This window comes from Bifidobacterium sp. SO1 (assembly GCF_018555335.1).
Taxonomy (GTDB): Bacteria; Actinomycetota; Actinomycetes; order Actinomycetales; family Bifidobacteriaceae; genus Bifidobacterium; species Bifidobacterium simiiventris.
In genome coordinates, this window is record NZ_JAFEJR010000013.1 from 1 (window position 1) to 57671 (window position 57671).

A 57671-nucleotide genomic window follows, 5' to 3' on the forward strand; every position below is an offset into this window, starting at 1 on the left:
CAACCAGCCCCATCCCCACGATCACCCCCATCACCACTCCCGGCCATCATCCCGTCCAGCCGTCCCCATCCGTTCCCAGCCACCTCCCATCCGCCCCGCCTCCTCCCGGGCATACGGCCGTCTCACCCACCCAAACCGGCAGTAAGCCCGGGAACATCGCCGCACAACACCAACCCTCCCGGGCATACAGTCGTTTCCACACGCAAAACCGGCAGTATGCCCGGGAACACGCCACCCGAGCACGCAACCTCCCGGGCATACGGCCAGTACAGAGACCCAAAACGGCAGTAGGCCCGGGGACGCGACCACCGGAGTACGTGACATTCCGGGCATACGGCCGGCACGGACGAGCAAAACGGGCATAAGCCCGGGAACACGTCACCGGAGTGCGCGACATCCCGGGCATACGGCCGATTCAGCACCGAGAAACAGGCGTATGCCCGGGAGCATCATCACATGGCAGCCGGCTTCCCGGGCATACGGCCGGTACGGGCAGACAAAACGACCGCAAGCCCGGGAGCATCATCACATGGCAGCCGACACCAGCCGACATCCCGGGCATACGGCCGTTTCACCCGCCCAAACCGGCCGTAAGCCCGGGGGATAACCCGCTACGATACGGCGACACCTCACACATGGCGCACTTGCGGCACACCGGCGGCCAACAGCTTCGCCGTCAGCGGCACCCGCTGTCGCACCTCCTCAAAATCAGTGCGGAGCATCATCGAAACACCACATTGCCGCAGTGCCGTCTCCCGCTCACGCTCAGCCCGCACCACGTCACGGATATCACGGCTTCCAGTCATGGCCGGATCAACGTACTTGCGCATGCCATCGTACTCGAGCACCACAATCCGCCCATCAGACAGCCGCCACAGAAAATCGACCCGGTACTGCGAACCCGTCCGAGCATCCGTAAATACGCGCTGCAGTTCGGGCACAGCGAATCCCTCTTCGATAATCGTCGCCCGGCAGAACGATTCGCCACCGTTTTCACTCAACGGGTCAGCGTAACGCGCCAATCTCAACACCGGCCCGCAATCCACATACAGGGAATCGCACACATCCTCGATCTCGTCTCCGGTGACTAATCCCATGCGCAACGCGGAATCGACCATAGGAAGAACCTGCTCAAACGGATACCGCAGTCCGCAATCCACAAGCGTCCTCGCCGGCGAAGTGACGCACACGGTCGTATCGGATTCGTCTATCGGATAGGCGGGAATAGACGCCATGTAAATGCGCCGAATCAACGGATACGTCCGTTTCGCAACGATCGCGCTGGACGAGGCGATGAATACGCGATCCCCGCAGTGCAGCGACCAAGCATAGTCAAGTTGCAGCATCGCCGCCGCGCTGAGCCCTGCGAACACACGGTTCGGATACTGCAACGACAACGCACGAATAATGTGTCTGGAACGTTCTTTGGGATCCAGCGTGTCCCAGTACTGCGCGCAGGAGTACAAATTGCGGTGCGGACGGACGATAAGACCCGCACGGACGCGGACCGCTACCGCCTTTCGTTCCGCGTTAGTTCGTGGAAAGAAACAGCGCCGACGCTGCCGAGACCGTGCGGACAGCGCATCGATTGCAGGATGAGTTCTCATGCTCCGATGATCGACGATGAACAGAATCTGCACAAGCCGGAACGGGTTATGTGGTCGAAAGGTACGGCCGCCATTGTGGATAACTCGCGCTGGCAGCTGTTTCACACGTTTCTTGTGGACGGGTTCCCGGGCATACGGCCGTTTCCACGCTCAAAACCGGCAGTAAGCCCGGGAGTGGGCCCGGGGATGCGACTAGGGGACGGAGGGCTCTCTCAACCCGCCTCCCGGGCATACGGCCGGAATGGAGACCGGAAACGGCCGTAAGCCCGGGAACATGGCCACCACCACGCGCAACTTCCCGGGCATACGGCCGGTACGGGCGGGCAAAACGGCCGTAAGCCCGGGAACATGGCCACCACCACGCGCAACTTCCCGGGCATACGGCCGGTACGGGCGGGCAAAACGGCCGTAAGCCCGGGAAAACACCGGGTGACAGACAAAGGCAACGACACGAAGAACACGACACGAAGAACACGCGCCAAGAACAAAAGCACGAACAAAAGCAAGTGCCAAGAGCAAAGGCGAGAGCACACACGCAAAAACAAAGAACCCCGGCGGGGTTGGCGCCGGGGAGAGAAAGGAGAGAGAAGAAGAAAGGTTTTCAATTGTCGGGAACTGCTGCTGTTCCTGTTCAGCTCTTGCTGACAGTTATTATGAAACCACCGGTTCCTTGGTGCAAGAATGTGGTTGTCTGAAAATAACCTGAGAATTATTGAATCGAGCCACCGCGCGCCGGCACGCGCCGGTCTGCCGCTACACTGGAGTACAGATCATCTGTCGTCAATACTGTATATAAGGAGCGACCATGCTGCTGTCCGATCGCGATATCCTCGCCGCCAAGGAAGACGGTCATATCTCGCTTGATCCGTGGACGCCCGAAATGGTGCAGCCGGCGTCGATCGACGTGCGGCTCGACCGGTACTTCCGCCTGTTCAACAACCACGCGTACACGTACGTCGATCCGGCGGAGAATCAGGGCGCGCTGACCGAACAGTTCGAGGTCGCGCCCGACGAGCCGTGGATCCTGCACCCGGGCGAGTTCGCGCTCGGCTCGACGTGGGAGTACGTCAAGCTCGACGCGACGATCGCGGCACGTCTTGAGGGCAAAAGCTCGCTTGGTCGACTCGGCATCCTCACCCATTCGACGGCCGGCTTCATCGACCCGGGATTCGAGGGGCACATCACGCTCGAGCTGAGCAACGTCTCGACGCTGCCGGTCAAGCTGTGGCCGGGCATGAAGATCGGTCAGATGTGCTTCTTCCAGCTCAGCTCGCCGGCCGAGCACCCGTACGGGTCCAAGGGCACCGGCTCGCATTACCAGGGCCAGCGCGGCCCGACTCCGAGCCGCTCGTACATCAACTTCTACAAGGCCGAGATCAACGACTGATCGCCAGTCTCGACTCCATCGCCCAAGCATCACGCAACCGCACCCGATCTCACTAGTACTTTGTCGGGTTTGATGTGATGGGTTTGACGCTCCCCCAGTCGGCTTCGCCGACAGCGTCCTGCAATTGCGGACGGCCTGCGACCGCGCTCTGCTGGCTCGCTGTCGCTCGCATCTCGCCTACAAACGCCTCCGGCGTTTGCTATACGGCTCGGCCTAGCCGAGGGGGCCAAGGTTCTGCCAAAGGCCATATGAGAAAGAGGCTCCCCGTGGGGAGCCTCTTGACGGTTAGCCGGTATGGCGCGGTCACGCGGTCACTCCGCGACGCTTGTCGACGGCGCGCATGACGGCCTTGTAGATCTCGGAGGCCACCAGCACGATCGCCGCCAGGCCGATGCACTCGAACCAGGCCACCAGATCGAGCGGCGTGGTGCCGAACGCGTCGTTGAGGAACGGCACGTAGATCACCACGACCTGCAGCAGGATCGAGATGCCGATCGCGCCCCACAGCCACTTGTTGCTGAACAGGCCCACGAACGCGGATTGGCGCGCCGAACGCGAGGCGATCGCGTTGAACAGCTGCGCGAACACGAGGATCGTGAAGCCCATCGTGCGGGCCTCGGTCATCTGCGCGTCGTGGCCGAGCGCGTCCACGGAACGGTCGGTGAACAGGCCGCCCGCGAGGTGCATGTCCATGCCGATCAGCGTCACCGCGGCCATGATGATGCCGATGAACGCGATATCGATCCACATATCGCGATCGATCACACGATCGGTCAGGCGACGCGGCTTGCGGGCCATCACGTCGTCGGTCTGCGGGTCGACGCCCATCGCGAGCGCCGGCGCGGCGTCGGTGAGCAGATTGATCCACAGCAGCTGCGTGGCGAGCAGCGGCACGGTCACGCCCTGCGTGCCGGGCTGGGTGATGCCGAGCACGCCGGCGAGCATGACGCCGCCGAACACGGTGAACACCTCGCCCACGTTGGAGCTGAGCAGGTAGCGCAGGAACTTGCGGATGTTGTCGAAGATCACGCGGCCTTCGCGCACGGCGGCGACGATGGTGGAGAAGTTGTCGTCCGCGAGGATCATCTTCGCGGATTCCTTGGTGACTTCGGTGCCGGTGATGCCCATCGCCACGCCGATGTCGGCGGACTTGACGGCCGGCGCATCGTTCACGCCGTCGCCGGTCATGGCGGCGATGTTGCCCTGGCGCTGCAGCGATTCGACGATCTTGAGCTTGTGTTCCGGCGCGACTCGCGCGTACACGGACACTTCGGAGGTCGCCTTGTCGAGTCCGGCCTCGTCGAGTGCGTCGAGCTGATCGCCGGTCAGCGCGCGACCGCCGCGTTCGATGATGCCCAGATCGGAGGCGATGCGAGCCGCGGTGAGCGGGTGGTCGCCGGTGATCATGACGGTGCGGATGCCGGCGCGGTGCGCTTCGGCCACGGAATCACGGACCTCGGTGCGCGGCGGGTCGATGATGCCGACCATGCCGGCCCAGATCAGGTCGGATTCGATCACGTCGGACTGTTCGGAGATGTCGGTGATCTGACCGGCCGAGTTCGTCACGATGCCGGGGACGTCGGTCAGCGAGGAGACGCCGAGCGGACGGTACGCCTCGCCCAGCGTGCGGTAGGCTTCGCCGGACAGTTTCTCGACGGTCGCGAGGATCGTCTGACGGTCGCCTTCGGTGAGCGGACGGACCGCGCCGCCGACGGCGATGCGCGTGCAGTACGAGAGCAGCACGTCCGGCGCGCCCTTCGCGAAGACGGTCAGGTTGCCGGCGTCGGCGTTGTCCTTGGCGACGATCGCCATGCGCTTGCGTTCGGACGTGAACGGCACTTCGGCCACGCGCTCGAAGTTCGCGTACTTGCGATCGGCGTGCACCTTGCGGGCGGCGACGATCAGCGAGACTTCGGTCGGGTCGCCGATCGCCTCCCACGTGCCGGGCTTGGATTCGCTTTCGCGCAGGTCGCCGTCGTTCGCGAGCGTGCCGGCGCCGAGCGTGGCCATCACTTCGGCCTCGACGCCCGCCGGAACGGCCAGATCGCCGGTCGCGGACGAGCCGCCGACCATCACCATGCGGCCTTCCGGCGCGTAGCCGGTGCCGGTGATCTGCACTTCGCCGGAAGGCGTGACCACACGCTCGACGGTCATCTCGTTGCGGGTGAGCGTACCGGTCTTGTCGGAGCAGATCACGGACGCGGAACCGAGCGTCTCCACGGAGGAGAGCTTCTTGACGATCGCGTTGTGCTTGGCCATGCGCTGCACGCCAAGCGCGAGCACGACGGTCAGGATCGCGGCCAGGCCCTCAGGCACGGCGGCGACGGCCAGCGAGACGGCCAGCAGCAGCGAGTCGATGATGTCATGCACCGAGTGGAAGCCCTGCGTGAGCGCGAGCGCGGCGAGCACGACCACGGCGATGATGCACACCGCGAGGCCGAGGATCTTGGAGACGTGCGCCATCTCCTTCTGCAGCGGGGTGGCTTCGTCGTCGGTGGCGGCGAGCATGTCGGCGATCTTGCCGACCTGCGTGTTCATGCCGGTGCCGGTGACGATCGCGCGGCCGGTGCCCTGCGTGACGGACGTGCCGTTGAAGATCATGTTCGAGCGGTCGCCGAGCGCCTTGGCTTCGGCGAGCGTCTCCGGCTTCTTGCCGACCGGGACGGATTCGCCGGTCAGCGACGCCTCCGCGATGCGCAGGGACGCGGCGGCGAACAGTCGCCCGTCGGCGGAGACGGTGTCGCCTTCGCCGAGCACGACGATGTCGCCGGGGACGACGTCGGTGGTGTTGATGTGCACGACCTTGCCGTCACGCAGGACGGCGGTCTGCGGCGCGGTCATCTGCGCGAGCGCGGCGACGGCCTGTTCGGCGCGGGCTTCCTGGATGTAGCCGAGGACGGCGTTGACGATCAGGATGAGCACGATGACGAGCGCGTCGAACGGCACCGGTTCGCCGGCGCCCGGCGTGTTGGCGCGTTCGATGAACCATGCGACCACCGAGATCGCGGTGGCGACGAGCAGCAGATAGACCAGCGGGTCCTCGAACTGCGCGAGGAACTTCTTCCACTTCGGCACCGGCGGCGCGCTGGCCAGCTGGTTCGGGCCGAATTTCTCGAGGCGACGCTTGGCCTCGTCCGAGCTCAAGCCGGTGGCCGGGTCGACATTCAGCGCCTTGGCCACGGCGTCCGCGTCGGTCAGCGACGGGTCGGTATCGTTCAACAGCGCCTGCTGGGCGCGCACTTCCTCTGAAATCGCGTCCTCGGTCGGTGCGGACGCGGTGGATTGACCGTTACGATCAACCATGATGTTGTTCTCCTTGGTATAGCCGCGGAGTAGTCAGTCCTCGCGAACCCCTGGTTTTCTCCCCTGATTCGCGGCAAGACTGCGCGGTTATGGGCACCGGCGCAACTGCTGCCGATGCGTACGTGTGCCATTATTCCATACCCCGCTAACCTCGCGGCGAAACCACACGCGGACATAATGAAACAGAACTGCCTGCACATGGGTGCGACGTGGAAGTTTTGCGCCCATGTGCAGGGAACAAGGGCGAAATTTTGGCCTTATTCCCCACTGCCGCGTAGGATGGGTGAGGATATGTAGAAAGGGATCACCATGAGCGTTCTCGACCGTTTTGAGAAAAGTGTAGAAGGCGCGGTCAATGGCGTGTTCGCCAAGTTCGGGTCCAAGGACCTGCAGCCCGTCGACCTCTCCAGCGCCCTCGAACGCGAAATCGACAATGAGGCGATGCCGGTGGGTCGCGACCGCACGGTGGCTCCGAACGAGTACCGTTTCAAGCTGAGCACCGCCGACTTCGACCGCATCGAGCAGTGGGGTTCGGAGACCCTCGCCAACGAGCTGGCCGACAACCTGACCCAGTACGCCAAGAGCCAGCACTACGCGTTCGTAGGCCCGGTCGTGGTGATCTTCGAGGAGGATCTCGACCTCACCAAGGGCAACTTCAACCTGAGCTCCGAATCGGTGCAGGGCAACGCGGTGCCGGTCACCACGAACGAGCAGTCGCAGTCCGAGCCGATGCTCGAGGTCAACGGCAACCAGTACCTGCTCACCAAGGAGAAGACGGTGATCGGCCGCGGCTCTGGCTGCGACATCATCATCGACGATCCGGGCATCTCCCGCCGCCACATGGAGATCGACATCACCCCCAACGGCGTGATCGCCCGCGACCTCGGCTCCACGAACCACATGTACATCGAAGGCCATCAGGTCCCGATCGCCACGCTGCTCGACGGCAACACGATCACCATCGGCCGCACCCGCATCCTCTACTGGGCCTCCGCGCAGGATCAGGAGTAAGCCCGCGAAGGAGCCGTTCCATGACCGAATTGACCTTCGCCATTCTTAAATACGGGCTGCTCGCCCTGCTGTGGGTGTTCGTATGGCTTGCCATGCGTTCCCTGCACAAGGACATGGAGTCGTTCAGCCCGCATACCTCGCGCACGCATCGCCGCAAGGAGCGTCGTGCGCGCAAGGCCGCCGAATCGCCGGCGCCGGTCGCCACGTCGTCCGCGGTGCCGGTGCACACGCCCGTGCCCGAACGCGCGAACGCGGCGAACGATCTGACCCTGCTGGTCATCATCGACGGTCCGCTCGCCGGCGCTTCAGTGCCACTGAGCGGCAATTCGATCACGCTCGGCCGCGCCGCGTCGAACACGGTCGTGCTGGACGACGAGTTCGCGTCCTCGCACCACGCCCGCGTCTACAAGGATCCGATCACCAACTCGTGGGCCATCGAGGATCTCGGCAGCACGAACGGCACCGTGGTCAACGGCCAGCGCATCAACACACCCACCATCCTCGCCGCGCGCGTGCCCGTGCGCATCGGCGCGACCACCTTCGAATTGAGGTGATCGCCCTATGCCGAATTCCGCCGCTTCGCAAAATCTGTTCCTGTATTCCACGACCGTTTCGGACGTGGGCACCGTGCGTGCCAACAACCAGGATTCGTCGTTCGCCGGCGAGCATCTGGCCGCGATCTGCGACGGCATGGGCGGCCATGCGGGCGGCGATACGGCATCGACGATCGCGATCCGTTCGCTCGCGCACATCGAGCACGACGATGTCGACGGAGACATCCAGACCGTTGCCCACATGCTGGAATCGTCGGTGATCGCCGCGCACGACGCGATCGTCGGCAAGGCCAAGCACGAGCGCAAGCTCGCCGGCATGGGCACCACGGTCGTCGCGCTGGTATTGGTCGCCGGGCACTGGGTGCTCGCCCATATCGGCGATTCGCGCGCGTATCTGCTGCGTGACGGCAAGCTCACGCGCATGACGCACGATCACAGCTACGTCCAGCATCTGATCGACATGGGCCGCATCACGGAAGCGGAGGCGAAGAACCATCCGCAACGCAACGTCGTCATGCGTGTGCTCGGTGATTTCGACATCGACCCACGACCCGATATCGCGATCCGCAAGGCCCACCCTGCGGATCGCTGGCTGTTGTGCTCCGACGGCCTGTGCGGCGTGCTCGAAGACTCGACGATCGAGCAGGTGATGGCCGACTGCACCGACCAGGAGGAGTGCGCGCAGCGGCTCGTCGGCATGGCGCTCAAGGCCGGCAGCACCGACAACGTGACCGCGGTGATCGCGGACGCAACGCTCGCGCTCGACGCGAACGCCTTCGACATCCCGCACCAGACGCTGCTGGTCGGCGGCGCGGTGAGCGCCAGCTCCGAGACGATCGCCGACATCGTGAACGCGCCCGTGGCGACCGCGCCCGCGCTGCGCGCCGACATGAGCTCGCCGGCGACCCGCGCGGCCAAGCTGATCCAGGACCGCGGCGACGCGAAGTCAAAGAACGGCAAGGCTGGCGCCGGCGCGGATCCCGCAAAGCCGCGCGTGGCCCAGCCGTCCGCGGTGCGCGAGGAGATCGGCGACCGCGAAGTGCCCGACACCGGCGAAATCCCGGTCATCCAGAAGTCGGACGGCCGCATCACCACCGATCCGAGCGACCCGGAGGTCGCGCGCGCCATCCACCGCGAGCAGGCGGAACAGCGTAAGGTCCGGCGTACGCGCCGGCACCGCAACCGCTTCCTCGTGCTGCTGAGCGTGATCGTGGCGCTGGCCGCGCTGATTGGCTGCGGCTGGGGCGCGTACGTGTGGAGCCAGAGCCGGTATTACCTGGCGTCCGGCGACGGCGTGATCACGATCTACCAAGGCGTGAACACGAACCTGTTCGGCCTGTCGCTCTCGCACGAGGTCGAGAAGACCGACATCAAGGTGGACTCGCTGCCTGAATCGTGGCAGTCGCAGCTCGAGCAGGGCATCACGGTCGACAGCCTCGAGGAGGCCAAGACGCACGCGAAGTTCATCGAGGCCGAGCGCGACAAGGAGACGCAGAAGAACGAGGCGAGCACGCCGAGCTTCGGCGCGGCCGACGACGCGATCGACAACGGCAACTCGAGCGACTCGTCCAAGTCCGACAGTTCCAGCAACTCGAACAGCTCGAACAAGTCGTCCGGCACGTCCAACACCAAGTCCAACTCATCGAATTCGTCCAACTCAACCGGCACGAACAGCTCATCGAACGGAGGTGACGCGCAATGATCGCAACCCGATTGCGGCAGATCTCGCTGCTGCTGTTCGCGATGCTGATCGGTTTCGTCGCGTTCTTCCAGATGTTCGAGCGCACGACCGGCAGCTTTCCGACGAATTACGCGATCGCGCTCGGCGCGGTCGTCGTGCTGTACCTCGTGCTGTGGGCGCTGACGATCAGGTTCCAGCCGTACGCGAGCCAGTCGATCATGCCGTGCGTGCTGCTGCTGAGCGCGATCGGCACGACGATGATCGCGCGCATCGACTATGCGAAGGACACGACGGTCGGCTTCCGGCAGCTGCTGTGGATCGCGGCCGCGCTCGTATTGTGCTGCATACTGATCGTCGCGATGCAGGACTACCGCATCCTGCGCCGCTTCTCGTACGTGAGCATGGTGGTGGGCCTGATCCTGCTGCTCTCCCCCATGATTCCGGGCCTCGGCATCGACATCAACGGCGCAAGCGTGTGGATCAAGATCCCGTTCACGTCGAGCACCGTGCAGCCGGCCGAGTTCGCCAAGCTGTTCCTCGCGTTCTTCTTCGCGTCCTACCTGTTCGACCACCGCGACCAGCTGGCCGTCGGCGGCAAGAAGTTCCTCGGCCTGCAGCTGCCGCGCATCAAGGACATGGGCCCGATCATCATCATCTGGGGCGTGTCGATGGGCGTGCTCGTGCGCCAGCACGACCTGGGCACCTCGCTCATGTTCTTCGCGATGTTCGTCGCGATGCTGTACGTGGCCACCGGCCGCAAAAGCTGGATCGTGATCGGCCTGCTCGCGTTCGCGGCCGGCGCGGTCGTCGCGGCGCGCATCTTCAGCCATGTGGGCGCGCGCGTCGACGCATGGTTGCAGCCGTTCAGCAACGAGCAGTACAACATGGAGTTCGGCGGTTCGTACCAGATCGTCACCGGCCTGTTCGGCCTGTCGTCGGGCGGACTCGCGGGCACCGGGCTCGGCCAGGGCCACCCCGATCTGACCCCGTACGCGAACTCCGACTACATCTACGCTTCCGTGGGCGAGGAAATGGGCCTCGCCGGCCTGTTCGCGGTGCTCGTGCTGTACCTGCTCATCATCGCGTCCGGCTTCATCACGGCCATGAAGATCAAGGACGGCTTCGGCAAGCTGCTCGCCTCCGGTCTCGTGTTCACGATGGCGTTCCAGGTGTTCACGGTCGTCGGCGGCATCACGCTCGTCATCCCGCTGACCGGCATGACCATGCCGTACATGGCCGCAGGCGGCTCGTCGATCATCGCGAACTACCTGCTCGCAGCGCTGCTCGTGGTCATCTCGAACGCGGCGAACAAGCCCGAGCCGCCCACCGACCTGTCTGAAACGTTCCAGTATGAGGCGCTGGCCGCCTTGCGCGACCACGAACTCAAGGAGCGTGGTAACCGATGAACAAATCTCTACGCCAGCTGTTCACGGCCGTACTGGTATTGTTCGTGATCCTCGGCATCTCCAGTTCGGTCTTCACCGCATTCGTCGACGACGATCTCAACGCCGACTCGCGCAACACGCGTTCGCTGTACCGCACGTACGGCACGCCGCGCGGCGCGATCCTCGCGTCCGACGGCACGGTGATCGCGCAGTCGGTCGCCACGAACGACGCGTTCAAATACCAGCGCCAGTACTCGAACGGCCCGCTGTACGCGCCGATCACCGGCTATTTCTCGATCTCGCACGGCATCGGCCCAGAAGGCAACGGCATCGAAAGCTCGCGCAACGAGCTGCTCAGCGGCCAGGCCGACGCCCTGCTGTGGGAGCGGTTCAAGGCCGTGCTCGCCGGCACGCAGAACACCGGCGCGTCGATCGAAACGTCGATCGATTCCAAGTTGCAGACGCTCGCGTACCAGCTTCTGGACGGCAAGGACGGTTCGGTGGTCGTGACCGAGCCGAAGACCGGCCGCATCCTCGCGATGGTGAGCACGCCGAGCTACGATCCGAACACGCTCGCCACACACGCCACGGCCGACGCGAACAAGGCCTTCCAAGAGCTTGTGGGCGACGAGTCGAATCCTATGCTCAACCGCGCGATCCGCCAGCTCTACCCGCCGGGATCCACGTTCAAGACCGTGGTGGCGGCCGCCGCGCTCGAAACCGGCGACTACGACCTCGACACGCAGATCCCGGCCGGCGCCAGCTACACGCTGCCCGGCACGGCCACCGCGCTCACCAATTCCAGCACGGCCGGCGGCGGCACGAACGGCAAGATCTCACTCGAGGACGCGATGGCGTACTCGTCGAACACCGCATTCGCGCAGCTGGGCGTCGCGCTCGGCGCGGACAAGGTCGAGGCGATGGCCGAAAAGCTCGGCTACGGCAAGTCGTTCACCGTGGACGGCACCACATCCACCGGCAACCCGATGACGTCGGTCGAGTCGAAGTTCCCGTCCGATCCGACCGACGACCGGCTCGCGCTGGCCTCGATCGGCCAAGGAGACAACCAGATCACGCCATTGCAGAGCGCGATGATCGCCTCCGCGATCGCGAACGACGGCGTGCTCATGAAGCCGACGCTGGTCGACCGCGTGCGTTCGAGCGACCTGTCGGTGATCTCGGAGACGAAGGCGCAGGTGATGCGCCAGGTCTTCAGCGCGGACACCGCGAACAAGCTGACGACCGCGATGCAGTCCGTGATCACCAAGGAATACCCATCGCTCGAGATCGACGGCGTGAACGTGGCCGCGAAAACCGGCACCGCGCAGATCGGCACCGCCAACCAGAGCATCGACGGCTGGATCATGGGCTTCGCGCCCGCCGAGAACCCGCAGATCGCGATCTCGGTGGTCGTGCATAATACTGATCTCTACGGATCGCTGGCCGCGGGCCCGATCATGAAGTCGTTGATGGAGGAGGCGCTGAAGAAATGAAACTGATCGAAGGACAGCTGATTCACCGCCGCTACCGTCTCGACCGCCGCCTTGCGCAGGGCGGCATGGGTGAGGTCTGGAAGGCATACGATATCCAGCTCAACCGTCCGGTCGCCATCAAGGCGCTGCGTTCCGACCAGTCCAACATCGAGTCGAAACTGCAGCGGCTGCGTGCGGAAGCGCACAATTCCGCCAATCTCGCGCACCCGAACATCGCCGCGCTGTTCGAATACTACGAGCACGACGGCATCGGCTTCCTCATCATGGAATACGTGCCGTCGAAGTCGCTCGCGGACATCTACCACGAGCGTGGTGCGATGCCGCCGACCGAACTGCTGCCGATCCTCATCCAGACCGCGCGCGGCCTGTTCGTCGCGCACAGCCACGGCGTGATCCACCGCGACGTCAAGCCCGCCAACATCATGGTCTCCGACACCGGCGAGGTGAAGATCACCGACTTCGGCGTCTCCTACTCCACCAACCAGGAGCAGATCACGCAGGACGGCATGGTCGTGGGCACCGCGCAGTACATCTCCCCCGAGCAGGCGCAGGGACAGCAGGCCACGCCGCAGTCCGACATCTACTCGCTCGGTGTTGTCGCGTACGAAGGCCTGTGCGGGCACCGTCCGTTCACGGGAGCCACGCCGGTCGACATCGCGGCCGCGCACGTGAACGATCCGGTGCCGCCGCTGCCCGACACGATCGACCTTCAGCTGCGCCAGTTCGTCATGTCGATGCTGGAGAAGGATCCGCTCGACCGGCCGAAGGACGCGCTGGTCGTCTCGCGCACGCTGGCGCGCATCGAACGCCGGCTGCTCGACCAGCAGACCGCCGCGAGCGACGACACGATGACCGGCACCGGACGGCTGCTGCGCCGCGTGGCCAGCAAGCCGCACGCGGTGAACACGATGCTGCACGCGATGGATCCGAAGACGATCATCCCGTCCGGGGATTCGCCGGTGCCCGCCGCGCCGATCGTCATCACACCCGATCAGGCCGCGGCGAACGCGGCGGTCGCGGCGGAACCGCGCGCCGATACCGGCGAATCCGCATCGATCGAACCGAACGCGGAGCACACGGACGGTGTGACCGGTGTCACGGGAATCACGAACGCGACGGACACCGTCGACGCGCCGGCCGGCGTGCAAATCAGCTTGGATAAGGCCGCATCCGAAATGCGGGACTCATGGAAGGAACAGCAATGAGCAGCACAATGCCCAATTCGCTCGCCGATGGCCGGTATCAGCTCGGCCAGCTCGTCGGCCGCGGCGGCATGGCCGAAGTGCGCGTGGCGCTCGATACGCGCCTCGGGCGCACGGTCGCCGTCAAGATCATGCGTTCCGATCTGGCGAACGACCAGATCTTCCTGTCGCGGTTCCGTCGCGAGGCGCACGCGGTCGCGCAGATGAACAACCCGAACATCGTCAACATCTACGATTCGGGCGAGGAGACCGTGACGGCCGAGGACGGCTCGACCGAGCACCTGCCGTACCTGGTGATGGAGTACGTGAAGGGCCAGACCCTGCGCGACATCATCAAGGTGAACGACGCGCTCTCCCAGCGCGACGCGGAACAGATCATGCTCGGCGTGCTCAACGCGCTCGAGTATTCGCACCGCATGGGCATCATCCACCGCGACATCAAGCCCGGCAACATCATGATCTCCGACCAGGGCGTGGTCAAGGTCATGGACTTCGGCATCGCGCGTGCGCTCGACGATTCCGCCGCGACGATGACCCAGTCGCAGGGCGTGGTCGGCACCGCACAGTACCTCTCCCCCGAGCAGGCGCGCGGCGAGACCGTCGACATGCGCTCCGATCTGTATTCGGCCGGCTGCGTGCTGTACGAGATGCTGACCGGACGGCCGCCGTTCACCGGCGACTCGGCCGTGGCGATCGCGTACCAGCATGTGTCGGAAGTGGCGACGCCGCCTTCCGCCGTGGTGCCCGGACTGCCGAAGATGTGGGATTCGATCGTGGCCAAGGCGATGGCCAAGGACCGGCAGAACCGCTACGCGACGGCCGCCGAGTTCAAGACCGACATCCTGACGTTCATGAACGGCGGCGTGCCGGTGGCGGCCGCGTTCAACCCGCTGACCGACCTGTCGAACATGAAGGCGCGCAAGCAGGCCGAACAGAACGATCCGACGGCGACCGCGGCGATGAGCCCGACGATGGCCATGCCGGGCGTTCCGGGCGCGGCTGGTGTTCCCGGGGTTCCGGGGGTTCCCGGGGCCGCAGGCGAGACGACCACCACGCAGGCGTTCAACCCGGTGACCGGCCAGTTCGAGGCGATCCCGGCCATGCAGCCCAACTACGGCAACGGCAGCACGGCGGTCCGTTCCCGCACCGAGCAGCGCGAGGCGGCGGCGAAGTCCGGCAAGCGCAAGAAGGCCATCGTGGCATCGATCATCTGCGCGCTGGTCGCGATCATCGCGATCGCCGGCATCTACGTCGTGCTGCACGGCGGCGCGGCGAACGTGGTCGAACAGCAGGTCGAGATCCCCGACTTCACGTCGATGTCGGGCGTGACGCGCGACAAGGTCCGTTCCGAACTCACCGATCTCGGCCTCACGCCGAAGATCACCGACGACAACGACTCCGACAAGGCCGAAGGCACCGTGACCAAGCAGAGCCCGAAGGGCGGCAACAAGGTCGCTAAGGGCAGCACGGTCGAGGTGTGGTTCTCGACCGGCCCGAAGTCCGAAACGGTTCCGGATGTCAAGGAGATGAGCCAGTCCGAGGCGATCAGCGCGCTGACCGCGAAGGGGTTCAAGGTCAGCGACACCGTGCAGACCGTCGACAGCACGATTGAGGCGAACAAGGTCGTCAAGACCGATCCCGCCGCGGACTCGTCCAAGCCGAAGGGCACCACGATCACGCTGTACGTGTCCACCGGCAAGATGAGCATGCCTGACGTGACCAACCAGCCGCTCGCGGCCGCGCAGCAGACGCTGTCGGACATGGGCCTGAAGAGCCAGAGCACGTCGGAGGAATACGACGACAACGTGGCCGAGGGCTCGGTGATCAGCACGAACCCGTCCGCAGGCGAGTACGTGGATTCGACCATGACGATCTCGATCGTCGTCTCGAAGGGCAAGGAACCGGTCAAGAAGGTGACGATCCCGTCCACCATCGCGCTCGGTTCGAGCAGCGCCACCGTGAGCGCCGTGACCTCGCAGCTCGAGGCGCTGGGACTGAAGGTGGCGATCGCAAGCGGCAGCCCGAGCTCCGGCAGCGCGATCGTGACCGCCACGGACCCGGGACTGGGGCAGGAGGTCGACGAGGGATCCACGGTGACGCTCACCACGAAGGAGGCGTCGTCGTCCGGCTCCAACGGTTCCGAGTCCAACGGCAGCTCCGACGACTCCGGCTCCAACGGCAGTGATTCCACGGATTCCAACGGTTCGACGAACGGTGGTTCCACCTCGAACGGTTCCGGTTCCGAGTCCAACGGTTCCGGTTCCAACTCGAACGGATCCTCCTCCGGCACATCCTCCGGTTCTAGCTCGGAAGGTTCCAGCACCACCAATAACTAGGTTCCTCCGCAGCCGCCCCCCCCCCGGAATCCCCGGAACCCCTCGGTTCCGGGGATTCCGACTTAATAGGTTTGTTCTGGTTACGGGGGTTACGGGGGTTCTAGTTGACTCGGCAGCCGGCCATTGATACCGTTCGGCAGTCAGAAGTCTTGACCCATCACGGAGAGACCCCGGTCGATCATCTCGGCCGGGGTCTCTCCGTCTCGCTAAAACCGTCTTCCGTTGTCCGGTGTCTTCCGTTGTCCGGTGTCCTCCGCAAATAGGTATATCCGGACTCACCCTCCCGGGCTTACGGCCGGTTTCCCTACCCAAACCGACCGTATGCCCGGGAAGGTGAGCGTAAGTGGGTATATCCGGATTCACCCTCCCGGGCTTACGGCCGTTTCAGTCGAGTGAAACGGCCGTAAGCCCGGGAGACGGAAAGCGTGTCACAGCACCTCCCCGGGCTTATGCCTGTTTTGAAACCTTCGTTCCGACCGTATGCCCGGGAGAAAAGCCACACGAGATCCCCGCTATCCCACACACGGGTTACCTCCGGTATCTCCGGCATCTCCCGGGCTTACGCCCGTTTCGGTCGAATGAAACGGGCGTAAGCCCGGGAGGATGGCCATAGGTGGGTATAACTGGACACCGAAAACCATAGGTGGGTATATCCGGTCTAGTTAGAGCCTCAGTCGAGGTCTACCTAGTCCAGATATACCCACTTTCGGTATTTGGGGGGGTACCGGATGATCCAGATATACCCACCTTCCCCGCTAATCTCCGTTACTTGGGTAGAGGTTCCCGGGCTTACGGCCGGTTTGGGTGGGGAAACCGGCCGTAAGCCCGGGAGGGTGAGTCCGGATCTGCCCACTTACCGTCCTTCGGAGTCTAGACCCGACTATTCGGAGTCCGAAGTTACTGGGGTCCGAAGTTACCCACTTTTACTGTTTGGGATTACTGGACGGTCCGGAGTCATCCACTTACTTGTTGACTTTGGGCTTGAGACCGGCGGACTTGGCGACGGCACTGGGCTGGCCGCACACCTTGAGCCAGTTGGCGAGCAGACGATAACCGTCCTGAGTCATCACGGATTCGGGATGGAACTGGACCGCGTACATCGGCAGGTCGCGGTGCTTGATGCCCTGGATGATGTGGTCACCCTGAGTCCACGCGGTCACGACCAGCTCGTCCGGCACGGAATCCGGCTCGACGGCCAGCGAATGATACCGGGTCGCGGTCATCGGATTGGCCACGCCCTCGAAGATCTCGTCGTCGATGTGCTCGACCTGGCTCGTCTTGCCGTGCATGATCGTCGGCGCATGATCGACCGTGCAGCCGAACACCTCGGCCAGCGCCTGCAGGCCAAGGCACACGCCGAACATCGGCTTCTTCTCGGCCGCGCACAGGCGGATCACGTCCTCGCTCGCCCCCGATTCGGCCGGCGCGCCCGGGCCGGGGGAGATCAGCACGCCGTCATAGCCGTCGAGCACGCCGGGCTGGGAGGGGTCGATCGCATCGTTGCGCACCACCGTCACCGTAGCGCCCAAAGTCTTGAGATACCCGACGATCGTGTACACGAACGAGTCGTAGTTGTCGACCACCAGGATGCGCGCCGAATCCGTCATGTTGTCTCCTTACGCAACGAGCCACAGTACCTGCATACTGTGGCTCAGTGTAGTCGAGGGTTGCGGTGGGCGGCCTATCGGTGCCCATTTTTCTCGGCCTCTTTATCGTTGCCATGAATTGTCTAATCTCGACGGATAGTCGACGCATGTCTCGGGGCACGGTTGACACCATTACTTCCCGTTACCTCCCGGGCATACGGCCTGTTTGGGCGGTCAAAACGGGCGTAAGCCCGGGAGGTTGCGGGACGTTGCGGAAGGGTGCGGGCATTGCAGGACGTTGCGGGAGGGTGCCACCGGAAGGTTGCGGGACGTGCGGGAGGGTACGGGAGGGTGCGCGGCGTTGCGGGGAGGCTGCCACCGGGAGGTTGCCATGAATCGGCACGAATCGATATGAAAGACGATATGAAAGACGATACGAAAGGATAAACCCGGGCTTCGTGGTATCCGGCTTCTGGCTACCCCTCAGTCCGCTTCGCAGCCAGCTCCCCCGGCAGGGGTGGGGAACCGCCTAAGTTCAAGAAATACTTAGCTTAAGAAATTCAGCTCCCCCGGCAGGGGTAAGGAACCAAGGCGGAGGCACGAACTCAGACCGTGAAATTGGACATTTGGCGCAGGTAGGGGATGTTCGACGCGGCCCACGGGAATCCCCACTGGAACAGCATGCACACCACCAGCAGCACCAGGATCAGCAACAGCAACAACCGGATCGGCAGCACGCCCGGCTGATGCCGCAGCACCCAGCCGTACACGCTCGCATCCGGGCGGCGACGCTCACCGGCGCGGATCGCACGCAGCACCGGGAACCGCCACGCCACCAGCGCCGCAAGGAACACGATCACATACGCCACCAGCGCCGCGATCATCACCGGCTCGAGCGAATCGAGCTGCGCGGCGGCAGACGTGAGCGAGGTCGTGTTGTTCGTGAACGCCACGCCCGTCGTGCTCGAATCGGTCGCCAGCTCCTTCGGCACGCCGTCCGACACCTTCGCCCAGTACTTGAGCTCGCCGTAGCTGATCCAACGGTAGATCGGGTCGGAGTACTTCGGCTCGCACGTCGTCATCGTGATCATGCGCTTGGTGGGCGTCTGGCCGGGGTTCTGCGGGTTCGCGCCGATCACGCGGATCTCTGTCGGCAGCACGATCTCCTTGCTGGTGTACTGGTAGACGTACCAGTAGTCCTGCGTGCGGATGATGATCGGGTCGCCTTCCTGCAGTTTGTCGACGTCGCCGAGCGGCTGGCCGTAGCCGTTGCGATGGCCGGCGATCGCGAAGTTGCCGACCTGGCCGGGCCACTGCGTGTCGTCGTAGTGGCCGAGACCGTGCTTGTTGAGCTGTTCGAGCGTGGTGCCCTGCACGAGGTTGCGTTCCCAGTTCTTGCCGAAGCGCGGAATGTACACGGTGGCGATCAGCTGACCTTCGCCGGCCGATTCGGGCTGGACCGGCGGCTCGCCGTCCTGCGCGGCCGCGACCTTCGACGTGTCGCCGTTCGCGGGCGACGACCACTGCGCCGATTTGAGCGTTTCCTGCTGCGTGTGTTCGGCCTGCACGCCCGTCCACCACATCTGCCAGACGATGTACAGCGCGCAGATCGCGGCGGCGGTGAGCAGGATTTCGGCGAGGATGCCGAGCGCCTGCCAGAACCAGCCGTGCTTGCCGTTGGACTTGGGATTGGCGACAGAATTGACGGCAGTCGGCGGCACGGCCGGCGACGCGGCGACGGCTTGGGCTGCCGCGGCAGGTTGCGCGGCGCCATACTGGAACGTCCGAGAGGAGCCGGCCGCAGTCTGAGCGGCATCGGGCTGCGCCGCCGCGTTCAGGTATCCGGCGTATCCGCTCGTCCCGGCGACCCGCGGCGCGGGCTGAACGGTCGCGACCGAAGTCACCGGCGGAACCGGCGGCACAGGCTCCGCGAAATCCCCGATCTGGTCGATCGAATCAAGCTCGATCTCGTCGTTGTTCCCATCGAACTGATTGTCGTTTCTTGCGTGTCTCACTGTGCGTCCGTTTCCTGCGCCGTGTCGTCGACGCTCGAGTATTGCAGCGACTGAAGCAGCGCCGCGGTTTCAGGGAATTGCAGATTGTCTTTTTGTTCGACCTTGTAGCCGATGCCGAATGCGCTGACGTATTCCTGGAAGATCTTCATCGCGCTCGAATTCTCAAGCGCCTGCATCATGCCGTCGGCCGGTCCGATCGCGGAGATCGTGTATGGGGGCGAGTATTTCTTGCCCTGCAACAGCAGCACGTTGCCCTGGCAGATCACCGCCGAATTGAACAGCACGCGCTGGTCTTGGATCATCATCGACTCGGCTCCCCCAGCCCACAGCGCGTTCATCACGGACTCGATGTCTTCCTGATGAATCACGTAGTCGTTGATGTTCGTGGCGGAACCGGAATTGTCGACCATGTTCTCCCACAGCGGCGAATCGTTGAGCGTCACCGTCACGCCGGGGCCCTGCACCGCGGACAGCATGGTGCTGGAACCGGCGGTTTCGCTGTCGGTCGTGCCGCCGTCGTCGGTGAGCGTTTTGTTCAGCGTATCGATCTGCGAGCTGAGTTTGGCGACGTCGCGCTGCAGTTCCTCCGCGCGTTCGACCCGCTGTTCGACAAGGTCGGCGGTGTCGGACGACAGCACGACGGTGCGGTTGATGCGCACGTTGGTCGACAACAGGAACCCGCTGAGCGCCACTACAAGACACACGGCGGTACCGCTCAGCCACGAGGCGCGCTTCGCGACATGCCTGCCGGTATGTTTCGCCATGCTTCCTCCGAACGCCGAGCCGCCTGTTCCTGAGTTCGAGTCTAACCACTATTATGACTTCTAGCCTAAATATAAGGAGACTACGCTGATGGCAGATACCGAGCAGAAAGACTGGCAGGCCGAAACCGCCGACGAGGATGCGGCGACCGCTGAGACGAGCGAGACCACTGAGACCACTGCGGCTGAGACGAACGACGAGAAGACCGTTGAAATGACGACCGCGGATACTGCGGACGCCTCCGCCGCGACGGAGGCGGATGAGAAGGCTGCCGACGAGAAGCCTGCCAAGACTGCGACCACGACGACCACTACCACCACGACCGTGACTACGACGACCACGACGACGACTCATGATGCGGCGGACGATCTTGCGGCGGCCGAGGATGAGGATTACGGCGTGCCGATGGATCAGGTGGAGGCCGTGCTCAACGCCACCGCCGACAAGAGCTCGCTCACCCCGCAGATGCAGCGCATGATGGCTCGTCAGGCGGAGAACACGAAGCGCGTCGAGGAGACGATCAAGGGCACCAAGTCCAACCCGCGCTGGTTCGTGCCGCTGTTCTGCGCACTCATGATCATCGGCCTGATCTGGGCGGTCTGCTACTACCTCACGTCGAGCTACCCGATCCCGGGCATCGGCGCGTGGAACCTGCTCATCGCGTTCGTGATCATCATGGTCGGCTTCATCATGACCATGTGGTGGCGGTGACGGTTCGTTTCCGTCACGCTTTGTGACAGCGCAGGATCACATGCTTAGCTCCGGCGAGCGTGGTGGCGAACAGGTAGGTGTCGCCGCCGTCGTTCAGCCGGAGCTTTTTGCGTAGTTGGGCGACCGTGAGCGGGAAGTTGCGCACGGCGATGTTGGCTTTGGCGACGCCCGCGAGCGCCGATTTGAGTTCCTTTTTGCCCATTGTGGTGACGGTTTCGACGGCGAAGACGCGTCCGGGGAAATCTTCGATGGGTTGGTCGGCGCCGGAGACGAAGAGGTGACTGTTCGGGCCGATCTGCGCAAGTCCGTACCGGTTTTCGACCAACGCGAAGCAGCCGGCTTTCATGATCGACGCGTTCGGTTCGTACAGATACGTGATCTGTTCCGGCAGTGGCGTAAGTCCGAGCACGCGATCGGATGACGCGGACGACGCTCCATAACTGTCATTTCGAGCGGAGCGCAGCGAAGTCGAGAAATCTTCCTCACGCTCTCGCGCGGTTCCCCGAATCCGGCTTGTAGCTCCGTTCGAGACGACGCCATAGTCGTAGTCGAGTCGGTCGGTGTCGTTGACGCAGTAGACGTGGATGTTCGTGTTGGTTGTGCGATCGAGGACGAGCAGCAGTTCCTTGCATTCGTTGCCGGTGGAGACGATGTGGACCTCGCTGACCGCGCCGCGGAAGTCGGCGACGGCCTTGCGCCAGTCGAGCATCGGCGACAGTTTGATCATGATGTGCGGGGCGGCGGCGAGCAGCCGGTCGCGTAGGGCAAGCACGTCCGGCGTGCAGTCTTCGATGGCGACCGTGCGCCCGCCATGCTCATCCCGCCGCGCCGGATCCACAAAGATCAGAGAGACCGACGTTCCCGCATCCCCCAGCACCGCTTCCGCATCACCGTTCACAACCGTCACATTGCGCAACCCAAGCGCCCGCATGTTGTGCTCGGCCAGCGCGCATAAATGATCCTGCCGTTCCACGTATATTGCCCGCGCGAATCCGCGCGCGATATACGAGAAGTCCACGCCGAATCCGCCGGTCAGGTCGATCATCGTTCCGGCGCACACGGAACCATCTGCCGTCTGCGTCTCCCCCGCGTCGCCGCGGCTGTCCGCCGCCCGGCTCTCCCCCGCGATCCGCCGCGCAACCTCCGCTTTGTATCGCGCGGTGAACTCGGACGAGCACTGTTCCATCGAAAGGTGCGGCGGGTACACGATCCCTTCGCACGCCGCCCACTGCGGCAGTTTGCCGCGCGCCGTCTGCCATCCGGCGATCTGGTCGAGCGCGAACGGCAGGTCCAGACCGTCCGTACGCTTGGCTTTGAGCGCCAGGTCGCGCACGTTCTCCAGACGGTGTTCGGCCACGAATCGGGCGGTTTCAGGCGACATCAGCATGCCCTTCATCGTATCCAGCTCCCGGGATTGCGCGCACGCACAGCGGGCACCGTCACGCCCGGCAATACAGAAGCATCACAGACCAAGCATGACACAATATCCGGTCACACCCTGCCATAACCGTATCGGATTATCGTCCACATCGCGCAATTAATATAATTATGGTTATATTAATAACAATTATATTAATCACAGATAGATAGGAGACCATCATGGCATTCGTCGGCAGATCACGTGAACTGGCAGCACTGAATCGCCTCGCGGATCGCGGCGAGTTCCAGATGGTCGTGGTATACGGTCGCAGACGCATCGGCAAGACGGCGCTCATCGCGGAGTTCTGTCGGAAACGCCGCACACTGTGGTTCACGGCAAGGGAGCAGAGCGGACGAATCAACCTAGCCGAGTTCTCCCGCAGGATCTACGATTTCTTCGACGAGCCGGCCATTCCCTACGGCTTCCCGGACTGGGCATCGGCCTTCCAGCACATCGCGGACAAAGCCAAACAGCAGCCTGACAATCCGTTCGTGTTCGTATTCGACGAATTTCCGTATGCAGCCAGCACGGAACCCGGGCTGCCGTCCATTTTGCAGATCGCGATCGATCACCAGTTCAAAAACACCAATATCGTGATGGTATTGTGCGGCAGCAATGAAGGGTTTATGGAAAGCCGCGTGCTCGGACACAAGAGCCCTCTGTATGGCCGCCGCAATGCGCAGATCAGACTCAGGCCGTTCGACATCTTCGAGGCCGCGGAACTCATGCCCGAGAACGCCGACTGGCTGAGCAGGGTGCATTACTATGCCGCGCTCGGCGGCACCCCGTATTACCTGCGCCAGCTATCCGCGGCGGAGTCGTTCGAGCAGAACATGGAACGACTGTGCTACGACATGTCAGGCATCCTCTACGAGGAGCCGATGATGCTGCTCCGCGAGGAACTGCGCGAGCCGGCAGTGTACAACTCGCTGCTTGAAACCATCAGCGCCGGCCGAACGCGTCCCAAGGAGATCGCCGAACGGATCGGCATGGAAGCGACCTCAGTCGCGCCATACCTGAAGACCTTGGAATCGATGGGACTGGTCGAACGCATCGTCCCGTTCGGCGAGGACCCCGTACACTCCCGCAAGGGGCAGTGGAAGGTGAAGGATCCGTTCTTCGCATACTGGTACCAGTTCGTCAGCCCGCGAACCGGCCTGATCGACATGGGCGAGGGCCACGCCCCGGCCGTATACGGCACCACAGGAGGCGTGTTCGAAACATACGTCGGGCAACAGTTCGAAGCCATGTGCATGCAATGGGTGTTCCGCGAATGCCGCGAGGAACGACTCGACTTCCTGCCCAATGCATACGGCAAATGGTGGGGCAATGATCCCGTGGCACGAGAGCAGACCGACATCGACCTTGTTATGGCAGATCCGATCAACCACAAGGTGCTGCTCGGGGAATGCAAATGGCGCGAATCGTTCGACGAGACCGACGCGATCGACAAACTCCACCGGCGTTCCTCACTCATCACGGCCAAGGGCGATCGTCTCTTGTATCTGTTCACCAAACGTCCCACGCACGAAACGACCCGGCAGCGCGCCACGGCCGAACCAGCGTTTACCCTCATCGACGCACAGACCATGTTCGGCTGACTGATACGGTTCGGGTAGACGAAGGAATACCAGAATCGGAAATACTCGTCTGCAAGCCGATACAGACCGCGCGTCCCCTTCGCGTGCTCGACCGGTTTCGCAGTGACCGGGAACTCGCGTTCCACGATGCCGATCTCCATGAGGGACGACAGGTAGAATCCCAGAGCGTTCACGGGAATCAGCGTATGGGTGGCGATGTCGTTGAGACGCGTGTCTCCCAAGGCGATGGCGCGAATGATGGTGCTGTATTTGGATGTTTCGCGGAATTCCTCACACATGAGCACGTCGGGTTCCGAGTACAGGGCCGCCCCACGTCGCAGAATATATCGCTTCACGTTCCACGCCAAGCTTCGACCCGGCAGGAACGTCGCCAAATACTGCGGTACTCCGCCAAGTATAGTCATGACTTGTATAGTCATGACTATACAAATTGTGATTATATGAGATGGCCGCCGATCCGACGCCAGACTCTATTAACCCTTAGAAACGTGCAACGATCGCATAATCCTTGCCGTCTTCGATATTCAACTGATGGATTTGCAAGAGTCCTACTGATGACATATTATCAGCTCTATTGACGAATTTGCAAGCATACTATTGATGAATCTGCAAAGGAAGACGCGATGATCCCAAGAACTCTGGCCGAGCAGATCCCTTCCATGCTGTCATGGTTCCCGGTCGTATCGGTCACCGGGCCGCGCCAGAGCGGCAAGTCCACCTTGGTCAGAACGTTGCTGCCCGATTATGAATACGTCAATCTCGAGGACGAGACGACACGGCTGAGCGCGTTGAACGATCCGGTCGGGTTCATCCGCTCACACAACGACCGGCTCATCATCGACGAGGCCCAGTACGCGCCCGGCCTGTTTTCCCAGATCCAGGTCGCCGCTGACGAGCGGGGAACGATGGGCCAGTACGTGCTGTCCGGATCGCAGAATTTCCTGATGGAGAAGCGGATCGGACAGTCCCTGGCCGGCCGCGTCGGCATGCTGCAACTGCTGCCATTGTCATACCGGGAGGCGGCATCGTCGCAGGAGAACCTCGACGTCGACGATTTCATGTTCCGCGGCGGCTATCCGCACCTCTACGACGTGCCGACCCCGAACGACATCTATTTCCGCGATTATGTGGCGACGTACGTGAAACGGGACGTCGCGGAGTACCTCGACGTGCGCAACCTGTCCGATTTCAACACGTTCGTCCGCCTATGCGCCGAGAACGCCGGCGCCATGCTGAACCTCAGCGCGCTGGCGAGGGACGCCGGGGTGGCGTTCAACACCGCGAAGGGATGGCTCTCCATATTGGAGGCGAGCTTCATCGTATTCAGACTGCAGCCGTATTCCACCAACTCACGCAAGCGACTCACCAAAACGCCCAAACTGTACTTCTACGACAACGGTCTGCTCAATTACCTGCTGGGCATCCGTTCCGTCCAGGAGCTGCAGGACGATCCCAAGCGCGGGGACATCTTCGAGAACCTGATCGTCTCCGAAACCGTGAAACGGTATACGAACGCGAACAAGGAAGCCGATCTGTGCTTCTACCGGGACGCCGCACAGGCCGAGATCGACCTGATGGACCTGACACGACGCCGATCCCCCGAACTCATCGAGATCAAATCCGGCATGACGCCACGCCCCGACTTCTTCAAACACCTCGCGACCATCGGCGAAGACCTGAACGTGCCCCTCGAGCGACGCACGGTCGTCTACCGCGGAACGGAAACATTCTCCACCAAAAACGGACGATACATCACCTCCGAAGACTATCTACGCAACGCATAGGCGCAGCGCCCATCTCGCCATCAACGGCGATTCAAACCAAGCACCATTGAGAACTCACACCCACGGAAACAGCGATAGTGTCACAAAATTCGCGCCATTCGCGCCAACGTTGGCGCGAATGGCGCGAATGGCAAATAATTTTCAAGATGTTATCTACGGACACGCGCTGCAACCTGGCCGGTGGAGTGGCCGGCGCGGGGACGGCGGCGGCGTACGACGAGCCAGTGCACGAGCAGTACTCCGATGACGAGCACCGCGACCGAGACCGAGACGATGCCGATCGTCAGCGTGCGCACCGGGGTGTCGTAATCGGTCGTATCCGGTTTGGTTGGGTTCGGGATGCGATGGCCGCGCACGAGGAGGCGGTGCGTGTTCACCCCGTACGGCGTGCAGGTGACCACGGTCGCATAATCCTTGCCGTCCTCGATATTCAGGTTGTCGAGCTGGTTCGGCAGGACGACGCTGATCTTGTCGACCCGATACGTGTACGTTTCGCCGAGCACGTGGAACGCGAACGTGTCACCTTTGACGAGCGTGTCGAGGCCGGTCAGCAGCTTCGCGCTCGGCAGGCCGGTATGCCCGGAAACGACCGCGTGTGTGGTCGCGCCGCCCACCGGCAGACTGCTGCCTTCCAAGTGGCCGATCGCGATCTGCAGGACGCCCTCGTCCGTGCCGTGGTAGACCGGGAACCGCACTTTGAGTTTGGGGATCGTCACATAGCCCATGATGCCGGTGCCCGATACGTCGAGCAGCGACTCGTATTCGGCCTTCTGTTGGTCGTTGAGCTGCCACCGGTCTGCGATCGTTGGCAGCTTCGCGTTGTACGCGCGCGCCGCTTCCATCATCTGCTTGCGTTGCGCTTTCGACAGATCCTCGGTCTGCTCGATATACGTCGCCACCGCGCGCGACTGATGCATCCGATTCCACCAGTCAGCCACCGTCGGATACGAAATCAGCCCGACGCCCGCAACAAACACGACCACGAAAAACGCGGAAATGATAGTCGAAATGACATCCAGCACCGTGCGCTTACGTTTGGTAGCCATGTTTGCGTTTTCCTTTCTGGTGGGACGGGGTATCGGAATCGCGCTTCGCGCGATGCTGTGTTGTTGCGAGACCTCGCGATCGTTAAAAAGCTGGCGGAGCCTCGGCTCCCTCGGCTGAGGGAGCTGTCAGCCGCAGGCTGACTGAGGGAGCGTCACGGCCAAAGGCCGCCAACAACACAGCATCGGCCACCGGCCGATTCAATTATCAAAGAGAAGAGGCGGATTCTTCCGGAGTGCTAAAAGTAACGAACGCACTCCGGAAGAGTCCTGACTTACTCAGGGCGATGGGGCGGGGAGTCGGGAGTCCCGCGGGAGGTGAGAGAGTAAAGCGGTATCTCCACGAATCCCCGTGCCATCAAGTATTCGGTTATGACCTGTAGAAACAGGTGAAGCTCCCCCAGTTTGGAGGAGCTGTTTTGACGCTGGCGGAGCCTCGGCTCCCTCGGCTGAGGGAGCTGTCAGCCGTAGGCTGACTGAGGGAGCGTCGCGGCCAAAGGCCGCCAATATAACTGAATCGGCCTATGACCGATGCCGTTACTCGGCTCCGCCAGCATCGGAGGTTAGCTGCGCGCTTTGCGGCGGCGCATGAGGAGGAGTCCGACGAAGGAGAAGCCGGCGGCTGCGGCGGCGGCCTTGGTCAGGTCGGAACCGGTTTGCGCCGGGGGCTGAGACGGCGGGGTCTCGGGCGGCGTGTACGTGTTCGTGATCAGCGTTTCCGCGTTCTCGCGATCGACCAGCACCGTGTACTTGGCCGGCACGGACTTCTCCACGACCTTCCACTCGTGATCGGAAGCAAGTCCCGACCACGAATACGACCACTTGTTCGCGGCGGTCAGCTTGACCTCCTCGTACACCTTGCCGTCGCGAAGCAACTGCACCGCGATCGACTCGGGACGCACGGAATCGGAATCGTTCTTCCACACCTTGCGCACGGAACGTTCCACCGTGGTCGGCTTCTCGATTGGCGTACATTCGGTCTTCGGCTGGAGCGTCACATCATACGACGCATCCGCGGCAGTGCCCGACGGCACTGCGGTCAACGTCGAGGACGCACCGCAGCTCAGCGTATCCGTCTTGAATGCGGCCACGTTCACCAAGTACAGGCCACGGGCCACATCAGCGAACACAGCCTTGCCGTCGGCATCCGTCTTCGCGGTCGCATCGGCGGACACCGCGTCACGCGCCGCGTAGCCGGACAGCGTCTCGGCCAACTGGCGGAACGTCTCGGAATCCGCGCCGAACACATCCCAGTCCACGGAGTAATCCGCGAACGACTTCGTCGGCTCGAACCCGTCACCCTTCGCGTTCCACGAGGCAACGCGATACAGGCTCACCGAAGCGCCAGCCAGTGCTTCGCCATCATCCTTGTATTCGACGGTGACGCTGCCGGATTCAGCCGCTTGCGCGCTGACCGCCGGAACCAGCGACAGCACGCACGCGCCCAGCATGAGCGCGAGCGAACAGACCGCCGCAAGAGCGAACGTCGCCCAGCGCGCCCCAAGCGCCAACACGCCCCGGTCGCAAGCATCCCCGCGACCATAGTTAGCGTTAGTCATCATTCTTCCCTTGCTTCAATCCATTCATTGCAGCCTCATCATGTGTCATGTCGACCGAGGCAAAAGCAACCTCACCTCTTGTCATTTCGACCGAGGCGAAAACAACCTCACCTCTCGTCATTTCGACCGAGGCGAAGCCGAGTGGAGAAATCTTCCAAAGCCACAAGCCCCTAAAGATTTCTCCGCTCCGGCCTACGGCCTCCGGTCGAAATGACAAGATGATGGTTACGGAACCGCTACCCTATTCGGTTCAGCAGTTGGAGAGGCGACGACGGAACGCGAACCACGCGCCAGCGGCAGCCACGAACGCAGCGCCCAGAGCGTACAGGATCACAGTACCCATGCCACCGGTGGACGGGAGCTCAGAACCCTTGTAGTTCACGATGTTCACGTTCGGCTTGCCCGCATCAGTCGTGGTCTGAACCTGGAAGTACTCGTCAGTCGACGGAATCTCAGTACCGTTCAGATCGGTGAACTTCAGAGAAGTAAGCTTCGGATCATCGGAAGTCGCGTTATGCACGGCGACGATCTTGAACTCCTTGTCGGGCATCTTGTTGTAGGTGTCAGGAGCTTGATCCTCGACGAGCTTGTACTGGCCGGCGTCAAGACCGGAGAACGTGAACTTGGAAGAACCAGTACCGGCGATGGTATCCACCAGATCGTACTGGCTGGAGTTCTTGTTCCACTTATACAGGCTGAATGTAGCGCCAATCTTCTCATTACCGGCAGAGTCGACCTTGGTAGCGTTCAGCTCGAACGTGAACACAGTGACCTTATCCTCAGGGGTGTCACCGGTCGGGGTACCTTCACCCTCGTGGTTCGGGTTGTTGGAGAACGTCAGCTTGACCTCATTCGGGTTGCCAGTCTCGCCAACCGTAGCGTGCGTATTGAGCTGAGCCTTATACTCGACCACGATCTGGGTCTTCGCATCGATAGTAAGAGCAGTGTCAGAAGTATCCGAAGCGGACTTGGTGACATTCTTGAGATTCGCGAAGTTAATGGTCATCACATGGTGGTCGACCTTCGTCCAGTAATCCGAGTCACTTGTCTCAACTTCGGTGCCATTTTTATCGTAGCTCTTGACACTCACTTCATAGCCAGTGGTCTTGTCCTGAGCATTCGTCGCATCGGCGATCTCGACCTTGGTAGCGTTCTCGGAAGTGTAGGAACCAGCAGCGTCCGGGTTCACGGCATACACATGAATGCTGTTCTCACTCTTGACGGCGGTGCTGTGCTTGACTTCCTTATCGTTCTTGCCGTCCTGAACGGTCAGGCCCTTGGACAGGGTATCAGTGAACTTATAGGTGTAGCCCTCCGTATAAGAAGCGTAGTTAGACGGCAGCGTACCGGTCAGTTTGTAGTCGACAAGATCATAGATGTCATGATCGGCGGAATCGGACCACTGGTCATCATTCGGATCATTCGCAACAGTCTCAGAGTCGTTGGTGTCCTTGACCTTCTTCTCGACGGTCGGCACGTCAGCCTTGGCAGCGACTCCATCGATGTTCTTTACCACCTTCAGGATGAACTCGGTGTACGCCTCAGTCTTATTTCCGAGGGTGTTGTCCTTGTCCTTGATCAGGTAGTAACCCGCATCCAGACCGGAAATCGTGTACTTGCCATTCTTGAACGAGCCATTGCCTGACGTCTGATCCAGATACTTCGCGACAATCTTAGCGAACGCAGCAGCATCGAACTGCGCATCCATCTTTCCGGCTGCTTGAGCTGCAGTAGTTACATCAGCGAATGTTGTACCGAACTCGGCATCGGACTTCAAAGCAGTCAACAGCTCAGAGCCTATTACGCCAGTACCCCAATCGATGTTGGACAAGGTCGTTTCGTCCTTGCTTAAATCGCCCTTGAACACCTGATATGCCTGGAACGTGTGCTCAGAGGTAACAGGCTTAGCGTCAGTACCAATCGTGATGTGATATTCGCCAGCCGCGACCGCGGTGAGCGGGGCGACTAGGCCGGTGACGAGCATCGCCACGGCGGCCACGAGGCCGAGAATGGCCTTGCCTAACTTCTTCATGATTACTCCTTTGAGTGATCTTCCTTGATTTGGTTTGGGTTAAGTTATGAAATCTTTTTTGGAGGGGTGGCTTCGTAGCGTTCCGTTGCTTTGACGCTCCCCCAGTCACGCTTCGCGTGACAGCCTGCAATTAAGGACAGCCTTACGGCTGACTTTCTTGCTGGCTCGCCTGTCGGCTCGCACATTGCCTACAAACAGCTCTGCTGTTTGCTTAACGGCAATGTCCTAGCCGAGGGGGCCGAGGCTCCGCCAACTTTTGTGCCGCGAAGCGGCACCCTGGCTCCCTCAGCTGAGGGAGCTGGCCGCCGTAGGCGGACTGAGGGAGCGTCTTGCGAGTCGATAGACGAGCGGCAACACAGTCTCGCCGCTAGGCGAGTCCTTTACCACGGAACGCGCTACCTTGGGAATGAAGGGCTATGGGTCGGAGCCTCCCTTCGGGGTGGAGTGGATCATCGGCGCTGCCTCCTGACCATCAGGGCCAGGCCGGCCGTCGCCACGATGAGTGCGAACGTGCCCGCCCGCAGGAACATCGCCGTACCCTCGCCACCGGTCGCCGGCAGCTCAGGTCCGTACAGTTGGTTGGTAAAGGTGGCCGTCGGATTGCCGGAATCCGTACCGGCATGATCCGTTCTCCCGGACGTGCTATTGCTCTCAGAATCGCTCAACGCCCACGTGCCGATCTCTTTACCGGTGTCACCGTTCAGCTTCGCACTCGAGTCATCAGTCATCTGATACATTGTGTACGACACCTTCAGGGCACCCCACTTACCGTTGTCCTTGGTCTGCGACACCGTCACAACCACCTTGTACTCGGCCTGCGAATACTTGATGGACGAATCCGCATCCGTCGGCTTCACTTCAGTGATCTTGTACGTGTACGTGTTCTGGTAACCGTTGTTCGCATCCGAGCCAAGGTTATTGGCATTGAAGTGCAACCCACTGAACACGCCATTCGCAGTGATCTTGCCGGTCGCATCGGGCTTCACGTCGATGACACAGGCAACACCTTTTTCGATATCGGCCTCTGACTTGTTCGCGCAGTTGGTCGGAGTCGGGATCGCCTGTTGCGTATCGGTTCCGTACTTCTCCAGCTTGAACTGGAACGTCACCGGCTGACCGTCCGAACCAGTCGGCCAGCTTCCGCCGGTCACGTTCTTCGTCACCGGGATCTTGGCCTCGACCGGAGTCAGAGAGTTGTCGATCTTGTTACCGTTCAGATTCCCGATTTGCACTGTCGTGTTGGAATCGTCAACCATGAACGTATACGAATCACTCAACTTGTCATAACCGGTCGGAGCCACGACTTCGGTCAGCGTGTACGTGCCCTTGGGCAGCTTCTTGACGGTGATCGTGCCGGCGTCCGAAGCTGTATCATCCAGCTTGGTGCCGGAGCATGCCTTCGTGTCAATAGCCGCATTGTCGTCAGCCACACAGTAGACAGCAGTACCGCCGTTCAGCTGAATCTTCCACTGCGAACCGGCGAGCGCGAAGGAGTGCTTCGCATCCTGCTTGTACCATGTCACTTCGGTTGGCTTATCGTCGATGTACATGACATCGTTCACCAGTCCAGCCTGCTGACCGTTGTCCCAAGTCGGTACGCCGTTGGTGACAGTGAACTTATACACGGTGGTGTTCAGCGTGTAGCCGTTCGGCGCAACGGTTTCCTTCAGCTCGTATGTACCGTCGGTCAAGTCCTTGACGCGGAACATGCCGCTGGCCGGGTCGATGTCACACAGGAATCCTGCTGCTGTGCAGTCGTAAGCGGCGGCTTTCTCGTCGCTCTGGGCATCGACAGTTGTTTCGGCACCGTCGGCGGACTGAACGTCAGCATCCGCTTCAGCAATACCATCCGCGACATCAGCTTGCGCATTGAGTTCGTCAGTAGTCGCGGCCCGAGTCGTCGCACGCACCGTGCAGTCAGGCATATCGTCAGTTCCAGCAGAGTTACTGCCGTCCAGTACGATGACCGCGCGACTGTTGAACTTGATGTCCGAGCCGGTACCAGCCGGGTACCACGAGCCACCGGCGTTGCTGTTGCCCTGGTTGACGATCTTGAACGCCGTGTCGTTGCCTTGACGCGGGACGGTCACGTACATCCAGTCATCGTTGCATTCGCTGGCTGTCATCTTCACGAACGACCAAGCCGCACCGGTTCTGCCGTAGCCGATGTAGTAGTCGTTGCCCCAGTTCGGGTACGTCTTGAGCACGACGCTCTTCTTGACGTACACGAGCGTTTCGGTGCTGTCGGTGACGCGCACGACAACCGACGTCTGCTTGTCGCCGGCGTACACGGTGATAGTTGATACGCCCACGGATACGGCCTTGATCAGACCATTCGCGGTGACCGTCGCCACATCCGGATCAGACGATTCCCACAGCGCAGATACGGTGGTACCGTTCTGAGATTCCACGACGGCGTCCAACTGGAGAGTGCCGTTCTTCGCCATTTCCAAGGTACTGTTCGCAGCCACGACCTGATTACCGTTCTTGATGGTGATGCCGGTCACGCTGACACTGCTCACGGTGACGGTGATCGAATCGAACTTGGTATCGTCCGCGACGGCCGTGGCCTTGATGACCGTGGTACCGGGCTGCTTGGCAATGACCACGCCATCGGCGGTAACACTGGCGACGGTTTCGTCGCTGGACGTCCAGGTCACGTCACTGTCGTTGTCGGTTGTGGTGTTGTCGCGGTATGTGATCCTAGCCTTGAAGTGCACGCTCGAGGATTGGCTCATCGAATACGTGGCACCTGCGTCGGTGTTGGTAGACGCGTTGAGGATGTCGACCTTGGTCAGAGAGCGGGTGTTGTCCTTGATCGTCCACGTTTCGTCGGAGGAACCGTTCGCGCCCTTCTTGGTCAGCTGCCATTCGGAACCGGGCAACGGGGTCTTGTTCGTGTCACCGTTCTCGTACTTGGCCCAGCGGACGGATGCACCGGACGGGGTGTTCTCGATGTCTTCACCCGCAGTCGGCTTGTAAATGGTTTCACCGCCGGCTCCGGCCTTGATCTCGTACACCGTGTCGGATGCTATGTAGTTGTCAGGCGCCTTCAGCTCCTTGATGTAGTAGGTGGCATTCGGCATGAGGTTGCGAACAGTGATCACACCTTCCGTGTAATCAGAATCGTTGCTGCCATTGTCATCGACCACCAGCAAGGCGTTCTGGTTGGCCTTCGCGTCGGCTTCCGACTTGTAGATGCCCCATTCGGAGCCGCCGATCTTCTGCTGGGTGTTCGCATCAATTTTGTTCCAGCCGATCACCGCGCAGTTCCGGGTGAAGTTGCCCGACCACGGGAGGTTGTGGCGTTCCTGGTCCATGTTGATCACGGATGTGGTCTTGCCTTCGGAGGTCTTCAGCTCGGTGCCGTTGATCTTGATCGTAGCGCTCTCCGGGTTGTACATGGAGAAATCCACGCCGACCCACACACGGCCGTTCGTGCTCACGTGCGATTCGAGGCTGCCCTTCGGCACGAGGATACTGCCGAGGAACGCGGCGGCCGGGTCGTCGGTAGTGGTGACGTTGTCATACGTACCGTTGTTGGTCGCGCCATGCTCGTTGATATCAACCTGCTGGACGTTTGCAATCGTCAGCCTTCCAGTACCCTTGCCACCATAAATCGTAACCTTCGAGGCGTCAGCGAAGTTCCACATAACCGCCTGCGCGGCATGTGCATACTTGCTCGCGATGGTCGAATCAGCATTCTTACGGTAGCCATCCGACACATCCGTGCCATTCCACCACACGCGCCAACCGTTGTGGAAGCCGATCGGACCATTGTTCGCACCAGTCACATTGATGACCACAGACGCATTGTCAGGAATGTTGGTGAACTCAAACGAAATGCCCTGATCTCCTGACAGCATCGACGCGGGAAGGTTGAAGAACTGCATCGACGACTTGTTGTCGCCGTTGAACTTGATAACCTTTTCGGATTGGCCGCCGTTGAACTCGAACTTGTAGGAAGCCCATGTATTGCTGACATCCCAGTTGTATTTGCCACGCCACACACCATTCAGCGACGTCTTACTGCCATCAGTGTCCTCAGTTGCATCAGCCGTAGTCTTTCCGAGCGCCAAGGTCTTGGACAGGGTGTCAATCGTTGAATTGTAAGAGGAATAGTCGTTGGTGTATGACGTGTTGTCGTCGCTCGTACCGGTGACTTTCATTGCATCGGAGTACGACTTGCTATCGGAATTGGCATCCTTATACCAGTGGCCCTGCTGCCCGACCACCGCATCATGCTTATTGTCAGTGCTATCGGATTGCCACTTGCCCATCGTGCCAACGATCTGCGACGTATATGCTGGGCTGGATGTGTTGACCGTGTAATTGTCCTTGGACGCCCATTCCGCGGACTGACCCGTCCATGCACCCTTGGTCCATGCACCAACATTTGTGTTGTTCACGTTACCGGTTCGCATATTCTTGATACCGGAATTCTGACCGCCAACAACAAGTGCGGGGCCGCTCTTCGGACGGAACTGCGCACCGAAACCTACGGTACCGAAGCGGAAACCAGCTGAATTCAGATTGCCATCATTGTCCTTGATGCGCCAGCTGTTGTTCAAAGGATTCATCGCCAGCTTACCGTTGACAACAGTCAGGCCTTCGGCTTCAACCGCATACGAACCGTCGGGAGCATTGCCGTCTTCGAGGTACTCGGCATTGTTGAGATTCGCGCCGATGTACATATCACGGCCAACATAGGTGGCCACACCCGTATCGGTAGTGCTGTTCGTGATGTCGTCGCCCAGATTGATGTTCGTGGGCGTGCACAGACCGGCTTCATTAGAACCGGAATTGGTGTTGTCCGCGTATGCGGCGTAGGGGGCGGTGAGGGTGCCGGTGATGGCGGTGCCGATGAGCATGGCAACGGCCAGCGTCATCGCGGCTAGGCGGTTACGATACCCCCCCCCCGTGGTGTTTCTCTTGAGTCCGTACATCCGTCTCTCCTTCGGGCTCATCAACGCTGCCGCCCTCGGCTTGTCACATTTCTTCCACTACTGCCCAACAGCATAATGCAAATGTTTGCAGGTTGCAAACCTTCGCAATACTTGGCATCAAGAAAGTGAACGCAAACATCGCAATAATGCCAAGTCTTTTGCAGGCATTGACTAATTGGCGTGTCGTGTTTACGTTTGCAGATTCTTTCCCGCAAACGTCCACATAATGAATCATCCGATGCAATCGCAAACAAACCACTCCCACCGATCACAAACGATTGCAGTCCAACGCAGTCACCGATCAGCCCACCCCACGGCACTACCGACACCCCGACACAGCATCCCCGATTCAACTCCATCCATCATCCGACTCACCTCACCAACATCACTCGAACAACCCACCAACTCCTACGGCATCATCCCCGCGGCATCATCGGCAAACCATCCCGCTCCATCATCGGCAACCCGTCACGGCATCTCCAATCCCAACCTCCGATCACCCTTCCCCGCCGACACTGCACACACCCATCCCCATCAGCGTCCGCATTCCTCCAGAATCCGACCGATCCTAACGGGAAACGGACGAGAATCATCTCCTCAGAGTCCGCTTTCCGCCAACATCGCGCAATCTTGGCGGAAAACGGACCCAACAAGCCCTCCCAGCGTCCGTTTTCCGCTAGAATCCACCTGATGCTCGCAGGAAACGGACACAAGCTACCCCTCAGCGCCCGCTTCCCGCCAGAACCGCCACGAAACCACGCAAAAACAGACACGCTCCACCCCGCCATCAATTCGCCAGCCCTGCATCACCTACCGCGCCATTGCATCCCTTTACTCATCATTTGTGTATGATCACCCTCTTCATAAACCCATCATTTGTGTATACTTTCCACCCTCATATACCCATCATTTGTGCCATAACGAGAAATATCGCACCTACCGGCAGCCAGACATCGCACACCTAAAAATCCGACGAGTGCACAAAAACGCCTCACGCAGAATCTGACGAGTGTAGAATAATGCACTATACAGATTGCGACGAATGCAAATGGAAGAGGTGAAAACCATTGAAACGCAAGGCTTACGATCGCATCAAATTCTGGAAGGATCACAAGACCAAGCAGGCGTTGCTCGTGACCGGAGCGCGTCAGGTGGGCAAGACCTTCATCATCGAGGAATTCGGCCGCAATGAGTACGAGCATATGGTCGAATTCAATCTGGTGCTCGACGACAACGCGCGCCGCTCGTTCTCCCAGGCCACCAGCCCCGACGATCTTCTGTTCCGCATCTCCGTCGCATCGAGCGTGCCGTTGGTGCCCGGGCGCACGCTGGTGTTCCTCGATGAGATTCAGCAGTGCCCGCAGATCGTGACCCTCATCAAGGGACTTGTGGACAAGGGCGACTACGACTACATCCTGTCCGGATCGCTGCTTGGCGTGGAATTGGAGGACGTACGTTCGCTACCGGTCGGATATCTGGACGAATTCGCCATGTATCCGCTTGATTTCGAGGAATTCTGTTGGGCAAACGGACTGGTCGAATCAGCGTTCGACGTTGTCCGCAGCAGCTTCGCCAACCTGAGCGAGATCCCCGATTTCATCCACGATAGACTCACCGACCTGTTCCATCGCTATCTACTGGTCGGCGGCATGCCGGCGGCGGTCGCCGCGTTCGCCACGAACGGCGTCATTGATCCCGTGCGCGCGGTCCAGTCGAACATTCGAGCCTATTACGAGCACGATATCAAGCAGTACGCTCCCAAAGCGGACCGTCTGACGATACAGGAGATCTACCGGCTCATTCCCGGCGAACTGCAAAGCCAGAACCGCCGATTCCAAGTCAGCTCCATCACCGACATCAAGCGGTTCTCCCAGATCGAAGACGAGTTCCTGTGGCTGACGAACGCCAACGTCGCGCTTCCGGTATTCAACGTCGCCGCGCCCATCGCCCCGCTGCGCATCAACGCCGATCGCCGGGTCATGAAGCTGTTCTACTCGGACGTCGGCCTGCTGGTCAGCGCCTACGGCAAGAAGTCGGCGCTGGGCATCCTCGAAGGCAACGCAGCGATGAACATGGGCGGTGTATACGAGAACGTCGCCGCGCAGGAGCTCGTCGCGCACGGGTTCACGCACCTGTACTACCTCACCAGAAAAGGCGTCGGCGAACTGGATTTTCTCGTCGAGACGAATGACGGAGACGTGCTGGCACTCGAGATCAAGTCGGGCGCGTATTTCCGTTCCCACGCCGCGCTCGATAAGGCGATGGCGACCCCCGGCTACGGCATTGATCGGGCGTATGTGTTCGCCGAAACCAACGTGTTCACCGAGGGGAACGTCATCTACTTGCCCATGTACATGCTGTCGATGCTGGTCAACGAATAACCGCATCCGCACTACTGCAGGCGGCACTATCGTGGCTGGCTACAAATGGCTGGCTACAAACGATCGTTACAAGCGGATGACCGCGCCTTCCCACGGGTCGAGCGCGCGGTCGGCAAGCGATTCGGCCGTGTGCGCGGCGTCGTAGGTCGAGATCACGATCGACTCGGCGAGCGGCGCAGCGGAGGCAGCAGCCCCGGCCGCATCGGCCGAATCAGCCGCAGTACCAGCCGCATCGGCCGAATCCGCCGCCCCATCCAACAGCGCCGCGGACTCGGCCGGCAGATCGACCGTGCGTCCGGACAGGTTGACCACGACCAGCAGCCGCTCCTCACCGAGCGTGCGCACGAACGCGTACACATGCGCGTCGTCCGCATCGATCAGCCGCCACGAACCGGCCGACACCACCGCGTTCTCGTGCCGCAGCGCGATCAGCCGCTGGTAGAACGCGTACACCGAATCCGGATCCTCGAACTCGGCGGCCGCATTGATCGCCACATAGTTCGGATTAACCGAAATCCACGGTTCTCTCGCGGCGTCCGGCGCGGTGAATCCGGCGTACTTGGAGGCGTCCCACTGCATCGGCGTGCGCGAGTTGTCGCGGCTGCGCGCGGCCAGACCGGCCATCATCGACTCGGCGGCCTGCACCTTCGCCTCCTCGACGCGCTGGCGGAACGCATTGAGCGACTCGAGATCACGGTACTGGTCGAGCCGGGTGAAGTAGGCGTTGGTCATGCCAAGCTCCTCGCCCTGGTACACGTACGGGGTGCCACGGTGCAGGTGCAGCATCAGGCCGAGCGCCTTCGCGGAGCGCACGCGGTTCTCTTCGGTGGAGTCGTCGCCCCAACGCGAGACGACGCGCGGCTGGTCGTGGTTGCCGGTGAACAGGCTCGTCCAGCCGGCGCGCTCGACCGCGGACTGGTAGCCGGCCATGATCCGCTTGAACTTCGGCAGGTCGAGCGGGAGCGGCTTCCATTTGACGCCGTCGCAGTCGCAGTCGACGTGGTCGAACAGGAACAGCATGTCGAGCTCGCCGTGCGCCGGATCGGTGATGTATTCGTTGCGTTCGGCGGTGATGCCGGGCGCTTCGCCGACCGTGAGGAAGCCGTCGCGGCCGGCGAAGACCTCGCGGCGCATTTCGGCGAGAAACTCGTCCTGACGCGGACCGTCGGCGCAGAACGGGTTCGGATTCGAGTAGCCTTCCTCGCCGACCGGGCCGTCCGCGAACTCGGAGCCAGGTTCGCCCGGCAGTCGGCCGGCCGCGTCGGTGCGCTTGGAGACGAGCGTGATCACGTCCATGCGGAACCCGTCGACGCCGCGATCAAGCCACCAGTTCATCATGTCGTACACCGCGCGACGCACGGCCGGATTCTCCCAGTTGAGGTCGGGCTGCTTCTTCGAGAACTGGTGGAAATAGTATTCGCCGCGCGTCTCGTCGTACTCCCACGCGGAGCCGCCGAAGTACGAGCCCCACTGGTTCGGCTCGGCGCCGGGCTCGCCGGGCGTCTTGCCGGGGCGGGCGGGGCGCCACCAGTACCAGTCGGCGTGCGGGTCGTTCTTGTCGCGCGAGGCTTGGAACCACGCGTGCTCGTCGGACGTGTGGTTCACGACGAGGTCCATCACGATCTTGATGCCGCGCCGGTGCGCTTCGGCCAGCAGTTCATCCATGTCGTCGAGCGTGCCGAACAGCGGGTCGATGTCCTGATAGTCGGAGATGTCGTAGCCGTTGTCGTCCTGCGGGCTTTTGTAGACCGGGGACAGCCACAGCACGTCGACGCCGAGGTCGGCGAGGTAGTCGAGTCGGCTCGTGATGCCCCTGAGATCGCCGAATCCGTCGCCGTTCGTGTCCTGGAACGAACGCGGGTAGATCTGGTAGACGACCGCGTTCGCCCACCACGGGTTCGGGGTTGCGCCGTTTGTGCGAACGTTGTCTGGAAGGCTGGTGCGATTTGCGGCGGTCATCGTTGGCTCCTTTGCTCGTGGTTGCCTTGCTTGAGGGTACCTTGCTCGCTGTTGTGCGGTTGTTCTTGTTCTCGTACGGTTGTTCCGTCTGCGTTCAAGGATACGAGTCAAGCAGTCGCATGCCCACTCGCCCGGCGCGTTCACGAGACGGAATTGGGGGCGCGTTTTCCATCCCATGATCCGCGACTTGCGCACGGGACGGAATTGACACGCGACAATCCGTCTTGTGACCGCTCAATTGCCCATATTGGGGCAATATGAAGGTCACGCGATGGCATACGACTCCGATCTGCCATCGCGTGACCAGCCCTATTGTCATGAGACGGAAAAACCGCCTGATATTCCATCCCGTGACCTAGTACGGGGGCAAAATGCGGTCACAGGATGGAACTTAAGCCGTTTCTGTCATCCCGTGACTCACAGCTCATGCACGGGATAGCAGGAGCGCCCGGAATTCCGTCCCGTGACCGGTTTCATCATCACGGGACGGAAAAACTGCCTGATATGCCATCCCGTGACCAAGCTCACTGCCGAATGGCGGTGAACAACACGGCTTGCGCCGGCTGAGCCGTTAAGCGGGAAGTCCAGTGGACTTCCCGTAGGCGAAGTGAGCGGGCGCGCTATATGCGCCCGCGAAGGCATCCGGCGTGAGTCGGCGTTGTTCACTGCCGAATGGCGGTGAACAACACGGCTTGCGCCGGATGCAGGGTCGGCGGGCGCAGACCGTAGGTGGCGAGCGCACGACCGGTGAGTAGCACGCCGTCCGGCGTCCACCAGCCGAGCGCGGACTGGCCGTTGCCGATGCCGAGACCCGCCAGATCGAGGTCGAGCCACAGCGGCTGGATGCGGTACGTGCCGTCCGGGTCGAGTCCGGGCACGCGGATCGGCGCGGCCGGGTACGTGGCCGAAGTGGTCAGTTGCGTGAACCGGTAGAACGCGGCGGAACGGTCCGGCTTGACCATGCCGTCCAAGCGCACCGCCGGATCGGAGCAGTCCAAATGCACGCACGTATCGACCGCGAACCATTCGCGGTGCTTCTTGAATTCGGCGATCCACTCGCCGAGCTTGGCCACGTCCGCATCCGGTTCCTTGAGCAGGTTCCATTCGACGCCGAGATGCCCGAAGAACGCGGTCGTCATGCGCATCTCCTGGCTGGTGGCGCGGTGTGTGGAATGGGCGGGGCTCGCGCCGACGTGCTCTCCCATCATGAACGGCGGCACGAGCAGCGACGTGTACCGTTGGATGTCCGCGCGTTCGACCGGGTCGACGCAGTCGGATACCCAGATACGGTCCGCGAGTTCGAGGATGCCGAGGTCGACGCGGCCGCCTCCCGACGAGCAGCTTTCGATTTCGAGCCGCGGGTGCGCTTCCTTGAGATCGCGGAAGATCCGGTAGACGGCCAACGTTTGCGCATGGATTGCAGGACGGCCAGTGCGCGGCGAGACGGCTTCCGTCACGAGCTTGTTGTGATCCCACTTGATGTAGTCGATGCCGAGCTCACCGACCAGCGTATCGATCGCATCGTATACGTATGCATACGCGTCCGGGTTGGTCAGATCGACGACCTGCTGCGAACGTCCCTGCATCGGCAGACGGTTCGCGGTCGGGCGCAGCACCCAATCCGGGTGCGCGCGGAACAGGTCAGAATCGGGGTTGACCATCTCCGGCTCGAACCACAGTCCGAACTCCATGCCGAGTCCGTGCACATAGTCAGCCAACGATCGCAGGCTCTTCGGCCCGTCCGGCCACACGTCCTGTGAAACCTGCCAGTCGCCGAGTCCGCTCGTGTCGTCGCGGCGCGAGCCGAACCAGCCGTCGTCCACCACGAACCGTTCCACGCCGATCGCCGCGGCCTTGTCTGCCAACGCTGTCAACGTGTCGTAATTCTGGTCGAAGTACACGGCCTCCCACGTGTTGAGGATCACCGGGCGCGGCTTGTCGGGCACGCCGTGCGCGCGACGCCAGTCATGATGCGCGTTGCGAAGGTATGCATGAAAGCGCGCTGCGACCTCGTTCAGGCCGTGGCCGAACGAGCCGTAGACCCACGGCGTCGTGTACGTGGCAGTCGTCACGGGCACAGCGGGCAGCACGTCGGCTTCCGTCCGATCAATCGCACGATCATCGGTGACATCGTTAGCCGTCGGACTGTCGCTCGTAGCAGCGCAAACGTTCGCCGCCGGCAACGTGACTTCCCCGCCGAGCAGCACCTCGCCGCCGCCGATCACGCCGGTCGTGTACGGCAGTCGTTCCGCGGACAGCACGCTGTTGCCGCTCCAGCCGACGTGCACGGCGTACACGTCGCCGCGCGTGAAGCCGAATCCCGGTTCGCCGGCCGACAGCAACAGGCTCGCATCGAAATCTGGGCGGCCGGCGAGCGCAAGTTTTTCGAACCGGCCGACAGTGAGCGGCTGGCGTTGCGGGCTGCGTTCGCGCAGGTGATGGCCGGTGGCGGTGAGGATTTCGGACGTGTCGGCGGGCAGCGGGAAGCCGAGTTCGACGTGGCCGATCTCGAGGCTGCCGGCGCCAAGGTTCGCAATCTCGAGCTTTTGGCGGACGAGGCCGGATTCGTCGAGTTCGCAGGTCCAGGTGATGCCGACGCCCTGCTCGCGGTCGGCGGCCTCAACGGTGATGGTCGGGGTCGGCTGCGGGTCGGCGTCACGGGTTGCGGCGAGCTCGTCGCCAACCGTGACGTGTTCGGGCCGGCCAACCGCAACGTGCGCAGGCCGATCTGCGGCGAGCTCGTCGCCAACCGTGACGCGCGCAGGTCGGTCTGCGGCGAGCCGATCGCCGACGGTGACGCGCGCGGACTGTGCGGAGCCGGTGACATGAGCGGACTGCGTAGCGGCATGCGCGGTGCGAACAACGTCGGACGGCAGCGATCCTCCGACAGTCAGACGGGGGTCACCCGCCCCCCCGGGCTTACGGCCGGTTCCCGCCCCCGAAACGGCCGTAAGCCCGGGAACCGCACCGCCAGATGACAGCGCCCCTCCGGCAGTCGGACAGGAATCACCCAACCTCCCGGGCTTACGGCCGGTTTCCGACTCGGAAACGGCCGTATGCCCGGGATCAATCCCACCGGCAACGTGATGTTCGCTGACATCGCCAGCATCGCTGGCACCACTGGAACCAGCAGACCCGGCCGACTCCGCCAGTCGCGCCGAATCGGCATCGTCGGGCTGACCGGCCGGCGGCAGTGCGGCGGTAACGGCCTCGACCGCGAACTTGCAGTACAGTTCGACGCCGTCGCGGCGGACGACGAATCGCGGCGCACCGAGCCAGGATTCGGATTGCGTGGGCAGGATGGACGGCCATGCGGTGTCGTCGAGCGCGCCGGAAACACGCTGCGGGCGCAGGGCGTCGTACAGGTTGACGACGGTGCCCGGGTCGGCGAGCGGGCGGCCCCAATGGACGAACCGCGGCAGGTTATCGTCGGGGAAGACCAGTGCGATGGCAACGTTTGCGACGGACTGTTCGGCGTAGACGGCGGTCAGATCGGTGCCGTCGGCGGCGGTGCCTTGGAACTGTTCGATCAGCGGCATTGCTTACTCCCTTGCGTATGATTCGGCTCGCAGCGGGTGCGGCGAGCGCACGGTTGCGGACTGACTGACTGCGGCCGGTTGGCGTACCGATATCGATGGTACGCGGCCACGGTTTCCTTGTCAGGATACGGAGTGTTTGCGGCGGCTAGAAAAAAACGGGAATCAACCGCACCCCGGGCGCAAGTGAATACCCCTCTCCCAGCGCTCCCCGGCACCCCGGCACTCCCAACACGGCTCACCACTTCCCGGGCTTACGGCCGTTTTTGGACCTTGAACCGGCCGTAAGCCCGGGAACAGACCGCCCGACACATAACCCCTCCCGGGCATACAGCCGGTTTAAGGGGCAGAACCGGCAGTATGCCCGGGAACACCACCGGGAACACCACCACCAACCAGCCAACTTCCCGGGCATACGGCCGGATTACAGCCCAGAAACGACCGTAAGCCCGGGAGGAAGCGGGACGGTATAAGCAGCACAACCCCGCCCGAAAGGAAACTAGCGGCGCAAGGCGAAGAAGTCAGCAAGGATGCGGGCACAGTCGGCCTCGCGCACGCCGCCGTACACTTCCGGCACATGGCCGACGTGCGGGTCGCGCGGGATGTCCCATACCGAACCGCACGCGCCGAGCTTCGCATCCCACGCTCCGAACACGATCCGTCCGATATGCGTCTGCACGCAGGCTCCGGCGCACATCGGGCACGGCTCCAACGTCACGACCAACGTGCAATCCGCCAGATTCCAGTTGCCCAGCCTTCGCGCCGCGTCACGCATCGCCAGCACCTCCGCATGTGCCAGCGGATCGGCTGCGCGAGTCTCATGCATCTCGCCAGTCCCCACATCATCGTGCACAACAGCACTGTCACTGTCCGTTCCGTGTTCCGGCAAACAGGTATCCTTTGCCAGTTGTTCCGCGCGACTAACGTCATGCACACAATCCGCAGTGAGTCCGCCGACCGTTGTCCTGGCACCGTCGATCAACCGAAGATCATCCGCGAACAGCTCGCCCGAATCCCGCTGCGTCCCACGCGCGTTGCGTCCCTCTCCGATCACGCGGCCGCCAGCATCCAATACCACCGCACCGACCGGCACCTCCCCGTCCGCCGCCGCCTCGGCCGCAAGCGCCAACGCGCGGCCCATCGCCTCGTCATTCGTCATGCATCCCAGTCTACGGAACCACGGCCGGTTCCATCGCTGCCGGTAAGGCGAAGGTGGCACATTTGCTGAGCCTTGCCTTCAGAAAAGAAACCAAGGGGGACTACCGCGACTCATCGCAACAAATTCAGGAAATCACCGGCTTCGTCCGAAAATAGTTGCGTTCAGAAACGGTCAGCGCAACAAATTCAGGACGAAGCCGCTGATTTCCGAAAATAGTCGCGCCGAGCAACCGTCAGCGCAGCAATTCCCAGTCGATGCGGCCACCCCCAAAGAATCGCCGCACCCCACACAATCCACCCTCGCGCCCAGTAAACCCAATCATGTTCCCGATCACAATCGCCCAGCGAAAACGTAACGTGTCGCGAAGCGCGGGGCTGGTAGGCTGAACACGGCAAAGGCAGCCGCGGGAAAAGGAGGAGAACGTGGCGGTTTTTGAACTCATCCTGTGCATCATCGCGGCGGTCGTGCTGTCTTCGTTCATCAGCCGGTTCATCCCGAAGGTATCGACCCCGCTCGTGCAGATCGTGCTTGGCGCGATCGCCGCGCAGCTGCCGTTTTTTCCGGATGTCGAACTCGACCCGGAACTGTTCATGGTGCTGTTCATCGCGCCGCTGCTGTATCTCGAGGCGCATGAGATCGACAAGTCCGAACTGCTGAAATCGATCAAGCTATCGTTGTCATTGGCGATCGGTCTGGCGATCGCGACGATGGTCGCCGTCGGTGTGATCCTGCACGCGATCTGGCCGGCCGTCTCGCTGGCCGCGGCCCTTGCGCTCGGCGCGGCTCTCGGCCCGACCGACGCGGTCGCCGTCAGCTCGCTCGGCAAGGAGGCCGCGCTGACCAGACGTCAGATGGGCGTGCTCAAAGGCGAGTCCCTGTTCAACGACGCGTCCGGCATCGTCGGCTTCCAGTTCGCGATCGCCGCCGCGGTCACCGGCAAGTTTCAGGTCGGCGAGGCCGCGGGCGAGTTCGTGATGTCGTTCATCGGCGGCGCACTGTTCGGCCTGGCGATCGGAATGGTCGCGAACTGGCTGTTCGAGACGATCCGCTCGCTCGGCTGGGAGACGACCACCACGCGCATCCTGATGGAGCTGTTCCTGCCGTTCCTGTTGTACTTGGCGGCCGAGGACGTGGCGCACGTGTCGGGCATCCTCGCAGTCGTCTCGTCCGCGCTGTTCATCCGTTTCGACCGCACCGGCATCGGACCGAACGTGGCGCGCACGAACATCGTGTCGAACAGCGTGTGGGGCGTGCTATCGTTCGCACTGAACGGCGCAGTGTTCATCCTGCTCGGCATGCTGTTGCCCGACGCGATGGGCACGAGCTGGGACGATCCGGGCGTGAGCAATACGCTGCTGATCGGCGTGATCCTGCTGGTGTCCTGCGTGGTGATCGTGATGCGGTTCCTGTGGGTGAGCGTGATGCTGCGCCTCGCGCGCGACGTGACCACGCACCAGCGGCGCAAGATGACGCCGGAACGACTGCGTTCGGCCGCGGTGATGACGTTCGGCGGCGCGAAGGGCACGATTACGTTGTCATTGATGTTCACGATCCCATACGCGTTGGAGGACGGCCACTGGTTCCCGATGCGCGACGAGCTGATCTTCGTCGCGTCGGGCGTGATCATCGTGACGCTGCTGCTGGCGAACTTCCTGCTGCCGCTGCTTGCGCCGAACCGGTCGAAGGACACGTCGTTGGAGATGACCGAGATCACGATCGAGGTGCTGCGGCGCACGGTCGAGGAGCTGACCGGCCGCGTGACCGACGACAATCGTCGCGCGATTTTGATGGTGATCGACTCGTATACGAAGCGCATCACGAGACTCAAGCAGCGCGCGGGCGAACTCGACCCGCAGGGGTACGCGCAGCTGCAGATCGACGCGCTCGGCTGGGAGAAGGACTACGTCAAGCAGCGGCTGATCGATACGAAACGCAGCAAGGAAGGCACGCAGGCGAGCCGCGATCTGGAGATCGAGGCTTGCGAACGATTGCTGGACCAGATCATGAATTCGCTGCGTCACATCGACACCGACCGCAAGTCGGGCCGCGCGATGTGGCAGATCAAGGGCCGCGCCCGCGCGTTGCAGCGTCGCGCGCTCACGCTGATCCGGCGCACGTCGAGCCGCATCCGCCGCACGACGCCGCTGATCAGCGACGACGCGATCTTCGCGCACTCGCGCATGGTGCAGCTCGACGCGTTCGACCACGTGATCGACCAGCTGTACGAGGAGATGACGCGAGACAAGTACAACACCGAGCACTGCACGATGCTGCTGCTCGACTACCGTCGCGCCGAATCCGCGCTGCGCGCGCGGCCGAACATGAGCGGCAGCGCGCAAACGATCGCAATGGCCGAGGACGTCAAGCGCGAGAGCTACGGCATCGAGCTGGGCGTGATCCAGGACATGTTCGAGGCGGGCGACATCACGCGCGCACAGGCGAAGACGTTGCGCCGCAACGTGTACGTGATGAGCGTGGACGCCGATTCGAGCATCTGACGCTTCCACCCGTCATTTCGACCGAGTATCCCATCCATCACCCGTCATTTCGACCGAGCGTAGCGAGCGGAGAAATCTCTTGCCGGTCAACGGCTCTGTAAGATTTCTCGACTCGGCTTCACCTCGCTCGAAATGACATGAAACGGTAATCACAGCACGCCGGAGGAGATGCCGTTGAGCATCAGCCACTGACGCAGGTCGGCGAACTCCTCGAGGCTGACCTCGTGGCCGAGCGCGCGGTAGCTTTTCGTGGTGAGCCACGTGTGCTCCTCGAGCCACGCGGCGGCCGCGAACAGCTCGTATTTGGGAATCACCGCGTCGTTCTTGCCGTACACGTAGAACACCGGCGTATCGAAATCCGCGAGACGGTCGTCGGCCGGCGCCGTGCCGGGGACGTTGCCGGGCGCGATCGGACCGGACAGCGAGACGGCCGCGCGGTAGCGTTCGGGATGGATGCGCAGCAGGTGGATGGCCAGCAGACCGCCCTGTGAGAAGCCGATCGGCACGATGTCGCGGTCGATCGGGACATGCTCGTCGACCCACCGGTCGATCGCGCGCGCAGCGGCGAACGCGTCACGGTCGAGGTCGTCCGCGGCGGGGATCGCACCGGCCGCCGACCGCTGGTACGCGAACCACGAGTAGGCTCCGGACGTGCGGCCGTCGTCGCCCGGTTCCTGCAGCACGATCGGCGCGCGCAGGGACACGTAGTCGTTGTACGGCGCGATGTACTGCATCAGATCGGCGAGATCGTCTTCGTTCGACCCCCATCCGTGCAGGCACAGGAACATCGGACGGCCGGGCATCGCATCGCCGCCCCCGCGCGAATACCGCACGTAGGTCACCGCCAGCGGCTTATCGGGTGTGGTACGCACGTCATTGGACTCGTCGGGTGTTGTCGCACGTTCGCCAGGTTCATCAGGCAAACCGGATGTGTCAGGCGTGCCGGGCTTCCCGGACGCGCCAGGAATGCCGGGCGTGCCGCCGTTCGTCGCATCTTCGCTCATACCGCCACAATATACCGCAGCGCCGCGCGGCGCGATCCCGATATCATCGCACGCAGCACGCAGTGTTTCCGCAACGCAACAACATGTCTACGCGCAGCGCCGAGCACCACCCAACATCAACACTGCCGCGCACTTCTCAAAAATTTTGAGAAGTTTTCCCATATCTTCTCAAAATTTTTGAGAAGATATATCATAGAAGCAGTCAGCAACACAGCCGAGGGAGGCGCGAACCATGGTCCCCGACAACCCGCGAGAATCATACGCAATGCTGGTGCGCGAGTCGATGCGATTCGACTTCCCAACCCCGTTCCGCCGCGACGACATCATCCGCACACTCGACGAGCCGGCCGCATTCAACATCGTGCACATCATCACCGGCATCCGCCGCTGCGGCAAAACGTTCTACCTGTTCCAGAAAATCCGCGATCTGCTGGATTCCGGCGTTCCGCGCGACCATATCCTGTACTTCAACTTCGCCGACGACCGTCTGCTGCCGATGCCGGACACCGTGCTGGACGACATCGTCAACGAATACTGGCGGCAGGTTCCCGACGCCCGGCGGGACGGAACGTACCTGTTTCTCGACGAAGTGCAGGAATGTGCAAACTGGCAGGGATTCTGCCAGCGGATCGCCGAACACGAGAAAGTCACACTGGTCATCACCGGATCATCGTCGAAGCTGTCCAGCGACGAAATCGCGACGAACTTCCGCGGCCGATCGCACCCTCACGAGATGGCACCGCTATCGTTCCGCGAGTACTGCCTGTTCCACGGCATCGCCGTGCCGGAACGAGATGATGCGGCGACCGGCGCCCCCTCTGCCAATACCGCAGACGTGTTCTCACCGCAAGAAATCACCGACTTCGAAAGCGCATACGAACGATACCTGATCACCGGCGGATTCCCCGGCGTGCAGCGGCTTGACGAACCGGATCGCATCGAGATGCTGCAGGGCTACATGCGCGACGTGGTCGCACGGGACGTCGCGGAACGGTTCGGCCGCGAGAACATCGCGATGGCGACGCAGACCGCACTATATCTGCTACGCAACACGGCATGTGAGCTATCGGTGAACTCGCTGGTCGCAGCGCTCAAGGCCAACGGCTGGAAGGTGTACTGGGACAAAGTCAATACGCTGTTGACTTTGTTCAAACAGGCGTATCTGATCCACGAACTGCCCGAATACCGCACATCATTCAAGCCGAACAGCACCAGCGTGCCCAAGATCTACGCGGTCGATCAGGGCATGGCATACGCCGTGTCGCGAGCCAATCAGCAGGATCTCGGCAAACGACTGGAAACGGCCGTGTTCTGTGAATTGCGGAGACGGACCATCGGACGGAGGACGGAAGCGGTGACCTCGTACACCGTGCCCGACGAACGACAGGAAAAAGTTGATTTTCTTATCGGCGACGCGCTGGCTGCCGAACCGTATGAGCTGGTTCAGGTCGCCGCGTACATGACGGCCGAGAAGACCCGATCCCGTGAAATCGGCTCACTGAGCGCGGTGATGAGACGCACCGGACTTGATTCCGGCATGATTCTGACATTGCACGACGAGGAGGCGATTCATACGGAGGCCGGCACGATTCATGTGACGCCGACGTGGAAATGGGCATTGCTTCGGTAAGCCTCCACGGAAGTCACGCCGGCAGCGATCACATCGAGACCATATGCGACCGGCGAGAACTTGTGGGAGGAGCGATTTTCTGCCGGCGTGCAGCATATGATGCCGGTCGAACGGGCGGTTGGCTAGGATGGTGGGCATGAGCGATTTGAGCGCGTTGAATTTGCAGCCCGGAGATCTGATCGGCGGGTACACGCTGGTGTCGCGCCTGGGGGCGGGCGCGATGGGGTCGGTCTGGCGCGTGCGCGACGACGGCGGTCAGGAATACGCGATGAAGATCCTGCGCGATTCGCTCACCGATACGACGGATGATGAAAACGATGACAGCGTTCGCGAACGGGTGACCGCACGCGAACGTTTGCGCCGCGAGGCAATGGCACTGAAGAAGGTCGATCATCCCGGCGTGTGCGGGATCGTCGACATGGAGCTGGACGATTCGGTCGCGTTCATCGTGACCGAACTGATCGAAGGCAAGAACCTGCGCGAGGATGTGCGCATCAACGGACGGTATACGGGCGACGATCTGGAACGGCTCGCGCGCAAGCTGATCGCGGCCGTGAAGGCCGTGCATGACGCGGGGATCGTGCACCGCGACATCAAGCCGACCAATGTGATGGTGTCGGCCGCGGGTCCGGTGCTGGTCGATTTCGGCATCGCGATGACCGGAGGCGAAAGCCACGTGACCCGCACCGGGCTGGTGATGGGAACGCCGGGATTCATCGCGCCGGAGATCATCGACGGGGCGGAATCAGATGCGATGACGGACTGGTGGTCGGTCGCCTCGGTATTGGCGTTCGCCGCGACCGGCGAACCGGTGTTCGGCACCAAGCCGATGATGGCCGTTCTCGAACGCGCGGCCGCGGGCAACGCGAACCTGACCGGCCTGCCGGCGGGCACGATGGCGGCCTTCCGAGCCGCATTGAACCCCGACCGCAACAAACGCTGCACGCCGGATCAGCTCCTGCACGCCATCGCGCTGGACGCACTCAATCCGCGCGCATGGCAGGACGCGGCGCCTGCCGCGCAGACAGCCCTCGACGCAAGCGAAACAGCCGACGCGAGTGACTCGACCGAGGTGGTGCGCCCTTTTGACGGCGCGGTCGCGAGCAACCCGCGACTGCTTTGGCGCGACGAACCGTCTTTCCTGACCGACGGCATTTCGGCATCAGCCGGATTCCAGCCGGCGCGCATCCCGTCCGCAGGATCCGGGGAGCAACCGGCGTCTTCTGCACCGCCGTATACCGAAGAGCAGCCGGCCCCCTCGCTTCTCCCTCAGGGGAAGCCGTCCGCACAGCAGACCGAGGGGACGCAGGAGACCTCCGTCATGCCCAACGACGCTCCATCCCCCACCGCCGTTCTCCCGAATCTACCCGCCGTAGCAGCCTCGGCCACCACAGTGCTGCCGCACGACATCCCCGCGCCCGCCACGGCTGTTCCACGTGAAACACCGTCCGAAACGACAGTCCCGCCGAACGATGCGGCATACGCCACTGCCGTCCTGCCGAACATGGCTGCATCGTCCGGCGAAGCCGTGCCAACGTCGGTCCTGTCGGGCACCACCACAGCCCTACCCACGCAGGCCGTGCCCTCGCCCGACCCCGCGCAGATCAGCCCGATTCCGCCGCTGCCGGCCGCAGTCGAACCGCAGCCCGGCTCGATCCCGCCATTCCTGCAGGAGGTCGCCGCCGCACAGCCGACCCCGCCGCCACCGGTGCTTCCCTACGCGCAATCGTTCCCGCAGCTGGCATTCGTCACCCCCGACATGAAACGCGCCGACTATCTGACGCGCGGCCTGTTGCCGCTGTGGCTGCTCACGATCCCGCTGGCCATACTGGCCGCCAGCATGCCAGGTGTCGCGGTCTGCGCGGCCAGTGGTGCCCTATGGCTGCTGCTGACGATCGGCTATTCCACCGAATCGCAGCTCGAACGCGAGACCCGCCACGGCGGCGAGCGCCAACGGTTCGACGGGGTCAAGCGCACGGCGAGTCTGCCATGGCACCTACTCAAGGCACTGGCTGCAAGTGTGCCGCATACGTTGGCGATCTGCGCGATCATGACAGCGATGGCAGTGGCGGCAACGTTCGCGCTGAGCTTGCCGGTGACCCACGTGACCTATTACATCGCTGACCGGATGCTGACCATCCCCCTGCTCGACGACACATGCATGTCCCTGTCCGGGCTCACGCTGGGCGCGGGCGCGGCGGTCGGCTGGATACTGTCAACGTTCGCATCGCGCGGCGCGATGCTGCGCATTGGCTGCGGCGCACTGCGCGGACCGTCACCGTCGCTCGCGAACCCGGGAACCAACGAATACGGCGCAACGGACGGTCGCCCGACCAATCACCGCGGCATGATATCGCTGGCGATCTGGGCCATGCTTACGTTCGCGGCAACGCTCCCGCTGCTGTTCGGTAACACGATCGACTGGTGGCCGTTGATCGGCGCACTGTCTACGTCCCTGCTCTGAAATCGCGACGCCGTTCGTACACCCACCGCGCCCGACATTCCACATGTGCCGGCAGCCTCCCCCGCTTCACCCCGTATTCCCCGCGCCGACCCTGCTTGATGAACACTGTGTGAAACAGTTCCGCCGAGAGCGTCGAGCAGGGAGAAAACCGACGGAATCGCGGTCGGCATCGGTTATTATGGGCGAGGTTGCAGGGCGAAAGGACTGTATTCATGGCACAGAATCAAAAACGAGCGGCGAAGCAGCAAACCCGTGCGCAGCGCCGGGCCGCAGAGGAAGCCGCCGCGCGCGTGGCCGCGGAGAAGGCCGAAAAGGAACGCAGGCAGCAGACGATCATCGGCATCATCGCGGTGGCCATCGTCGTGGTGCTGGTGGCGGTCGGCGGATTCGCGATCTGGCGCTCGGTGAGCAAGACTGCCGAGGAAAACGCGAAGGCGAACATGTCGATCAGCGACGCGTATTCGGCCGTGCAGAAGGCATCGACCAAGCCGGAGCGCGCCGACGAGAAGGGCGGCATACTGCTGTCGAAGGACGGCTACGGCAAGTCCGTGGACGGTGCGCCGACGATCGGTATCTACATGGACTTCATCTGCCCGGGCTGCGGCCAGGTGAACCGCGAACTCGATCCGACGCTGATCAAGATGGTCAACGCCGGCCAGATCAATCTCGAACTGCACTTCCTGTCGTTCATGGATTCGTACTCGACCGATGACTACTCGAGCCGCGCCGCGAACTCCGCACTGTACATCGCGGATCACGACGACGATCCCGATCATCTGCTCACCTATGTCTCGAATCTGTACGCCGAGGATTTCCAGCCGGAGGAAGGCACCCAGAACTACCAGTCGGTGAGCGACGACAAGCTCAAGGAACAGGCCGTCAAGGCCGGTGTCTCGCAAGCCGTGGCCGACAAGGCGTATGGACGCGACTATCAGGACTGGCTCGACGCGATGAACGTGTATACGCCGAAGCGCACCGAACTGCAGCATTCCTCCGGCACGTACCAGGGCCAGTTCACCACGCCGACGATCACGATCAACGGCACACGCTGGGATACGACCCAGCTGAGCACGGCCAAGATGGGCATCACCGACGGATTCGCCGCGGCGATCGGCCTCGACAGCAGCAAGATCGGCACGGAAGGCACGCTGCCGTCGATCGGCTCGAGCGACAAGCCGATCTCGCTGACCACCGGCGAGTGACCGGTAGCGGCGCGTGAACGCATGATCGTGCCGGCGCGGCCCTGGCAGTTCCAACACGGTCCTGCCGCGGTCCCGAGTGGCGGTTTTCTCTCGCTGAGACTCGCTCAGCGAGAGCGAACCGCCACTCGCATATCGAGACACGTCACGAATTGAACATTCGGGACGTGCTGGTATGCTAGTCATTCGGTTCGAGTTGCTCGCCGACAAGTTCGTCGGTGTTTCGGCTCACGCCTCCTTAGCTCAGATGGCCAGAGCGGCCGCCTTGTAAGCGGCAGGTCGTCGGTTCGATCCCGACAGGAGGCTCGTCGCGCGCAAGCGCGGTATATAATTACAGATACCAGCAGATTTCTGCGACCAGACTTACCCCGTGTAAGTGATCCCAGGAGCCTTCCCCCAACTTGTGGCTTCCTGGTGAAAAGGGCAGGGCGTTCCCCCAACCGGCTCTGCCCATGTATAGGGGGGCGGGAACTTCCCCTTCTCTCCCGCCCCCTTTTTTCTTTACCTTTGACGCCCTCCCGGTCTCTCAGCCAGTCACCCGCTCCCGGGCTTACGGCCGTCTCCTACCCCTAAACCGGCCGTAAGCCCGGGAAGAAACCGCGACGGCAACGGGACGACACCCCCTGGACCGGTCATGGTTCCCGGGCATACGGCCGGTTTGGGGGATGCAAACGACCGTAAGCCCGGGACAGAAAACCGCGCACCGCCGGCCTCCCGGGCATACGGCCGGTTTGGGGCAGGCAAACGGGCGTAAGCCCGGGAAGAAACCATGACGGCAACGGGACGACACCCCCGAGTGGCATGGTTCCCGGGCTTACTGCCGGTTTGGGCATGCAAACCGGCAGTAAGCCCGGGACCAACCCCATCCGCCAACACCAATCCCGGGCATACAGCCGGTTTGGAGGGCGCAAACGGCCGTAAGCCCGGGACCAACCCCATCCGTTGCCTCCACCTCCCGGGCATACGGCCGGTACGGGACGCAACAGCGGCCGTATGCCCGGGAGGTGGAGGCGACGGAATCAACGGGGGCGTCAAATGTGCGGGTATGGGTGACGGCGGGGCGGTTTTCGGCCGCCGTTCGGACGGAACCGATACAATGCGTCACGTAGTCGTCAACAGAAACGAGGAGCCGATGGCCAGACGCTGGACCCCGCAACGGATGGTGATGTTGCGTCGTATTCGCGTCGCCGCGTGCGCCCTTATCGTGACGGCCGTATCGGTCGGCATGTTCCTGTTCACCGCGCGCAAGACCGTGGCGATCACCGTCGACGGCGAGACGACCACCGTGACCACGTATGCAATGAGCGCGCAGCGGCTGCTCGAATCGCAGGGCATCACGGTCAAGACGCACGATCTGGTGGAGTCGAGCGCGGGCGGCGACCGGCTCACCGACCGCTCGGTCGTCACGGTGCGCAGCGCATATCAGACGACGATCACGATCGACGGGCAGAAGGTGCCGTTCTGGACGACCGCAACCAGCGCGGAGCAGCTGCTCAGTTTCTTCGAGCAGAACGAGGCCGCTGCGGCCAAGGTCACGGTCAATATTGACAACGTATACAACAGACTGACCGGAGGACTGGTGATCAACGAGTGCGGACCGGTCACGGTCATCGCCGACGGCAAGCGTTCGCAGGCGCCGAACGGCAAGCTTCCGGCCGCCTCGATACTCGATTCCAAGGGCATCACCGTGGGCAAGAACGACCGCATCAGCGTCGAGAAGGACGGCGACGAGACGATCCTGCGCGTGCAGCGGATCACGCATCAGCAGGAGACGCGCACGATCGCAGTGCCGCACGGCACACAGACGATACTCGACCCCGCGCTGGAGCCCGGGCAGACCGAGATCCGCCAGCAGGGCGAAGATGGTGCGACACGGCAGGTGTTCGACGTGACGTATGTGGACGGCGTGGCCGAATCGGAAACGCTCGTCTCGTCTACGACGGAGAAGATCGCGATCGACACGATCGTCGCGGTCGGTCCGGAGAAGACGCAGTCCGACGGGTCCGGCAGCGATACGAGCGATTCAGGTGACGCCGACACAAGCGGCGACGCTGCGAACGATAGCACAAGCGGCAACGGCACCGCGAACGATAGCAAGTCGGAGTCGTCACAGGACTCGACCGATTCGGCCGGCAGCGACTCGAAGCAGGACGCCGGTGACACGAACGGCGGCGCAACCGGCAACTCGGGCACCTCTTCCGGGAGTACCTCGGGCGGCACCTCCAACAATTCGGGTAGTGGTTCCGGCAATAACTCGGGAACCTCCGGCAAGAACGACGCGAACGATAGCACGGATTCCGGCACGTCGGGCAATACGCAGGGCAGCATCGCAGGCGACTCGGCATCCGGCAACGGTTCCGGACAGCATTCGGGCGGTACGGGAACCGGCGGTTCCGGGTCAAGCTCCGGCGGCGGATCGGGCAATGACGGTTCCGGCAACTCGAACGGCAACAGTTCCGGATCGGGCACCACCGGCAATGGTTCAAGCGGGAACTCCAATGGTTCCGCCGGATCGGGCAACTCCGGAAACTCCAATAACTCGAACAATACGGGTTCCGGATCGGATAACTCTGGATCGAACAACACAGGTTCCGGCAACTCCTCGAGCAACTCCTCGGGCAGTTCAGGTTCCGGCAACTCCTCCGGCAGCTCGTCCGGCAATTCGAACAGCTCCGGCAGCTCCACCGACTCCGAATCCACCGCCCGCCTGTGGCGCCCGACCGTCGCCCAAGCGCAGACGTACGCAGCCGGCGCCGCCGCGCAACGCGGCTGGACGGGCGACGAGTGGACGGCGCTCGTCAAACTGTGGACGCGCGAATCGAGCTGGCGCTGGAACGCCGAGAACTCGTGGACGCACGCCTACGGCATCCCGCAGGCGCTGCCCGGCAACAAGATGGCGGCGTTCGGCTCGGACTGGAAGAACGACGCGGCCGTCCAGATCGACTGGGGCCTGTACTACATCGCGCAACGATACGGCACGCCAGCGAAGGCATGGAAGTACTTCCAGGAAGTAGGTTGGTACTGATGACGGAACCAGAGAGGGAGCACATGGGCGAGGAACAGGAACAGCAGGGCCGTCTGCTGGGCGCGGCGGACATCCGCCGCATCGCGGCCGACGCGGGCATCAGCCCGACGAAGAAGTTCGGCCAGAACTTCGTGATCGACCCGGGCACGGTGCGCCGCATCGTGCGCGAGGCCGACGTGACCGCCGACACGCATGTGATGGAGGTCGGTCCCGGCCTGGGGTCGCTCACGCTGGCGATTCTCGAGACCGGAGCACGCATGACGGCGATCGAGATCGATCCGCCGGTGGCCGAGCGGTTGCCACGCACGATCGCGGAGTTCATGCCGGACGCGGTCGACCGGTTCCGCGTCGTCAACCGCGACGCGCTCACCGTCACGCCCGAAAACGTGCCGGATTTCAACGACAACGACTCGTTCACACTCGTCGCGAACCTGCCGTACAACGTGGCCACGCCGATCATCCTGACGCTGCTCGAACGGTTCGAGAACCTCGGTTCGTTCCTCGTGATGGTGCAGAAGGAGGTCGCCGACCGGCTCGCGGCGACGCCCGGCAACAAGATCTACGGCACGCCGAGCGTGAAGCTGGCGTGGTACGGCACCGCGCGGCGCGTGGGCAATATCGGCCGCAACGTGTTCTGGCCGGCGCCGAACGTGGATTCCGCGCTCGTGCGCTTCGACCGTCACACGCCGCAGGAGCAGGCCGACCTGTCCGGCGGCGCGGACCGCGAGACGACGTTCCGTCTGATCGACGCCGCGTTCAGCCAGCGCCGCAAGACGCTGCACGCGGCACTCAAGCACGAGGTGCCGGACGAGGCGTTCGCCAAGGCCGGCATCGACCCGACCCGCCGCGGCGAGACGCTCACCGTCGCCGATTTCGCGCGCCTTGCGGCGGAGGTGCGGTCATGACATCGGTCATCGTGGACGTGCCGGCGAAGACCAATCTCACGCTGCACGTGGGCGCGCCCCGCGCCGAATGGAGCGGCCGGCACGCGCTCGACACGATCTACTGCGGCGTGGGCGTCTACGATACCGTCACCCTCACCGATAAGGAACCCGGCGCGGGTTTCTCCCTTGACCTTGCGGGCGGCCATTTGGGCGACCTCGCGTCCACGGCGAGCGACATGCGCCGCAATCACGCCGTCCTCGCCCTGTTCGCGCTGGCCGAGGCAAGCGGCCGCTCCCCCGACGTGGCGATCCGACTCGACAAACGCATCCCCGTCGCGGCCGGTCTGGGCGGCGGTTCGGCCGACGCCGCCGGCACGCTGCTCGGTCTGAACCGGCTGTGGAATCTCGACTGGCCGATCGAACGGCTGCGCGCAATAGCGGCGACGCTCGGCGCGGACATGCCGTTCTGCCTGAGCGGCGGGTACGCGCACGGCACCGGTTTCGGCGAACAGAT

32 protein-coding genes, 1 tRNA gene and 1 pseudogene (1 of these 34 running past the window's edge) are annotated in these 57671 nt (G+C 62.6%); 20 read left to right on the forward strand and 14 right to left on the reverse strand.

Translation table 11 applies throughout. From position 1 onward, the window contains the following. Positions 1–629: 629 nt before the first annotated feature. On the reverse strand, positions 630–1712 hold the full coding sequence (locus JS541_RS10350) for a CTP synthase (RefSeq protein ID WP_346428308.1): 1083 nt from the start codon (positions 1710–1712) through the stop codon (positions 630–632). 700 nt (positions 1713–2412) lie between these two features. Between JS541_RS10350 and dcd the strand changes: the two genes are divergently transcribed. Beyond that, positions 2413–2994, forward strand: a complete 582-nt coding sequence (gene dcd / locus JS541_RS10355; protein WP_214374420.1) for a dCTP deaminase — start codon at positions 2413–2415, stop codon at positions 2992–2994. Positions 2995–3297: 303 nt separating this feature from the next. On the opposite strand, the gene JS541_RS10360 is transcribed toward dcd, so the two are convergent. Continuing rightward, on the reverse strand, positions 3298–6297 hold the full coding sequence (locus tag JS541_RS10360; protein ID WP_214374421.1) for a cation-translocating P-type ATPase: 3000 nt from the start codon (positions 6295–6297) through the stop codon (positions 3298–3300). Between the two features lie 309 nt (positions 6298–6606). On the opposite strand from JS541_RS10360, the gene JS541_RS10365 reads away from it, so the two are divergent. The 7 genes and pseudogenes from JS541_RS10365 to pknB all read left to right on the forward strand — a co-directional run bounded on the left by JS541_RS10365 (position 6607) and on the right by pknB (position 15959). Further along, the gene (locus tag JS541_RS10365; RefSeq protein ID WP_214374422.1) at positions 6607–7308 is read left to right on the forward strand and encodes a DUF3662 and FHA domain-containing protein; all 702 of its coding nucleotides are present in this window, start codon (positions 6607–6609) and stop codon (positions 7306–7308) included. Positions 7309–7328: 20 nt separating this feature from the next. Further along, complete coding sequence (locus JS541_RS10370) at positions 7329–7862, forward strand: FHA domain-containing protein (RefSeq protein WP_214374423.1); 534 nt, start codon at positions 7329–7331, stop codon at positions 7860–7862. A 7-nt stretch (positions 7863–7869) separates the two neighbouring features. Continuing rightward, positions 7870–9564 carry a protein phosphatase 2C domain-containing protein gene (locus JS541_RS10375; RefSeq protein ID WP_214374424.1) on the forward strand — a complete coding sequence of 565 codons (1695 nt, stop codon included), beginning with the start codon at positions 7870–7872 and terminating at the stop codon, positions 9562–9564. Further along, positions 9561–10949, forward strand: a complete 1389-nt coding sequence (locus JS541_RS10380; RefSeq protein ID WP_214374425.1) for an FtsW/RodA/SpoVE family cell cycle protein — start codon at positions 9561–9563, stop codon at positions 10947–10949. The genes JS541_RS10375 and JS541_RS10380 overlap by 4 nt, the downstream gene beginning before the upstream one ends. After that, on the forward strand, positions 10946–12421 hold the full coding sequence (locus JS541_RS10385; RefSeq protein WP_214374426.1) for a penicillin-binding protein 2: 1476 nt from the start codon (positions 10946–10948) through the stop codon (positions 12419–12421). Before JS541_RS10380 ends, JS541_RS10385 begins: the two co-directional genes overlap by 4 nt. Then, positions 12418–13314 (forward strand): annotated as a pseudogene (locus JS541_RS10390) (serine/threonine-protein kinase); the annotation flags it as partial. The gene JS541_RS10385 and the pseudogene JS541_RS10390, both read left to right, overlap by 4 nt. A gap of 308 nt (positions 13315–13622) precedes the next feature. Beyond that, the gene (gene pknB, locus JS541_RS10395; RefSeq protein ID WP_214374427.1) at positions 13623–15959 is read left to right on the forward strand and encodes a Stk1 family PASTA domain-containing Ser/Thr kinase; all 2337 of its coding nucleotides are present in this window, start codon (positions 13623–13625) and stop codon (positions 15957–15959) included. Between the two features lie 962 nt (positions 15960–16921). Here pknB and JS541_RS10400 read toward each other — a convergent pair. The 3 genes from JS541_RS10400 to JS541_RS10410 all read right to left on the reverse strand — a co-directional run bounded on the left by JS541_RS10400 (position 16922) and on the right by JS541_RS10410 (position 20324). Further along, a complete protein-coding gene (locus JS541_RS10400; RefSeq protein WP_214374428.1) occupies positions 16922–17566 on the reverse strand; it encodes a gamma-glutamyl-gamma-aminobutyrate hydrolase family protein in 645 nt (214 codons plus the stop codon). A 584-nt stretch (positions 17567–18150) separates the two neighbouring features. Next, on the reverse strand, positions 18151–19188 hold the full coding sequence (locus tag JS541_RS10405) for a class E sortase (protein WP_346428309.1): 1038 nt from the start codon (positions 19186–19188) through the stop codon (positions 18151–18153). 368 nt (positions 19189–19556) lie between these two features. Further along, entirely contained in the window at positions 19557–20324 is a 768-nt protein-coding gene (locus JS541_RS10410) for a DUF881 domain-containing protein (protein WP_214374435.1), read from the reverse strand. A 211-nt stretch (positions 20325–20535) separates the two neighbouring features. On the opposite strand from JS541_RS10410, the gene crgA reads away from it, so the two are divergent. Then, positions 20536–21033: a cell division protein CrgA gene (crgA, locus tag JS541_RS10415; RefSeq protein WP_214374479.1), complete on the forward strand. Its 498-nt coding sequence runs from the start codon at positions 20536–20538 to the stop codon at positions 21031–21033. A 13-nt stretch (positions 21034–21046) separates the two neighbouring features. Here crgA and JS541_RS10420 read toward each other — a convergent pair whose 3' ends face one another. Further along, the gene (locus tag JS541_RS10420; protein WP_214374480.1) at positions 21047–22420 is read right to left on the reverse strand and encodes an RsmD family RNA methyltransferase; all 1374 of its coding nucleotides are present in this window, start codon (positions 22418–22420) and stop codon (positions 21047–21049) included. Positions 22421–22632: 212 nt separating this feature from the next. Between JS541_RS10420 and JS541_RS10425 the strand changes: the two genes are divergently transcribed. After that, entirely contained in the window at positions 22633–24054 is a 1422-nt protein-coding gene (locus tag JS541_RS10425; protein WP_214374437.1) for an ATP-binding protein, read from the forward strand. 623 nt (positions 24055–24677) lie between these two features. Beyond that, a complete protein-coding gene (locus JS541_RS10430; RefSeq protein WP_214374438.1) occupies positions 24678–25838 on the forward strand; it encodes an ATP-binding protein in 1161 nt (386 codons plus the stop codon). Positions 25839–25987: 149 nt separating this feature from the next. On the opposite strand, the gene JS541_RS10435 is transcribed toward JS541_RS10430, so the two are convergent. The 4 genes from JS541_RS10435 to JS541_RS10450 all read right to left on the reverse strand — a co-directional run bounded on the left by JS541_RS10435 (position 25988) and on the right by JS541_RS10450 (position 35418). Further along, complete coding sequence (locus JS541_RS10435) at positions 25988–26884, reverse strand: class C sortase (RefSeq protein WP_214374440.1); 897 nt, start codon at positions 26882–26884, stop codon at positions 25988–25990. A 560-nt stretch (positions 26885–27444) separates the two neighbouring features. Next, complete coding sequence (locus tag JS541_RS10440) at positions 27445–28443, reverse strand: Cna B-type domain-containing protein (RefSeq protein ID WP_214374442.1); 999 nt, start codon at positions 28441–28443, stop codon at positions 27445–27447. Between the two features lie 247 nt (positions 28444–28690). Then, complete coding sequence (locus JS541_RS10445; protein WP_214374444.1) at positions 28691–30472, reverse strand: SpaA isopeptide-forming pilin-related protein; 1782 nt, start codon at positions 30470–30472, stop codon at positions 28691–28693. Between the two features lie 449 nt (positions 30473–30921). Beyond that, entirely contained in the window at positions 30922–35418 is a 4497-nt protein-coding gene (locus JS541_RS10450; protein ID WP_214374445.1) for a SpaA isopeptide-forming pilin-related protein, read from the reverse strand. Between the two features lie 1067 nt (positions 35419–36485). Here JS541_RS10450 and JS541_RS10455 point away from each other — a divergent pair. Beyond that, a complete protein-coding gene (locus tag JS541_RS10455) occupies positions 36486–37799 on the forward strand; it encodes an ATP-binding protein (protein ID WP_214374446.1) in 1314 nt (437 codons plus the stop codon). A 66-nt stretch (positions 37800–37865) separates the two neighbouring features. Here the strand turns inward: JS541_RS10455 and JS541_RS10460 are convergent, their stop codons facing one another. The 3 genes from JS541_RS10460 to JS541_RS10475 all read right to left on the reverse strand — a co-directional run bounded on the left by JS541_RS10460 (position 37866) and on the right by JS541_RS10475 (position 44453). Beyond that, a complete protein-coding gene (locus JS541_RS10460; RefSeq protein ID WP_214374447.1) occupies positions 37866–39758 on the reverse strand; it encodes an alpha-glucosidase in 1893 nt (630 codons plus the stop codon). 662 nt (positions 39759–40420) lie between these two features. Continuing rightward, on the reverse strand, positions 40421–43297 hold the full coding sequence (locus JS541_RS10465) for an alpha-galactosidase (protein ID WP_240539327.1): 2877 nt from the start codon (positions 43295–43297) through the stop codon (positions 40421–40423). A gap of 496 nt (positions 43298–43793) precedes the next feature. Beyond that, positions 43794–44453, reverse strand: coding sequence for a nucleoside deaminase (locus tag JS541_RS10475; RefSeq protein ID WP_214374448.1), 660 nt, complete (start codon positions 44451–44453; stop codon positions 43794–43796). A gap of 422 nt (positions 44454–44875) precedes the next feature. Between JS541_RS10475 and JS541_RS10480 the strand changes: the two genes are divergently transcribed. After that, positions 44876–46951 (forward strand): cation:proton antiporter, encoded by a 2076-nt coding sequence (locus JS541_RS10480; RefSeq protein ID WP_214374449.1) that lies wholly within the window; start codon positions 44876–44878, stop codon positions 46949–46951. 149 nt (positions 46952–47100) lie between these two features. Here the strand turns inward: JS541_RS10480 and JS541_RS10485 are convergent, their stop codons facing one another. Continuing rightward, positions 47101–47955 (reverse strand): alpha/beta hydrolase-fold protein, encoded by an 855-nt coding sequence (locus JS541_RS10485; protein WP_236036918.1) that lies wholly within the window; start codon positions 47953–47955, stop codon positions 47101–47103. A gap of 232 nt (positions 47956–48187) precedes the next feature. Here JS541_RS10485 and JS541_RS10490 point away from each other — a divergent pair, with 232 nt between their 5' ends. The 7 genes from JS541_RS10490 to JS541_RS10520 all read left to right on the forward strand — a co-directional run. Further along, the gene (locus tag JS541_RS10490; RefSeq protein ID WP_236036919.1) at positions 48188–49585 is read left to right on the forward strand and encodes an ATP-binding protein; all 1398 of its coding nucleotides are present in this window, start codon (positions 48188–48190) and stop codon (positions 49583–49585) included. A gap of 127 nt (positions 49586–49712) precedes the next feature. Further along, a complete protein-coding gene (locus JS541_RS10495) occupies positions 49713–52049 on the forward strand; it encodes a serine/threonine-protein kinase (RefSeq protein WP_214374483.1) in 2337 nt (778 codons plus the stop codon). 212 nt (positions 52050–52261) lie between these two features. Continuing rightward, entirely contained in the window at positions 52262–53251 is a 990-nt protein-coding gene (locus JS541_RS10500; protein WP_214374450.1) for a thioredoxin domain-containing protein, read from the forward strand. Positions 53252–53480: 229 nt separating this feature from the next. After that, positions 53481–53554, forward strand: a tRNA-Thr gene (locus JS541_RS10505). An 826-nt stretch (positions 53555–54380) separates the two neighbouring features. Continuing rightward, positions 54381–56273, forward strand: coding sequence for a ubiquitin-like domain-containing protein (locus JS541_RS14870; protein WP_240539328.1), 1893 nt, complete (start codon positions 54381–54383; stop codon positions 56271–56273). 23 nt (positions 56274–56296) lie between these two features. After that, complete coding sequence (rsmA, locus tag JS541_RS10515) at positions 56297–57178, forward strand: 16S rRNA (adenine(1518)-N(6)/adenine(1519)-N(6))-dimethyltransferase RsmA (RefSeq protein WP_214374484.1); 882 nt, start codon at positions 56297–56299, stop codon at positions 57176–57178. Continuing rightward, positions 57175–57671, forward strand: the 5' portion of a protein-coding gene (locus JS541_RS10520) for a 4-(cytidine 5'-diphospho)-2-C-methyl-D-erythritol kinase (RefSeq protein WP_214374451.1). It continues 406 nt past the right edge of the window; 497 of the gene's 903 nt are visible here — the first part of the coding sequence; it begins with the start codon at positions 57175–57177; its stop codon lies off the right edge, out of view. The genes rsmA and JS541_RS10520 overlap by 4 nt, the downstream gene beginning before the upstream one ends.

Coding starts and splice junctions, on each gene's coding strand:
- dcd (WP_214374420.1), top strand. CDS start 2,413: ATGCTGCTGTCCGATCGCGATATCCTCGCCGCCAAGGAAGACGGTCAT.
- JS541_RS10360 (WP_214374421.1), bottom strand. CDS start 6,297: ATGGTTGATCGTAACGGTCAATCCACCGCGTCCGCACCGACCGAGGAC.
- JS541_RS10365 (WP_214374422.1), top strand. CDS start 6,607: ATGAGCGTTCTCGACCGTTTTGAGAAAAGTGTAGAAGGCGCGGTCAAT.
- JS541_RS10370 (WP_214374423.1), top strand. CDS start 7,329: ATGACCGAATTGACCTTCGCCATTCTTAAATACGGGCTGCTCGCCCTG.
- JS541_RS10375 (WP_214374424.1), top strand. CDS start 7,870: ATGCCGAATTCCGCCGCTTCGCAAAATCTGTTCCTGTATTCCACGACC.
- JS541_RS10380 (WP_214374425.1), top strand. CDS start 9,561: ATGATCGCAACCCGATTGCGGCAGATCTCGCTGCTGCTGTTCGCGATG.
- JS541_RS10385 (WP_214374426.1), top strand. CDS start 10,946: ATGAACAAATCTCTACGCCAGCTGTTCACGGCCGTACTGGTATTGTTC.
- pknB (WP_214374427.1), top strand. CDS start 13,623: ATGAGCAGCACAATGCCCAATTCGCTCGCCGATGGCCGGTATCAGCTC.
- JS541_RS10400 (WP_214374428.1), bottom strand. CDS start 17,566: ATGACGGATTCGGCGCGCATCCTGGTGGTCGACAACTACGACTCGTTC.
- JS541_RS10410 (WP_214374435.1), bottom strand. CDS start 20,324: ATGGCGAAACATACCGGCAGGCATGTCGCGAAGCGCGCCTCGTGGCTG.
- crgA (WP_214374479.1), top strand. CDS start 20,536: ATGACGACCGCGGATACTGCGGACGCCTCCGCCGCGACGGAGGCGGAT.
- JS541_RS10420 (WP_214374480.1), bottom strand. CDS start 22,420: ATGCTGATGTCGCCTGAAACCGCCCGATTCGTGGCCGAACACCGTCTG.
- JS541_RS10425 (WP_214374437.1), top strand. CDS start 22,633: ATGGCATTCGTCGGCAGATCACGTGAACTGGCAGCACTGAATCGCCTC.
- JS541_RS10430 (WP_214374438.1), top strand. CDS start 24,678: ATGATCCCAAGAACTCTGGCCGAGCAGATCCCTTCCATGCTGTCATGG.
- JS541_RS10435 (WP_214374440.1), bottom strand. CDS start 26,884: ATGGCTACCAAACGTAAGCGCACGGTGCTGGATGTCATTTCGACTATC.
- JS541_RS10440 (WP_214374442.1), bottom strand. CDS start 28,443: ATGATGACTAACGCTAACTATGGTCGCGGGGATGCTTGCGACCGGGGC.
- JS541_RS10445 (WP_214374444.1), bottom strand. CDS start 30,472: ATGAAGAAGTTAGGCAAGGCCATTCTCGGCCTCGTGGCCGCCGTGGCG.
- JS541_RS10450 (WP_214374445.1), bottom strand. CDS start 35,418: ATGTACGGACTCAAGAGAAACACCACGGGGGGGGGGTATCGTAACCGC.
- JS541_RS10460 (WP_214374447.1), bottom strand. CDS start 39,758: ATGACCGCCGCAAATCGCACCAGCCTTCCAGACAACGTTCGCACAAAC.
- JS541_RS10465 (WP_240539327.1), bottom strand. CDS start 43,297: ATGCCGCTGATCGAACAGTTCCAAGGCACCGCCGCCGACGGCACCGAT.
- JS541_RS10475 (WP_214374448.1), bottom strand. CDS start 44,453: ATGACGAATGACGAGGCGATGGGCCGCGCGTTGGCGCTTGCGGCCGAG.
- JS541_RS10485 (WP_236036918.1), bottom strand. CDS start 47,955: ATGAGCGAAGATGCGACGAACGGCGGCACGCCCGGCATTCCTGGCGCG.
- JS541_RS10490 (WP_236036919.1), top strand. CDS start 48,188: ATGGTCCCCGACAACCCGCGAGAATCATACGCAATGCTGGTGCGCGAG.
- JS541_RS10495 (WP_214374483.1), top strand. CDS start 49,713: ATGGTGGGCATGAGCGATTTGAGCGCGTTGAATTTGCAGCCCGGAGAT.
- JS541_RS10500 (WP_214374450.1), top strand. CDS start 52,262: ATGGCACAGAATCAAAAACGAGCGGCGAAGCAGCAAACCCGTGCGCAG.
- JS541_RS14870 (WP_240539328.1), top strand. CDS start 54,381: ATGGCCAGACGCTGGACCCCGCAACGGATGGTGATGTTGCGTCGTATT.
- rsmA (WP_214374484.1), top strand. CDS start 56,297: ATGGGCGAGGAACAGGAACAGCAGGGCCGTCTGCTGGGCGCGGCGGAC.